We start from the raw sequence: 56,062 nt of genomic DNA, 5'->3' as shown, positions 1-56,062 counted from the left end.
TCTCCTAAATTGGGGGATGTTTTCACCCCTCACCTCTGGATTAAGGAACCGAACGTGGAAAACCCTCAACAACCGGGCCGCAGAGCCTTCCTCAGCCAAACCGGCAAACTTACCACCGCCTGCGCGGTGATCGGCCTGACGGGCGGCATGGCGCAGGCCGCGTCACCGGGCGACGGGCAGTGCGCACCGGCACCGATGACCCTGACCGATCGCCACTACTGCCTGAGCGAGGTGCGGCTGGAAGACGGCTTTGAATACGACGGCGAAACGGTGATCGGCACCCGCACTGCGCTGTACACGCTGGAGATCAAAGACGGCAAGATCGCCGCCATTCACGCCGCCAACGCCGCGTTGCCCGCCGACGTGCCCCGCTATAAGGCGCAGGGCCAGCTGCTGCTGCCGGCGTTTCACGACATGCACATCCACCTGGACAAAACCTTCTACAGCGGCCCGTGGCAGGCGCCGCGCCCGCGCCAGGGCAAGACCATCATGGACATGATCGCGCTGGAGCAGACGCTGATCCCGAAACTGCTGCCCACCTCGCAGCAGCGGGCGGAAAACCTGATCGCCCTGCTGCAGTCCAAAGGCAGCACCGTGGCGCGCAGCCACTGCAATATCGATCCGGTCAGCGGCCTGAAAAGCCTGGAACACCTGCAGCGCGCGCTGGAAAACCACCGGGCGGACTTCAGCTGTGAAATCGTCGCCTTCCCGCAGCACGGGCTGTTGCACTCCAAAGTCGATGCGCTGATGCGCGAAGCGATGCAGATGGGCGTGCAGTACGTCGGCGGGCTGGATCCGACCAACGTCGACGGCGCGATGGAGCAATCGCTGGACGCCATGTTCCAGATCGCCCTCGATACCGGCAAAGGCGTGGATATCCACCTGCATGAGACCAGCCCGGCCGGGGTCGCCGCCATCAACTACATGATCGCCACCGTGGAGCAAAACCCGGCGCTGCGCGGCAAGGTCACCATCAGCCACGCTTTCGCCCTGACCACGCTGACGCCGGGCGAACTGGCGGAAACCGCCACCCGGCTGGCGGCGCAGCAGATCACCATCGCCTCCACGGTGCCGATCGGCGGCCTGATGATGCCGCTGCCGCAGCTCAGCGAGAAAGGGGTGTTCGTGATGACCGGCACCGACAGCGTGATCGACCACTGGTCGCCGTTCGGCACCGGCGACATCCTGGAGAAGGCCAACCTGTACGCCCAGCTGTACCGTGGCTCCGACGAGTATCACCTGTCGCGCGCCATGGCCATCTCCACCGGCGGCGTGTTGCCGCTGGACGATAAGGGCCAGCGCGCCTGGCCAAAAGCCGGCGACGCCGCCGAGTTCGTGCTGGTCAACGCCAGCTGTTCCGCCGAGGCGGTCGCCCGCCTGCCGGCGCGCAGCGCCACCTTCCATCAGGGGCGTCTGGTAGCCGGCCAGGTGAGCAAAGCCTAAGGTCGGTCCGCTGTTGTCATCATGATGGCCGTTTTTGGCCTTCTGCCAGAGTAAGGAGCGGCGCAAGATGGTCGCTACACACACAGGCGGAGGGCCGAAAATGTCACAGAGCGCGTTATTGATCATCGATGTCCAGCAATCATTCCAGCACCGTCCATTCTGGCAGGAGGACGATCTGCCGGCGTTTCAGCAGGCGCTGACGCGCCTGATCGCGGGTTGCCAACAACGCGGCGCAGCGCTGGTCGATGTGCTGCACGTTTCGCCGCAGGGGCCGTTCTCGCTGGCTTCAGGCCATGTACAGCGCCTGCCGTTCCTCACCCACCAGGCGGATATCACCGTGCATAAGCACGTACACAATGCGCTGACCGAATCCGGCCTCGACGCCTGGTTGCGCGAGCGGGATATCAACCACCTGATCGTCTCCGGCATCCGCACCGAACAGTGTTGCGAAACCACCACCCGGATAGCGTCCGATCTCGGTTATCGGGTGACCTTCGTCACCGAGGCGACGCTGACCTTCCCGATGCGTCATCCCGACGGTGAAACCTTTACCCCCGCGCAGCTGAAGCGGCATACTGAAACCGTACTGGTCGATCGTTTCGCCCGCATCGCCAGCGTGGATGAGGCGCTGGCGCAACTCGCACAGGAGTAACCATGTCGCAGGCCGTCTATTTTCTGCTGTTGCCCAACGTGCTGTCGCTGGACGTCAGCGGCCCGGCGGAAACCCTGCGCCTCGCCGGGCAGTTCAGCCTGCGTTATCTCAGCCCGGCGCCGCAGATCGTCTGCTCCATCGGCATGACGCTGAGCGGCCTGCAGCCGTTGCCCGAACGCCTGGAAGACGGCGCCATTCTGGTGCTGCCGGGCGTCGGCGATTCGCAGCGCTATTTCGCCGGGGAAGAGGCCGAGCAGGCGCGCCGCTGGCTGGCGACGCTGCGGCCCGATCTGCAGCGGCAGCGCATCACCCTGGTGTGCATCTGTTCCGGCGCGCTGCTGGCGGCGCAGGCCGGGCTGCTCGACGGCTATCAGTGCACCACCCACCACGACGTCATCGAACGTATCCGCCGGCAGGCGCCGGCTGCGCAGGTGAAAGAGAACCGTATCTTCGTCGAAGATCGCGGCGTCTACACCAGCGCGGGCATCACCACCGGCATCGATTTGGCGCTGCACCTGGTCCACCGCCACTGCGGCTCCGGCCGGGCGCGCGACGTCGCACGCGACATGGTGGTCTATTTCCGCCGCGCCGGGGACGATCCGCAGCTGTCGCCCTGGCTGCGCTACCGCAACCACCTGCACCCGGCGGTACACCGCGCGCAGGACGTGATGGCCGCCGAGCCGGAGGCCGACTGGTCAGTGCCGCAGGTGGCGGAGAAGGCGCACGTCAGCAGCCGCCACCTGGCGCGGCTGTTTCGCAACCACGTCGGCATCAGCGTGCGGGAGTATCATGAGCAGCTGCGGTTGGCGGTGGCGCAACAGCGCCTGCAGCAAGGGTATGGGTTGGAGAAGGCCGCGCTGGCGGCCGGCTTTTCTTCCGGGCGGCAGCTGCGCCGCGCCCAGCAGCGCCAGCGCTCGCCGCTATGACACCAGCCGGCGGGTATCCAGCCGCTGCAGGCCGACAGACAGCAGCAGGCTGAGCCCCAGCGCCACGCCGAACACCCAGAAGATATCCAGCAGCGGGTGGCCGGTGAAATCCAGGTGCCGGCTGCGCATCACGTTGACGATAAGGGCGTGAAAACCGTAGATCGCCAGCGAATGGCGGGAGAACGCGCTCAGCCAGCCGATCGGCTGCGGCAAACAGTGTTTCACCCACACCAGCAGCGCCACCGCCGCCATAAACACCAGCGGGCCGCTGTAGATGTAGTAGGTATCGGCGAAGTTGCCGTTGATGAACAGCTGGTGCTTGGTGCCGCGCGCGATCAGCGCCACGCACAGCGCAAATCCCAGCGCCGCCAGCCAGCCCACGGCGCGCCCGCGCGCCTCCATCATGCCAATCGCCCGCCCGGCCAGTGCATACAGCAGGTAGTAGAAGGTATCGCCGTAGATATACAGGTTAACCGGCAGCAGGTGCGCATTGCCGAAGGTCAGCTTGTCGGTATTCGGGTTGGCGATCGCCGCCAACACCACCAACGCGGCGGCCAGGTAACGGCGCGACACCGGCTTGACGCTGATCAGCGGCGACAGCAGGTAAATCACCGTAATGGCGTAGAAAAACCACAGATGATAGAACACCGGCTTTTGCAAAATGCCGCGCAGCGACGGCCAGAAGCCGATCTTGGTAAAGGCCGCGATATAGATCAGCGCGATGGCGCTGTAGAACAGAATGCAGCAGGCGATACGGATGAAATGCCGCCGGCTGGCGCTCTTTTCGCCGAAGAACAGGTAGCCGGAAATCATGAAGAACAGCGGCACCGACACGCGCGACAGCGAGTTCAGCGCGTTGGCGATATCCCAGTTGTGCAGCCCTATCGCCGCGCCGTTGGTGACGTAATAGGTGGTGGCGTGGATCATCACCACCATCATGCACGCTATCGCCCGCAGATTGTCTATCCAGCCGATTTTCTCGCTCAAACGCTCGCCCGATCTTGTGTCATATTGATATGTTAAGAAGAGGTTATCGGGCACGGCGTTCGGCGACAACCCAAAAGCGAAATATCAGAATGCACTTAAACAACACCTTATGATTGCGAAGGTGAACAATTGGCGGCAAAATAGCCGCCACAACTCGCTCAGTTTGCGCTTCCCGCCCTGGCAGTTCCTTTTTCTCTTTTACTATCAGTACAATAATATGAAAACGACATTACCACCTGCGGCACGTTTGGGCCGACAGGCGCTTTTATTCCCTCTTTGTCTGGTGCTGTTCGAGTTCGCCACTTATATCGGCAACGATATGATTCAGCCGGGCATGCTGGCCGTCGTGGCGGATTTCAACGCCGGCGAAGAGTGGGTGCCCACCTCGATGACCGCCTATCTGGCCGGCGGCATCTTCCTGCAGTGGTTGCTCGGTCCGCTGTCGGATCGCCGCGGCCGCCGCCCGGTGATGCTGGCCGGAGTGGCGTTCTTTATCGTCTCCTGCCTGGCGATCCTGTTGGTCACCACCATCGAGCAGTTCATCGCCATGCGTTTCCTGCAGGGCATCGGCCTGTGCTTTATCGGCGCGGTCGGCTACGCCACCATCCAGGAGTCGTTTGAAGAATCGGTGTGCATCAAGATCACCGCGCTGATGGCCAACGTGGCGCTGATCGCCCCGCTGCTCGGGCCGCTGGCCGGCGCGGCGCTGATCCACGTCGCGCCGTGGCAGAGCATGTTCGTGCTGTTCGCCGCGCTGGCGGCCATCGCCTTCTACGGCCTGTGGAAAGCCATGCCGGAAACCGCCACGCTGCAGGGCGAGGCGTTTTCCGCCGCCAACCTGTGGCGCGACTACCGTCAGGTGCTGGGCAACCGCCGCTTCCTGTGCGGCGCTTTGGCGATCGGTTTCGCCAGCCTGCCGCTGCTGGCCTGGATCGCCCAGTCACCGGTGATCCTGATCAGCGGTGAGTCGCTGTCGACGCTGGATTACGGCCTGCTGCAAATCCCGGTGTTCGGCGCGCTGATCCTCGGCAACCTGACGCTGGCACGCCTGACCGGCAAAAACAGCGTGGAGCGCCTGATCAAGCTGGGCGCGGGCCCGATGCTGCTGGGGCTGCTGATCGCCGCGCTGGCGACCCAGTTCTCCAGCCATGCCTACCTGTGGATGACCGCCGGCCTGAGCCTGTACGCCTTCGGCATTGGCCTGGCCAACGCCGGCCTGTACCGCCTGACGCTGTTCTCCAGCAACGTCAGCAAAGGCACCGTGTCGGCCACCATGGGCATGCTGAGCATGATGGTGTTCACCGTCGGCATCGAGCTGGCCAAGGTCGCCTACGTCTGGGGCGGCAGCGGGCTGTTCAACCTGTTCAACCTCATCAGCGGCCTGTGCTGGCTGACGCTGGTGGCGCTGTTTATCGGCAAACGCCGCAACGGCGACCCCACGCCGCAGCCGACCGGCGCGGCTTAAACGCCACGATAAACGCCGGTCCGGTTTCCCGACCGGCGTTTTTTTATGCGGCTTCAGCCGAGCAGACCCCACAGCGCATACCCCGCTCCCACCACCGCCACCCCCAACAGCAGCAACGCCGACAGGACAGAGATCGCCCGCCGCGCGCGCTGCAGCGCCGTTCCCGACAGCAGGGTGATATAGGCCAGCAAGATGGCGAAGTCCGCCAGCACCCACAGTGCAGTCAACAGCGTCAGGCTGGCGCCGATCGAGGGGGTGACGGCGATAAACTGCGGGAAAAAAGCGACGAAGAAGATAATGTCTTTGGGGTTGGCGATGCCCACCAGAAAACCGGTCAGGATCGCCGAGCGTTTTTGCGGCGGCGCAACGGGCTGCGCATCCGGGGTTCGCGCGGATAAATCCTCATACAGCGAGACGATCGCCATACGGCCGAGAAACAGGCAACCCAGCAGGCCTATCCACTGCAGCAAGCGCATATCCACCGCGAACAGCCCGGTGATAATCAGCGCGGCGACGCCGATCAGCAACAAAGAGGCCCCATTGCTGCCCAGCGCGGTCAACAGCGCGCGCCGGGCGCCAAAGCGCGCCGCGGTGTTGGCCACCATCGCCACCACCGGCCCCGGCGTGGCGATCAGCAAGAAAATGGCGGCGAAATACGCCGCCAGCAACGACAGGTTCATCTTTATTTCACTCACATTCAGTCAGTTGGCGTCGCGCCATTATCCTGCCGCCGCCCCCGCCTTGAAAAAGGAGTAATCCTGTCGTTTACTGTGAATCAGACTCATTATTAGAGACGCCGCGATGGCCAGTTCCCTTCCGCCGCTTTACGCCCTGCGCGCCTTCGAAAGCGCCGCCCGCACCGGCTCGTTCACGCTGGCCGCCGAGGAGCTGCATCTCACCCCGAGCGCCGTCAGTAAGCACATCAAAACGCTGGAGCAGCACTTCGGCTGTCGACTGTTCCAGCGCAACGGCCCGCGCATCGAGGTCACGCCGCAGGGGAAAATCTTCGCCGCCGAGCTGCAGCAAGGGTTTGGCCGCATCGAGCAAGCGTGCGAGTTGTTCAGAAGCCACCGCGATCTGCTGCGGCTGAAGGCGCCCTCCACGCTGACCCTGCGCTGGCTGCTGGACTGCCTGAGCCGGTTCCGGCAAACGGCGCAGGCGTTCGAGGTGCAGGCAGCCAGCGTCTGGATGGACATCGACAGCGTGGATTTTTTCAGCGAACCCTACGACTGCGCCATCCTGCTCGGCAACGGCCACTTCGGTGCCAACACCGCCGCCGCCAAGCTGTTCGACGAATGGCTGATCCCGATTTGCGCCCCTGCACTGCTCGCCGACGGGCAGCGCGATCTCGCCGCCTGCCCGCTGATCCACCCTTCGCCCGATCGGCGCGACTGGCGGCGCTGGCTGCAAAAAAGCGGCATCGCGGCCCCGATCGATCTCACGCGCGGCCAGGTATTTGATTCGCTGGAACAGGGCAACACGGCGGCCATCGCCGGGCACGGCGTCTCGATCGGCGATCTGGCGCTGAGCCTGCCGACGATTGAGGAGGGGTTATTGGCGCTGCCCTGTGACGCCGCCGTGCGTACCGGCGACGGTTACTATCTGGTTTGGCCGGAAGAATCGGCGAAGCGGCCGCTGATCGAACGCTTACAGGCGTTTCTGACCGCCCAGACGCCCGACGTCAGCCGGGCCGCCGTCAGATTTATCGAGTAGGGGAATTCGGCCTATCGCTCTTCGCGGGTATGCCAAATACGCAGAACATAAATCGTTGCCGGCTGCACCTGGTAACGTATCTCATAACGGCCGACCAGAATACGCCTCACTTCCTGCGGTAAAAACTCGTCCAGTCTTTCACCCAGGCGAGAATTATCAAGCAACGCTTTAGGCGCGGCGACCAAGGCCTTCACCGAATTCGCTGCCGCAGTACGGTTAGCCAAGGCAAGAAACTCAAACAAACGCGCCAAATCCGATAGCGCCTTACTCGTCCATTTTAACTCCATCAGCGCGGTACCGGCAGCGGATCGTCACTGTCCAGGCTGGCAGCCCAGGCTTCTACCGATTCATGATCGATAACGTTTTGCTGTTCGACATCGGCCAGCGCCGCCAGCGTTAACCGACGGCGCTCTTCCTCTTGCTCGAGCCAGGCGGTGAGGGCTTGCTTCACTATCCATCCCCGTGAGCGTTCAAGTTTGGCGGCCATTTCATCCACCTTTTCAGCCAAAGGCAGCGGCACATGAGCGGTGATGACTTTCGTATTCATCGTCTTGATCCTCAATACAATCGACATCAATCAAAGTGATTAAAGCTGATTATACCGCCATCAGAGAACAAAAAACACGCAATCAGTTGCCGAACAACCCGCCGTCGCGCAGCAGATGCTCGTTACCCTTGCGGCGGGTAAAGCCGCTGCGATCGAAGAACTCCAGCACCTGGATCGCCAGCTTGCGCCCGACGCCGAGCCGATCGCGGAAGTCGGCGGCGTTGGCGCCGCCCCGCTCCGCATCCAGCTCGCGGATCAGCGCCGCGAACTGCTCGATGCGTCGGCTGAGGTAATAGCGATCCACCACCACCGCCGTCACATGGCCCAGCTGGGCCGCCTTGCGCAGCAGCGCCCGTACCCGGCTCTCTTCCTCACCCAACTCGCTCGCCAGATCGCGCACCCACCACGGCTCGTCGCCGAACAGCGGTTCGATGCGCGCCCACAGCGGCGCCTCTTCGGCGCTGAACGCCAGACCGTGTTCCGGCAGGTGCAGCCAGCCGCGCGTATTGCGCAGCGCGCCGGCCTTCAGCAGCCGATCGATCATCATAAACACCAGCGTTTCCGGCTGCTGGGGCAGGGCCATGCGCCGCAGACGGGCGCGCCCTAACCCCAACTGATCGGCGTGCTGTTGGTGGTACTCCGCCAGCACCTGCAGCAGCCGACTTTCCGCCTGTTGCACCTGCTCCTGCGCCAGCGCCCGGTCACCGACGATCAGCAGCTCGCGGTTCGCCAGCAGTGCCGCCAGGCCGTCGTCGGTCAACTGACGCGCCCAGGCGAACGCCGTCAGAGACAGCGCGCCGTGCGGCAGCTCAAGCGTCAGCGCCTGCGCATCGTCCTGCGCGTTCGCCAGGGCCTGCAGCCATACCAGGTAGTCCGGCTGGCGCTTGCCGCGCTTGGGCGCGCTCAGCCTGAGCACCCGGGCCGCGCCCAGCGTTTGCCGTGCGCCGATATCGCGCAGCACCAGCCGATCGTTCTCCGCCAGCCACAGCGGGCGATCGAGGATCAGTTCCGCCAGCCCGTCGTTCAGCAGCGAAATGCGCCCGGTGATGTGGCTGGCGGCATGGTGCAGGTGCAGCGGCTGCCAATGGCGGATCGGCCGATCCGCTTCCAGCGCCACCAGAATGCGTTCCGCCGCCTCCGGCGGACGCTGCGCCAGCAGCCAGTCGCCGCGCGCGACACGGTCTTTATCGACATCGCCGCTGATGTTCAGCGCGATGCGTTGCCCGGCCTGCGCCTGTTCCACGGCCTGATTTTGGGCGTGCAGGCCACGCACCCGCACCGGCGCGTCGGCGCCGGTCAGCCACAGCGAATCTCCCACCTGCACCCGGCCGCCGAGCGCGGTGCCGGTCACCACCAGCCCCGCCCCTTTGACGCTGAACGCACGGTCTACCGCCAGGCGAAAACGGCGCGTCAGCGCGTGCTCGCCGGAGGGCAGCGCCAGCAAATGCGCGCGCAGCGCCTCGATACCCTCTCCCGCCGCCGCCGCGGTAACAAACAGCGGTGCATCGGGCCAGCCCTGGCGCGCCAGTTCGTCGCGCACCTGGCGGCGTACCTCGCCGACACGCGCCGCGTCCACCCGGTCGGCCTTGGTCAGCGCCACCGTCAGCGCCGGGCGCCCGCTCAGGCGCAGGATCGCCAGATGTTCGCGGGTTTGCGCCATCACGCCGTCGTCGCAGGCCACCACCAGCAACGCATGGTCGATGCCGCCGACGCCCGCCAGCATGTTGGCGAGGAATTTCTCGTGGCCGGGCACGTCGATAAAGCCCAGCACCCGGCCGTCCGGCTGCGGCCAGTAGGCGTAACCCAGATCGATGGTCATGCCGCGGCGCTTCTCTTCCGGCAGGCGATCCGCGTTGATCCCGGAGATCGCCTGCAGCAGGGTGGTTTTGCCATGATCGACATGGCCGGCGGTGGCGATGATCATGAGGCGCTCAGCGCGTCCATCAGCGCCCCTTCCTGTTCCAGACAGCGCAGATCCAGCCACAGCCGGCCGTCACCGAGGCGGCCGATCACCGGCTGCGGCAGGCGGCGCCAGCGTTCGGCCAACGCTTCCAGCGTGGCGCCGCGGCCGTCGCGCGGCGTGAAGGTCAGCGCATAGCTGGGCAGGCGATCCACCGGCAGCGAACCGCTGCCAATTTGCGACCAGCACGGTTCGGCGCGCAGCTCGAAATCGGCGGTGAACCGCGGTGCCAGCGCCGCCAGCAGCCGTTCGGCCGCCTGTTGCATCTCCTGCTGCGGGCGGGTCAGCAGCCGCAGCGTCGGCAGCTGCTCAGCCAGTTTTTCCGGCTGCAGATAGAGCCGCAGCGTGGCCTCCAGGGCCGCCAGCGTCAGCTTGCCGACGCGCAGCGCGCGCTTGAGCGGATGCTGCTGCAGGCGGGCGATCAGCGCCTTTTTGCCGACGATGATCCCGGCCTGCGGGCCGCCCAGCAGCTTATCGCCGGAGAACGTCACCAAGTCGACGCCGGCGGCCAGCAGCCGCTGCGGCATCGGTTCGGCGGGCAGGCCGTACTGCGCCATGTCGATCAGCGAGCCGCTGCCCAGATCGGTGGCGGTCGGCACGCCCTGTTCGGCTCCGAGCTGCGCCAGTTCAGCCTCGTCGACCGCCGCGGTAAAACCCTGAATGCTGTAGTTGCTGGTGTGCACTTTCATCAACAGGCCGGTCTGTTCGTTGATGGCCTGGCGGTAATCTTTCAGATGGGTGCGGTTGGTGGTGCCGACCTCCACCAGTTGGCAGCCGGCCTGGCGCATCACGTCGGGTATGCGGAATGCGCCGCCAATCTCCACCAGCTCGCCGCGCGACACCACCACCTCTTTACCGGGGGCGATCGCCGCCAGCATCAGCAGCACCGCCGCCGCGTTGTTATTGACAATGCAGGCGTCCTCCGCACCGGTCAGCCGGCACAGCAGATCCGCCACCGCCCGATCGCGATGGCCGCGCCCGGCGCCGTCCAGATCGTACTCCAGCGTCACCGCCTCCCCCATCACCGCGCTCACCGCCTCCTTCACCGGCTGCGCCAGCAGGGCGCGCCCGAGGTTGGTGTGCAGCACGGTGCCGCTGAGGTTGAACACCGGCAGCAAAGCCGGGCGTTGCTGCCGGGCCAGCTCGGCCCGCAGCGCCTGCGGCCAGTCGCCGCACCAGGCGGGTAAACGTTGCTGTTGCTTGATAGCGTCACGCGCCTGGGCCTGCAGCCGGCGCAGCAGTTCGCCGATCAGCGTCTGGCCATGCTGCGCCACCAGCGGTTCAATCGCGGGTTCACGCAGCAGGCGGTCGATGGCGGGCAGTTGGCTGTAAAGAAGGTGGGATTCAGTGCTCATGGTCGCTCGGTTTTCAATTTAGACGTATCGGCATAGCAAAACCCCGCCGCGGCGGGGAGAAAAGAACGTTCAGGGCGGCGCGGTGCGGGCGAAGCTTTCACGGGCGAACAGGCGTTCGGCCAGCTTGACCAGCGCCGGGCGCCCGACGCACCAGTTGGGCAGGATGCGGCGGAAATTGAGGTAGCCCAGTGCGCAGCCGGTGGCGATATCCGCCAGCGTCAGCCGCTCGGCATTGAGCCACGTTTTGTCCCGCGCCAGCGCCTCCAGCGCATCCAACCCGTGCGTCAGTTTGTCACGCTGGCGCAGCATCCAGTTTTCGTCCTGTTTTTCCGGCGCGCGCCGGCTTTCGCGAAACAGGGTCGCCGCCGCTTCGGTCACGCCGTCCGCCAGCGCCGCCACCTGGCGGACGCGCAGCGCGGCGGCGCGATCGGCCGGCAAAAACGCCGGCTCCACCGTCAGCAGTTCGAGGTATTCGGCCACCACCGGCGAATCGTAAAACACCTCGCCGTCATCGGCGATCAGCACCGGCACCTTGCCGAGCGGGTTAAGCTCCTTCACCCGGCTGCCGGGCTCATACGGCGGATCGTTGACGAATTCGAACGCGATCCCTTTTTCCAGCAGCATTACGGAAATCTTGCGCACAAAGGGGCTGGTGTAACTGCCGATAAGCTTCATCCGGTCTCCTCCGCTTCGTCCTGGCCGCGGCGCGGCACCCTTACTTCACCGCCAGGGTATCGATAATCCGCTGCACCAGCGCCTGATGCACTTCCGGCGTTTTGGCCGGCGACAGCATTTGCAGCGTCACCACCCGTTTGTTGAACACCGTCAACACCAGCGTGGAGACCACCTTTTGCCCGTTGACGGTCTGCTCGGTATCCACCCGGCGAAACTTCTGTTTGCCGACGCTGAAGTTCTCTTCTTTGGTGGTCTGGATATTCTGATAGCGCTCGGCCAGCACCGTGATGGCGCTCTGCGCCAGCTCTTTCAGCATTTTGTCGCTGGTGTTGAGCTTCATGCCGTCCGGCGGGATCACTTCGGAAGAGACCGCGCTCTGGCGCGACTTGCCGTCGAGAAAGCGCTGAATGGTGGAGGTGCTGTCGTTGATGATGCCGCTGTTCAGCGTTTGATCGCTAAAGCCCGGCGGCAGCTCGAAGGTGATTTTGCCCTTCTGCAGCGACACGTTCAGCCCCGGCGGCGCGGGCGGGGTTTCTACCGGCGCAGGCGGCGGCGGTGGCGCGGGCTGCGTCACGGTCGGCTTGGTGTCCGGTGGCGGCACCGCCGGTTTGGTGTCGTCTTTGTTGTCGCAGGCCGCCAGTCCGACCGCCAGCACGGCGACCGCGGTCAGTTTTGCCAGGGTGTTTAACATCGTGGTTCCTTTCGCTTGGCGCGTTATGGCCTAAACGTAGCAACTCGTCCGGGCGAATGCCAGAAGCCCGTGCTGAAATTGCTGGTCCGGCCCCGCGCGAACGGGGCCGGGCGGTTACTCCGCCGGGAACAGGAACGGATTGATGCTGCTGCGGCCAAAGCCTTCTTCTTCCATGCGGGCGTCCAGCACCAGCGAAGCCAGATCGTCGGCCACCGCTTCGACCTGCGGGTCTTTTTCCTGATACAGGATCTTCAGGTAAGTGCCGCAGTCGCCGCAGCTTTCCGCCTTCACCGCCGCCTGCTCGCTGTCCAGCGACCAGTAGTTGAGATCGCGGGTCTGCTCGCAGTTGCTGCACTTCACCCGCACCACGTGCCATTCGCTTTCGCACAGGTTGCAGTGCAGGTAGCGCAGGCCGTTGACGGTGCCGATATGCACCATGCTGGAGACCGGGATGCTGCCGCACACCGGGCAGAATTGGCGCTGCTCGCCGTATTCGGCGCGCGCCTTGCCGGGGATCAGGCTGGCCATCTGCGCCCAATAGAGCGACAGCGCGGCCCAGAGGAACGGCGCCTTCTCGCTGCCCACCTTGCCGAACTCGCGGTTGAGCAAGGCGTCGGCCATCAGCTCCAGCTCGTGCGCCGAGGCTTTCTCCAGGTTGTCCAGCACCGCCAGGATATGCTCCGGCGCCTGCGGGCGCAGCTCGGCGATCAGCGACGCCAGCAGCTTGCGCCAGTGCTCGCTGCGCGGGAACACGCTCAGATCGAGCGGCGGTTTGCCGCTGGCGGCGCCCTGCGCCAGCGCTTCGCTAAGATCGAGCTGCAGCGGATTATCGTGCAGCCCATGCTGCTGCGCCTGCGCCAGCTCGGCGGCGAAGTTCAGATAGTCGCCCAGCGGATTGTCGACAGCCAGCTGACGCAGGCGATCGGCGCGGCGGCTGTACAGGCTTTTCAGGTTGGCGAAAAGTAACGGCGGGATGTTCTCCGCCGTTGAGGACTTCTCACGCTGTGCCCCTAACTGCTCTTTAGGAACGATGCGGATACTCATCAGGGTTTATCTTCCTGTCGTTTCTCGCGGACCTCGCGGTACCAGCGCGGATGATGTTTCTTGGCCCAGGCCGCCGGCACCCAGCCTTCCACCATCGCGGTAATGGTGCCTTTTACCCACAATGCGGCGTAAATGTGCACCATAATCACGATAATCAGGCCGACCGCGGCCAGCGAATGCACCAGCAGCGCGATGCGGATCAGCGGGATGGAGAACGACGGCGCAAAATACGGCCGCCAGATCACCACGCCGCTGGCCAGCAGCAGCACCAGGCTGATAATCGCCGCCCAGAACACGCACTTCTGGCCGAAATTATAGCGCCCGGTGTCACCCACTTCCTCGTTCATGGCGATTTTGTGGATGTTCTTGGCCCAGACGATATCTTCCCGGTTGATCAGGTTATGCTTCCAGTAGCGCAGGAACATCAGCAGGAACGCGGCAAACATGATCACCCCGACAAACGGGTGCAGAATGCGCGCCAGCTGCGGCGTCCCGAAGATGTTCATCAGCCAGTTGAAGGAGGGGAAGAAGAACCCCAGCCCGCTGATGGCGGCGAACACAAAGCAGAACGCCACGATCCAGTGGTTGATGCGCTCCGGTGCGCTGTAACGCTGAATGGGCTTTTCCTTTCTCATTTGCGCGTCTCCTCGTCGTGCGACTCGTCGTGCTCGTCCTCATCTTCGACGCGGTTAGGCCCGACGCCGACATAGTGGAACACGCTGGCCGCGAAGGTGGCGGCAAAGCCGATGGCCGCCAGGGGTTTCCACACGCCCTTCCAGAAGGTCACCGCCGGGCTGATGCTCGGGTTGTCCGGCAAACCGTGGTACAGCTGCGGTTTGTCGGCGTGGTGCAGCACGTACATCACGTGCGTGCCGCCCACCCCCGCCGGATCGTACAGACCGGCGTTCTGGTAGCCGCGGGTGTTCAGCTCGCTGACGCGATCCGCCGCCACCTGCTTCATCGCTTCCTTGGTGCCGAAGTGAATGGCGCCGGTCGGGCAGGTTTTCACGCAGGCCGGTTCCTGGCCGACGTCCACGCGGTCGACACACAGGGTGCACTTGTACACCCGGTTGTCGTCCTTGTTCATGCGCGGCACGTCGAACGGGCAGCCGGCGATGCAGTAGCCGCAGCCGATGCAGTGCTCGGACTGGAAGTCGACGATGCCGTTGGCGTACTGAATGATCGCGCCTTCCGACGGGCAGGCCTTCAGGCAGCCCGGATCGGCGCAGTGCATGCAGCCATCCTTGCGGATCAGCCATTCCAGCTTGCCGTTTTCCTCTACCTCGGAGAAGCGCATCACCGTCCACGACTTGGCGGTCAGATCGGCGGGGTTATCGTACACCCCGACGTTGTGCCCCACTTCGTCGCGGATGTCGTTCCATTCGGAACAGGCCACCTGACAGGCCTTGCAGCCGATACAGGTGGTGACATCGATCAGTTTGGCCACTTCTTCCTGGTGGTCACGGGCGCGCGGCGCCGGCGTGAAACCATTGGTGGCGGATTTACGAATGATGTCTTGAGATTGCATGGCCATAATTCGTCTCCGTTACACCTTTTCCACGTTGACCAGGAACGCCTTGAACTCCGGCGTTTGCGTATTGGCGTCGCCGACGAACGGCGTCAGCGTGTTGGCGATAAAGCCTTTCTTCGCCACCCCTTCGTAACCCCAGTGGATCGGGATGCCGATGGTGTCGACTTCCTGGCCGTGCACCTGCAGCGTGCGAATACGCTTGGTCACCACCGCCTTGGCCTTGATGTAGCCGCGGTTGGAGCTGACCTTCACGGTATCGCCGTGCTTGATGCCTTTTTTCTCCGCCAGCTTCTCGCCGATCTCCACAAACTGCTCAGGCTGCGCGATGGCGTTCAGCAACGCGTGCTTGGTCCAGTAGTGGAAGTGCTCGGTCAGACGATAGGTGGTGCCGACGTACGGGAACTTGTCGGATTTGCCCATCGCCGCCAGATCGTCCTTGAACACGCGCGCCGCCGGGTTGGACACCACGTTCGGGTGCAGCGGGTTGGTGCCGAGCGGCGTTTCGAACGGCTCGTAGTGTTCAGGGAACGGCCCTTCCGCCATCTTGTCGGTGGCGAACAGGCGGCCCATGCCTTCCGGCTGCATGATGAACGGCCCGACGTCGCTGCCCGGCGCGGCGGTGCTGTAGTCCGGGATATCGGCCCCGACCCACTTGGCGCCGTCCCACTCCAGCAGCTGGCGTTTCGGATCCCACGGTTTTCCCTGCGGGTCCGCCGAGGCGCGGTTATACAGGATGCGGCGGTTGAGCGGCCATGCCCAGGCCCAGCCCAGCGTATTGCCGAGGCCGGACGGATCGGCGTTGTCGCGCCGCGCCATCTGGTTGCCGGCCGGCGTCCAGCTGCCGGCGAAGATCCAGCAGCCGCTGGCGGTGGTGCCGTCGTCGCGCAGCTGCGCGAACGAGCTGAGCAGCTCGCCTTTTTTCACCAGCACCTTGCCATCGGCATCCAGCAGATCCGCCAGCGCCTTGCCGTTGTTTTCCTGCGCCACCTCTTCCGGCGCCGGGTTGTCCGGCGTCAGGTAGTCCCAGGTCATGTTCAGCACCTGTTCCGGCACCGCACCGCCGTCGCGCGCATACATCTCGCGCAGGCGGCTGAAGATGCCCGCCAGGATCTCGCCGTCGTTCAGCGCTTCGCCCGGGGCGTCCGCGCCTTTCCAGTGCCACTGCAGCCAGCGGCCGGAGTTGACGATCGAGCCGTTCTCTTCGGCGAAGCAGGTGGACGGCAGGCGGAACACTTCGGTCTGGATCTGCGCAGGATCCACCTCGTTGAACTCGCCGTGGTTCTGCCAGAAGTTGGAGGTCTCGGTGTTCAACGGATCGATGGTCACCAGGAACTTCAGCTTGGACAGCGAAGCCACCACCTTGTTTTTGTTCGGGAACGACGCCACCGGGTTAAAGCCCTGGCAGAAGTAGCCGTTGACCTTGCCCTGCGCCATCATCTCGAAGTACTGCAGCACGTCGTAGCCTTTGTCCCACTTCGGCAACCAGTCAAAGCCCCAGCTGTTGTCCTTCTGCGCCTTGTCGCCGTAGAAGGTCTTCATCATGCTGACGAAGAATTTCGGGTAGTTGCCCCAGTAGTTAACCTGGCCCGGCAGCAGCGCCTTCGGCGTGTTGGCCTTCAGGTAGGTGTCGAGATCGGTCTGTTTCTCCGACGGCAGCGTCAGGTAGCCCGGCAGGCTCTGCGACAGCAGGCCGAGATCGGTCAGACCCTGAATGTTGGAGTGGCCGCGCAGCGCGTTGACGCCGCCGCCCGCCATGCCCATGTTGCCGAGCAGCAGCTGGATCATCGCCATGGTGCGTATGTTCTGCGCGCCGACCGAGTGCTGAGTCCAGCCCAGGGCGTACAGGAACGAAGCGGTTTTATCCGCGACGCAGGTTTCGGCGATGTATTCGCACACCTTGAGGAAATCATCCTTCGGCGTGCCGCAGATGTTGGTCACCACGTCAGGCGTGTAGCGGCTCACGTGCTGTTTCAGCATGTTCCACACGCAGCGCGGATCCTGCAGCGTGACGTCGCGCTTGGCGAAGCCGTTCTCGTCGAACTGGTAGTTCCAGGTGGTTTTGTCGTACTTGCGGTTTTCCGCGTCGTAGCCGCTGAACAAGCCGTCTTCGAAGGCAAAGTCTTCCCGCACCAGCAGGCTGGCGTTGGTGTAGGCCTCGACGTACTCGCGGTTAAACTTGTTGTTGGTCATCAGATACAGCAACACGCCCGACAGGAAAGCGATGTCGGTCCCGGAGCGGATCGGCGTGTAGAAGTCCGCCACCGATGCGGTTCGGGTAAAGCGCGGATCGATCACGATCAGCTTGGCATTGTTGTGTATTTTGGCTTCCATCGCCCAGCGGAACCCCACCGGATGCGCTTCCGCCGCATTACCGCCCATGACGATAATCAAATTCGCGTTCTTGATATCAACCCAGTGGTTGGTCATCGCACCGCGACCAAATGTTGGAGCAAGACTTGCTACCGTTGGTCCGTGTCAGACACGCGCCTGGTTGTCTACGGCAAGCATGCCGAGAGCGCGACTAAATTTTTGCGACAGAAAACCGGTTTCGTTGCTGGCGGCCGAGGCGCACAGCATGCCGGTGGTCAGCCAACGGTTGACGGTAACGCCCTGATCGTTGGTTTTGATGAAGTTGGCGTCGCGGTCTTCTTTCACCAGCTTGGCGATGCGGGTAAAGGCGTCGTCCCAGCTGATGCGTTGCCATTTGTCCGATCCTGGCGCCCGGTATTCCGGGTACTTGAGGCGGCTTTCGCTGTGGATGAAGTCAACCAGGCCGGCGCCTTTCGGGCAAAGCGCGCCGCGGTTTACCGGATGATCCGGGTCCCCTTCGATATGGAAAATGCTTTCTTTGGCGTTTTTGGCGCCATCACCAAGGCTGTACATCAACAGCCCACAGCCGACGGAACAATACGTACAGGTATTACGGGTCTCGCGGGCGCGCAGCAGTTTGTACTGCCGGGTTTCCGCCAACGCCACTTCGGGGGCAAAGCCCAGCGCGGCCACCGTCGTTCCTGCCATACCGCCAGCGCAGATCTTAAAGAACTGCCTTCTGCTGACCTGCATGGGGGTCTCCTTTACTCTCGATTGTCACATTGTTCAAAGGCGCCTGCCCGCTAGCGCGGCAAACGCGAATGTCACTGTTGTTATGCTTGCTACGAACGCCGGCCATATTACCACAGCGTGCTTGTGGTTGTTACACACTCGTGCTCATTCAGTGAACGCTTTGGCACATTTCGATACATTTCGGCGTTGGCGCTCCCTACAGTATAGAGAGTAACCCGCGCGCCGGGGCGACGGCTTCACGCAGCCATCCGCCCCTTCTTCTATCAGTAGGTTAGCGCAGCGATTTGATCGTTAACCACACAGTTCACAGGGCATTGATAATCATTTTCAATATCATTTAATTAACTATAATGATCCGACTGCTTACGCGGTGCTCACGCTTTGCGCCGCCCATACACCACTGGAGATGATGATTATGAGTTATTCACTGCCATCCCTGCCGTACGCTTACGACGCACTGGAACCGCATTTCGACAAGCAGACGATGGAAATCCATCACACCAAACACCATCAGACCTACGTCAACAACGCCAACACCGTGCTGGAAGCCTACCCTGAGCTGGCCAAATACAGCGTTGAAGAGCTGATCCAGGATCTGGATAAAGTGCCTGCCGACAAACGCACCTTCATGCGCAACAACGCCGGCGGCCACGCCAACCACAGCTTCTTCTGGAAAAACCTGAAAACCGGCACCACGCTGAGCGGCGATCTGAAAGCGGCCATCGAGCGCGATTTCGGCAGCGTTGAGAAATTCCAGGAAGAGTTCGAGAAAGCCGCTGCCACCCGCTTCGGTTCCGGTTGGGCCTGGCTGGTGCTGAAAGACGGCAAACTGGCCGTGGTGTCTACCGCTAACCAGGACAGCCCGCTGATGGGCGAAGCGGTCGCCGGCGCTTCCGGTTTCCCAATCATCGGCCTGGACGTGTGGGAACACGCTTACTACCTGAAATATCAGAACAAACGTCCTGACTACATCAAGGCGTTCTGGAACGTGGTCAACTGGGATGAAGCCGCCGCACGCTTCGCCGCGAAGAAGTAATTCGCCCCCGTTGATGAAGATGCCCGCCACCGGCGGGTATTTTTTTGCCTGAAATCCGCTAAAGTTTGACCACGTCTTGCCGATGGTTTGTTCAATTGACGTTCGCCCGGAGAAGGAAAAAACGCTATGGCGGCATTGCAAGCATTGGCAGGAAAGTTCACTCATCTCACCGTAGGTAAAAAGCTCGGTCTCGGCTTCGCACTGTTGCTGCTGTTGGCGGTCATCATCGCCGGCACCGGGGCGCAATATCTGCATATCATCGAATCACGCGCCGATCGCATCGACTTCAGCAACCGGCTGAACGAAGAGATCAACCAGGCCAAATACAACCGCGCCATGTACGGCCAGACCTACCGGCCGGAGTATATTCAGAACAACCGCGCCAATATTGAAAACGCCGTCAAATTGATAGATCACGGGCAGGCGCTGGACTGGGACGCCCAAAGCCGCAAGGATCTGCAGCGTCTGGTGACGCTGATCGGGGAATATCAGCAGCAGCAAAAAGAGTTTGAACAGGCGGTCACGGCGAAAGACGCGGTGCGCCAGAGCTGGAACATGTCGGAAGTGCAGGCCAGCCTGAGCCAGGTGGAGCGCCAGCTGACCAACGGCGATCTGCAGTTGGCCTTCATCCAGCTGAACCAGAAGCTGACCCAGGTGCGCTACGGCGCGCGCGGCCTGCTGCTGAGCCTGAACAAGGAAACCGAAGCCCCGCTGATGGCGGCCATCGACGATGCGCGCGACGCGGCCAGTGCCTTGAGCCGCCGGGTCAGCGACGCGCAGCGCCCGCAGCTGCAACCGCTGCTGGCCGCGCTGGACGATTACAAAAACCGCATCGCGGCCTACCTGCCTGCCTATGAGCACGAGCAGCAGATCAGCCGGCGGCTCGGCGAACGCGCGCAGGCGATCGGCATGCTGGTGAACGCCTTTATGCAGGACGAGCTGGCGCAGACCCACAATGATATCAATCTGGCGCAGCTGCAAATGGGCATCACCACGCTGATCGCCATCATCGCCGGGGTGCTTATCGCCTGGCGCATCACCCTGCAGATCACCCGTCCGCTGCACAGCACGCTGGCCATGGCGGAACGCATCGCCAGCGGCGACCTGCGCCAGGCGCAGACCAGCACCCGCCGCGACGAGCTGGGGCAGTTGCTGAACGCGGTGGCGGCGATGAGCCAAAACCTGCGCACCATGATTGAGAAGATCCAGATGGGGGTCAGCCAGGTCTCCACCGCCTCGGCGGAAATCGCCGCCGGCAACACCGACCTCTCCTCACGCACCGAACAGCAGGCGGCGGCGGTCGAGGAAACCGCCGCCAGCATGGAACAGCTGACCGCCACGGTGAAACAGAACGCCGACAACGCCCATCACGCCAATCAGCTGGCCACCGACGCCTCGCAGACCGCGCAGCAGGGCGGCAAGCTGGTGGAAAATGTGGTCAGCACCATGCGCGATATTTCCAGCAGTTCGCAGCGTATCGCCGAAATTACCACCCTGATCAACGGCATTGCCTTCCAAACCAATATCCTGGCGCTCAACGCCGCGGTGGAAGCGGCACGCGCCGGCGAACAGGGCCGCGGCTTCTCGGTGGTCGCCAGCGAAGTGCGCAGCCTGGCGAGCCGCAGCGCCCAGGCGGCCAAGGAGATCGAAGGGCTGATCGCCGAATCGGTCAGCCGGGTGAAAACCGGCACCGAGCTGGTGGAAAGCACCGGCAACACCATGGAACAGATCGTCCGCTCGGTCACCCACGTGCGCGACATCATGGCTGAAATCGCCGCCGCTTCCGATGAGCAGACGCGAGGCATCGCCCAGATTGGCCAGGCGATCGTCGAGATGGACCACACCACCCAGCAAAACGCCGCGCTGGTGGAAGAGTCCGCCGCCGCCGCCGATTCGCTGGAAGAACAGGCCGACATGCTGCTGCAGAGCGTCTCGGTGTTCCGTTTGGCGGAGCAGACTGAACCCGCCGCCGTGAAAGCCGCCGCGCCGAAAGCGCCGGCGGTAAAACCCGCAGCCGCCAACGCCGCTGCGGAAGAGAACTGGACCACCTTCTGACGCCCCGCCGCCCGCCCGAGGATTTTCGGGCGGGTTGTTATGTCCCCCCGGCACAACTCAGGCTATGCTGAGCCCTCGACGCGAGACACGGAGGCGCACATGCATCACCCAGACGTTTACATCGGCAGCATCCAACCCTATGAAGGCGGGCGCCCCAGCGCCATCGCCAAACGCCAGGTGGATGGCGCCATCCGGCTCACGCCGCTCGGCCTGGAAGGCGACGAGCAGGCGGAAAAAAGCTATCACGGCGGGCCGGACCGCGCGCTGTGCCACTACCCGCGCGAGCATTACGCCCACTGGCGCGCGCAGTTTCCGGCGCAGGCCGAGCAATTTTGCGCCCCGGCCTTCGGCGAGAATATCTCCACCGAAGGGCTGACCGAACACAATGTGTTTATGGGCGATATTTTCCGCTGGGGCGAGGCGCTGATCCAGGTCACTCAGCCGCGCTCGCCGTGCTTCAAGCTCAATTATCACTTCGCCATCGAGGATATTTCGGTGCTGATGCAGCAAAGCGGCCGCTGCGGCTGGCTGTATCGGGTGGTGTCGCCCGGCGCGGTCAGCGGCGATCGTCCGCTGGCGCTGGCGGCGCGCAACAGCGACGTGTCGGTCGCCGAAGCCATCGCTATCGCCTGGCATATGCCGTTCGACGCGGAACAGTATCGCCGCCTGTTGGCGGTCGCCGGCCTCTCCGCCAGCTGGAGCAAGACCATGCTCACGCGGCTTGCCGAAGGGCACCTTGAGGACTTCAACCGCCGCCTGCTCGGCCGTTGAAAGCGCGGGCGGAAAAGATGAAAAACGTGCGCCGAATGCCGCGTTAACCCTGTTCTTCCGCCTATACTGTAGCCGCGTGTTTTTCAGCCAGGAGCCAGGTAATGACCACCCCGACCCATTCGATTCATCACGCCGCCGCCGAGGGCTATCAGGCCAATGCCGATCGCTATATGAAAGGCCGGCCGGATTATCCGCCGGAAATCGCCGCCTGGCTGCGCGAGACTATCGGCCTGCACGCCGGCATGACGGTCATCGATCTCGGCGCCGGCACCGGCAAGTTCACCCCGCGCCTGCTGGAAACCGGCGCTCAGGCGATCGCCGTCGAACCGGTGCCGCAAATGCTGGAAAAACTGTCGGCGGCGCTGCCGCAGGTGAAAACGCTGGCGGGCACCGCCGAGGCGATCCCGTTGCCGGACGAGTCGGTCGATGCGGTAGTGTGCGCCCAATCCTTCCACTGGTTCGCCACGCCGCAGGCGCTGGCGGAGATCCGGCGCATTCTCAAACCCGGCGGCAAACTCGGTCTGGTGTGGAACATGCGCGATGCGCGCGTCGGCTGGGTGCGTAAACTGAATCAGATCGTCGATCGCCACGAAGGCGATGCGCCGCGTTTCTATACCGGCGAATGGCGCAAGTTCTTCCCGTTCAAAGGCTTTGAACTGCTGCAGGAGCAGGTCTTTATGTTGAGCCACCGCGGCGCGGTGGAGGACGTGATCTACAACCGGGTGCGTTCAACCAGCTTTATCGCCGCGCTGCCGCAGCCGCAACAGGAGCAGGTTATCGATCAATTGCGCCAGCTGGTGGCGGAAGAAGAGGAGCTACGGGGCCAGGACACGGTCACCGTGCCCTATCAGACCAAGGCGTATTTCACCACCAAGGTCTGACGCCCGGGGGTTCAGAACGCTTTCTTGGCGTAACCGGTGACCGCTTTCAGGCCCATCTCGCGGCCCAGCGCGGTCATTGGATGCACCACGATCAGCCCGCGCGCGCTTTTCTTCAGCGCGCCCATGTCGGCCTGCTCTTTCTTGGTGATTTCGCGGCTGAACGGCAGCTTGCTCAGCTTCTGCGCTTCGGCGCTCAGCTTCTCGCCGCGCACGTTTTTCAGGCGCTCGATCTCCGTCGCCAGCTTCTCTTTCTCTTTGGTGTGCTGCGCAATCAACTCAGGGTTGCCCTGTTGGATCACGGTGGCGTCTTTGTGGTTCAAGGCGTCCAGCAGGTCGCTCAGGCGCTTGATCTCTGCCTTTTCTTTCTCTTTCATGGTCTCTGGCCCGTTGTGCCCAAAATGGCACGCTAATCAATGATACCGGCATTGTAGCAAAAGGCGCGCGCCGTTACCCGTCCTGCGCAATGCCGGGCGGCAGGCCGCTCATCTCGCAGGCTCTGGCGCCGAGCCGGGCCAACGCCTGGGTGTAGCGCGCGTTGAACGGGTAGCAACAGGAGAGCCGCAGCGCGTTGCGGTAGCGCCCGCTGGGGGAATACAGGGTGCCCGGCGTCAAACAGATCTGCTCTTCCAGCAGTTGGTGGAACAGCGCTACGCTGTCCACGTTGGGGGGGAACTCAACCCAAAACACGAAGCCGCCCGCCGGCTGCGTGGCCAGCGTGCCGCGCGGGAAATGCCGGGCGATCAGCGCCCGCGCCTCGTCTACCTGCGCCGCATAGCGCTTGCGCAGGTTGCGCAAATGGTGATCGTAACCGCCGCTCTCCAGGAAGGTCGCCAGCGTTTCCGACAGCAGCTGCGACTCGGACATCGACGACACCGCCTTCAGCTTGCGCAACGCCTCGTGAAAGCGGCCGCCGCAGATCCAGCCGACGCGAAAATCCGGCGCCAGCGTTTTGGTGAAGCTGGAGCAAAACAGCACCCAGCCGTCGCGATCGAACGCCTTCACCGCCGGCGACAGCGCGCCGCCGAACTGGATCTCGGCATACAGCCCGTCTTCAATCAACGGCACCTGATGATCGTTCATCAGCCGCGCCAGCCGCTTTTTCGCCGCCAGCGGCATGGTGCAGCCCAGCGGGTTTTGCACCGTCGGCATGGCAATCACCGCGTTCAGCCGTTTCTCGTTCAATAGCAGCTCCAGCGCGTCCAGCGACAGACCCAGCTGCGGATCGGTGGGGATTTCCAGCGCTTTCAGCCCCAGGCTGGCCAGCAGCGGCAGCAGGTAGAAGTAGGTCGGTGACTCCAGCCCGACGCAGTCGCCCGGTTTGGTGGTGACGCGCAGCGCCAGCTGCAACGCCTCCATGCAGCCGTGGGTCAGCACCACGTCGCCCGGCTCCAGCAGCATGCCCAGCGTCATCGAACGGCGGGCGATCTGCTGACGCAGCCGCAGGCTGCCGGGCGGCAACGAATACTGTCCGATCAAATCCGGTTGACGGCGCAGCTGAGAGGACAGCATGCGCCCCAGCTTGCCGCCGGGATAAAAATCGCTGGTCTGCGGGCAGGCCAGCGCAATGTTGGTGAAGGCCGGATTCTGCTGGGCGGCGAACACGGTATCGATCAGCGCCAGCACGTCGTCCGCCGGCGGTTCGATGCGGCCGCTGGGCGCCGAGGCCATCTTCAGCGCCGGCAGCGTGCTGCGGACATAAAACCCCGATTGTGGCCGCGCTTCGATCAGCCCGCGATCCTCCAGCGTGCGGTAAGCCGACACCACGGTATTAATGCTGACGCGATGGGTTTGCGCACAGCGCCGCACCGAAGGCAAGCGGTCGCCGGGCAGCAGCGTGCCGCGGCGAATGGCCTCGGCCAGCGTATCCGCCAGCTGCAGGTAACGGGTATCCGGGGTTTCATCGAGCAGGGTCACAGTTTCTCTCCAGGCAATGGGTACAGTTTACATTTTGCACAACTGTAACCATGACAATATCCAATTTGTGGTTCTGTCACCACCCCATTGCAGCGATTATGCTGATCCTCTCGTTATTACCGTCATTTTCAAGGAACCTGCCATGCTGGACTCCGCCTTTGTCAGCTACGTCACCGTCATGTCGATTACCCCCGGCCCCAACAACCTGCTGCTGGCCTCGTCGGGCGTCAACTTCGGCCTGCGCCGCACCCTGCCGATGCTGTTCGGCATCGGCGCCGGCTGCGCGGTGCAGTTGGCTATCATTATCCCGCTGCTGGCGCTGGCGCTGAGCTGGGCCGGCGTCATCCGCTTCCCGCTGGCGGTGATCGGCTGCGCCTACCTGCTGTGGCTGTCATGGAAACTGTTCAAGGCGGCCTCGCCGGACGCCAAAGAGCAGGTGAGGCCAATGAGTTTCCTCAACGGCGCGCTGTTTCAGGCGGTCAACCCCAAGGCCTGGCTGATGGTGATCAACGTGGCGATCCTGTTCACCCCGCGCGAAGGCGCCACCTTCTTCCATACGCTGAGCGTCATCGCAGGTTTCGTCGTGCTGAATTTACCCTGTGTGCTGCTGTGGGCGGTGCTGGGCGACCGGTTGCGCAACGCGCTCCAGGTCGCCTGGAAGCTGCGCGCCTTCAACGGCGTCATGTCCGGCCTGATGGCCGCCACCGCGCTGTGGTTGCTGTTCGACGAATGGCGCGCGGCCTTTGCCTAGCCGCGGCCGAGAGGAGAGAGTCGGGAAGGTTGTTTGGCGCCGATGCCGGCGATCAGATCGGTAATGGACAGCACCATGGTAGAGCGCACCATCTGCTGATAGCGCTGACGCTGCATGGCGATCAGCGCTTCATCCGCTTCGCCCGGCTGCAGGAAGGTCGGCGCCGGCGGCAGCGCGGCCACGCAGTGCAGCTCGCCGAACGGCCCGAGGATTTCGTCGTCGACGAAGCGGTATTCCGCACCGTCGTGATTCAGCTCTTCGCGCATCGCCATCAGCAGCTCGGCGTCTTCATATTCGTGGCGGGAGATCACCCCCAACCCATACATCAGCTTCAGGCGCACCGACAGCTCCCCCAGCGGGCCGCTGCCGGACAATAGCGGTTCGACGGCATATTTCACCGCATAGTCGTCCTTGCGGAATACCTGCACCACCAGCACGTTGAGCGCTTCCGCCAGCAGCTCTACCGCCGCGATCAGGAAACTGCGCACCGTTTTGCCCGCGTTCAGCTTTTCCAGAACCTGATTTTCAAATGCCTGTGCTTCTTCCATCATCGCTTTTCGAAAGGCGTGGGGAGGGCCGTCGATGTCGAACTCGGATTGCAGGAGCGCAGCAAGCTGCGCTCGGGTGTTCATCATCACGATTCTACTTGTGCATGGCGTTATACACAGCAACGGCCTCTTCTACAACCTCGCTTTCCGCCGGCAGGCCGGAAATTTGCGCCAGCGCGGCTTTCGGCCCGAGCGTGTTCAGCAATTCCGCCAACTCCTGCGCCTGCGGATCCTGTTCGCTGCGGTAGCTCATGGCGGCGGCGATGCCCTGGATCAGGTTGGCGTGCGGCAGGCCGTATTCCAGCGTGCCCAGTAGCGGTTTAATCAGGCGATCGCCTGCGCTCAGTTTGCGCAGCGGCTGGCGCCCCACGCGCTCGACGTCGTCGTGCAGATACGGGTTTTCGAAGCGGCCGAGGATTTTGTTGATGTAGGCGGCGTGCTTGTCGGCGTCGAAGCCGTAGCGCTTGATCAGCACCGCACCGCTCTCTTCCATCGCTCCTTTCACCACGCGACGGATCGCCGGGTCGAGAATGGCGTCGCGAATGGTTTGCAGCCCGGCCCGTTGGCCAAGGTAGGCGGTGATGGCGTGGCCGGTATTGAGGGTGAACAGCTTGCGCTCGACGAACGCCATCAGGTTATCGGTCAGCTCCATGCCGGCGATCGCCGGAGGCTGGCCCTTGAACTGGGTCTGATCGACGATCCATTCGCTGAAGGTTTCCACCGTCACTTCCAGCGGATCGCTGCTGTCCGCCGGCGGCACGATGCGGTCGACGGCCGAATCGACGAAGCCGACGTGCTGCTCAACCCATGCCTGCTCGTCCTGCGGCAGCGCGGCGAGCACATGCTGCTTCAGCTGGCTGGTGCCGCGCACCATGTTCTCGCAGGCGATGATGTTCAGCGGCTGCTCATTGCCCTGCTGATGACGCAGCACCAGCCCTTTGGCGATCGTGCCGGCGATTTTGCCGAGAATTTGCGGGCCAACGGCAGTGGTCACCAGATCCGCCTCGGCGATCAGCGCCACCGCCGCCTCGCTGCCGCTGTTGACGGCGCTGACGTTGTTGACGCTCTCCACGCGTTCTTGCTCGCCCACCACGTGCACCTGATAACTTTTACGGCTGTTCAACAGATCCAGCACCGTTTGATTGACGTCGGCGAAGGTCAGCTCAACCCCGGCGTCCGCCAGCAGCTTGCCGATAAAACCGCGGCCGATGTTCCCTGCGCCAAAATGTAATGCTTTCATAACTCTACCTTCTTAATGTCGAAGGGTGCAGCAAGCTGCACCCTTTAAAATGATTCTGTTATCCGGCTTTTTTGCCGCCGAGCAGGTCCAGCACTTCCTGGATGCTGGTGGTATTCGCCAGCCGCTCGATCACGCTCTCGTCATCCAGCGCGTTGGTCAGGCTGGTGATCACCTGAATATGCTCGTTGTTGCGCGCGGCGATGCCGATCACCAGACGAGCCACTTCATCCTCTTCCTCGCCGAAGCGCACGCCCTGCGGGTACTGGCAGAACACCACGCCGGTGCGCAGCACCCGGTCTTTGGCCTCGATGGTGCCGTGCGGTACGGCGATCGACTCGCCCAGGTAGGTGGAGGTGAGTTTCTCGCGCTCCAGCATCGCCGGCACGTACTCCGCCTCGACATAGCCGCCTTTCACCAGCTGCTCGCCGGCGAAGCGGATCGCCTGCTCTTTGTCGCTGGCCTGCAGGTTGAGGAACACGTTGCTCTCGCTCAGCTTGAACAGGTTCGATTCACCGGCTTCGAAGCTGTCGTCCAGCGCGCCCAGTACCTTTTGTTGGTTGTCGCTGGTTTTGTTGGCCGCCAGCAAACGGTCGACCAAATCGCTGTACAGCTTGCTGTCGAGGAAGTTGGTCAGCGAGATGTGCTGTGCCTGCGGCGCGTGGCGCATCGCACGCTCGGTCAGATCGCGGTGGGTAATCACCAGATCCACATCGTCCGGCAGGCTGTTGATGGCGCTGTTGGTCACCGAGATGTTCTTCAGCCCGGCGTCGGCCACTTTCTTACGCAGCACCCCGGCGCCCATGGCGCTGGAACCCATGCCCGCATCGCAGGCGACGATGATTTTGCGCACGGTGCTCAGATCGCCGTCGACCGATGCCGGCGCCGCCGCGCCGCCTTTGGACTGCGATTTCATCTCTTGCATGCGACGGGTCGCGGCTTCCAGATCGTCATCCTCTTTCACCTTGGAGGTTTTCAGCAGGAAAGCGGACACCACGAAGGAGACGGCAAAGGCTGCGCACACCGCCGCAATGTTGGCGAAGTAGGCGCCTTTCGGGGTCATCGCCAGCACTGCCAGGATCGAACCCGGAGAAGCCGGAGAAACCAGGCCGCCGTTCAGCATCGTCAGGGTGAAGACGCCGGTCATGCCCCCCAGGATCACCGCCAGCAGCAGGCGTGGGTTCATCAGCACGTAAGGGAAGTAGATTTCGTGGATGCCACCCAGGAAGTGAATGATTGCCGCACCGCCGGCGGATTGCTTGGCGCTGCCGCGACCGAAGAACATGTAGGCCATCAGTACGCCCATGCCCGGGCCTGGGTTGGCTTCGATCAGGAAGAATACCGACTTGCCGACTTCCGTGGCCTGCTGGATACCCAGCGGCGAGAAGATGCCGTGGTTGATGGCGTTGTTCAGGAACAGGATTTTCGCCGGTTCAACGAAGATGGACGCCAGTGGCAGCAGGTTGTTCTTCACCATCACGTGCACGCCCGCCGCCAGCAGCTTGGAGAGCACCTCCACCAGCGGCCCGATGCCCAGGAAAGCCAGGATCGCCAGCAGCATGCCGATGATGCCGGCGGAGAAGTTGTTCACCAGCATTTCAAAACCGCTTTTGATCTTGCCGTCCACCCAGCGGTCAAAGTGCTTGATAGCCCAGCCGCCCAGCGGACCGGCGATCATCGAGCCGAGGAACATCGGCATGTCGGCGCCGACGATGACGCCCATGGTGGTGATAGCGCCGACCACACCGCCGCGCTCGCCGCCCACCAGCCGCCCGCCGGTATAACCGATCAGCAATGGCAGCAGGTAGGTGATCATCGGGCCGACCAGCTTGGCTAAGGTTTCATTCGGCAGCCAGCCGGTTGGAATGAATAGCGCGGTGATAATCCCCCAGGCGATAAAGGCGCCGATGTTGGGCATCACCATGTTGCTCAGGAAGCGGCCAAAGTTTTGTACTTTAACCTTGATGTCTGGTGAAAACATAAAACACACCCCTATTGTTACGCGCTGACAATAGAGCGCGTGATTATTGTTGTGACGATCCAGCCGTGTTGCCGCTGTATGCGAAACGGACTCTATCACGCTGTTTTTGTCACGCGAACTTCACGGATTTTTTGTGACACAAATCACATACAACACCCCAACAAACCACCCTTTATAGTGATAAAGATCACACTTATGGCGTGTAAAAAAAGCACAGTGAGAAAAAAGTCGCCTGAAAACCCACAATAAAGTGATGTTGATCACATTTTTAAGCTGATGGTTTGTTTTTAAATTGTGATAAACATCACAATTTATTTTCAACTGCGGCGCCGATCGCGACGCTCTGTTTGATCATCCCTGTGAGCATTCATCCCGCCGGGAACTAGCGAAGTGATGAATGAAAGAAAACTACATTGCCGAATGAATGGATTAATTGAAGTGTAGTACAGAAGCCTGCGCAATAAACCAGCAAGCTATTGGAAACGCTGAGGGGAAATAAAACGGGCCGGCAATGCCGGCCCGTATGTCGTGCATGCGGTGCGTTATTGCGTCACGCTTTGAACGGCTTTCTGCGCATTCAGCAGGTTCTGCTGCTTGGCCACCAGATTCGACATCATGGTGTTGTACTGCGCCACCTGCTGCGCGGTGCGGAACTGCACGCCGTTGTTGTTGAAACTGACCTGGTTGCCCTGGCTCTGCAGGAAATCGCCAACCTGCACCAGATCCTGCACGAAGCCGGCGGTGGTCGGGATCGCCGGCATCAAGGCGTTGGCCGGTGCGGTAACGATCTTGTCATAGGCCTGGTTGTACACCGCCTTCAGATCGTCGGGCTGCTTCAGCGCCGCGCGGGCGGTATCCGCCTGCGATTTAGCGGACTGGATCTGTTGGCCCAGCAGGTTCAACGCGCCGACCGATTGCTGCAGCGCGTCGCGTTTGTTCAGGTAGTCCTGCGCGGTGCGGATCTGGTTAATCTGATCCAGCGCCGGCGTCAGGCTGGCGCCGACCGACTTGGACAGCTGCTGCGAAAAGCCGACCAAAATCGCGTAATCGCCGGCATAGTTGCCGAACTTCTGCTTCTGGTCTTCGCTCAGCGTGGGGATGTTCGCCCCGCTGCGCATCACGGTATTCTGTAAGTAATCGATAAATGCTTTGCGCTGTTCCGGCTCTTTATCGCCGCAGGCGGTCAATTGCATGACCACCAACAATGCCAATACCGGTGCCAACCAACGCGCGAAACCTCTGCTCTGGATCCCTACCGCCATGTGACATAACTCCTGTTATAAACCTGCTTTTTCATTGGACTCCGCCCCTTTTTCCGCACTCCGTGCGCCTATAAGAATAGATCAACTGGCGGCATTCCGATACGCGATTCCGCTTGCGATGAGCATTGCCCCGGCCGGATGCGGTTGAAAATCGTGCGCAAAACGCACTGAGGTTCATTGCCGTCGGCGACCGGACGCTTCAATTTCCCCAAGTCGCCCCCCAAGTCGCCCCCCAAGTCGCCAGGCGACCTTGCCTTCGCCCCCAGGAAACGGAAATAAAAAAAGGCGCCCGCAGGCGCCTTTTCACAGCAGAGAGGCCACTTACTGCAGCACGGAGATATCCGCCACCTGCAGGAACAGTTCGCGCAGCTTGCTCAACAGCGTCAGACGGTTCACGCGCACTTCCGCATCGTCCGCCATTACCATCACGTTGTCGAAGAACGCATCCACCGGCTCGCGCAGCGCAGCCAGCTCCACCAGCGCTTCCTGGTAGTTGCCCGCCGCGAAGTACGGCTGCAGCTTGTCGCGCAGCACCACCAGGTGAGTCGCCAGCTGGATCTCCGCTGCATCCTTCAGCACCGAGGCGCGCACGCTGTCGTTCAGCGTTTCGGTAGACTTGGCCAGAATGTTGGAGACGCGTTTGTTGGCCGCAGCCAGCGCCGCCGCCGCTTCCAGCGTACGGAAGTGGGAGACCGCCTTGACGCGCGCGTCGAAGTCGGCCGGCTTGGTCGGACGGCGCGCCAGCACCGCCTGAATGGTATCGACAGCGTGGCCTTCCTCCTGATACCAGGCGCGGAAGCGGCCCAGCATGAATTCCACCACCTCGTCGACCACCTTGGCGTTGGTCAGCTTGCTGCCGTACAGGCGCACGGCCTCTTCGGTCAGGGTCTGCAGATCCAGCGGCAGGTTTTTCTCGACGATGATGCGCAATACGCCCAGCGCGGCGCGGCGCAGCGCGAACGGGTCTTTATCGCCTTTCGGATGCTGCCCGATGCCGAAGATGCCGGCCAGGGTGTCCATCTTGTCGGCGATCGCCAGGGAACAGGCCACCAGCGACTGCGGCAGCGCATCGCCGGCGTAGCGCGGCTGATACTGCTCGTTCAGCGCAACGGCGACGTCTTCCGCCTCACCGTCGTGGCGCGCGTAGTGCATGCCCATCACGCCCTGGGTGTCGGTGAATTCGAACACCATGTTGGTCATCAGGTCGCACTTCGACAGCAGGCCCGCGCGGGTGGCGTGGTTGACGTCGGCGCCGATCTGGCCGGCAACCCAGCCCGCCAGCGCCTGAATGCGGTCGGTCTTGTCGCGCAGGGTGCCCAGCTGCTGTTGGAACAGCACGGTTTCCAGGCGCGGCAGGTTGTCTTCCAGGCGTTTCTTGCGGTCGGTATTGAAGAAGAACTCGGCGTCGGCCAGACGCGGACGCACCACTTTCTCGTTACCGGAGATGATCTGCTGCGGGTCTTTCGACTCGATGTTGGCCACGAAGATAAAGTTCGGCAGCAGTTTGCCCGCGGCGTCGTACACCGGGAAATACTTCTGGTCGCCCTTCATGGTGTACACCAGCGCTTCCGCCGGCACCGCCAGGAATTTCTCTTCGAATTTGGCGGTCAGCACCACCGGCCATTCCACCAGCGAGGCCACTTCTTCCAGCAGGCTGTCGCTCAGATCGGCCTTGCCGCCAATCTTCTGCGCCGCCAGCTCGGCGTCGCGCTTGATGAAGGCTTTACGCGCTTCATAATCGGCGACCACTTTGCCGCGCTCCAGCAGGATCTGCGGGTATTGGTCGGCGTTGTCGAGGGTGAACTCGGCTTCGCCCATGAAGCGGTGGCCGCGCACGGTGCGCGCAGAGTCGATGCCCAGCACGGTGCCCGGGATCAGATCGGCGCCCAGCAGCATCGTGACGGTGTGCACCGGACGCACGAACTGCACGTCGGAGTCGCCCCAACGCATCAGTTTCGGAATCGGCAGTTTAGCCAGCGCGGTGCTGACCATGCCGGCCAGCAGCGCCTGCGCCGACTGGCCTTTGACGTGGGCGCGGTACATCAACCACTCGCCCTTGTCGGTCACCAGGCGTTCAGCCTGATCGACGGTGATGCCGCAGCCGCGCGCCCAGCCTTCGGCCGCTTTGCTCGGTTTGCCTTCGGCGTCGAACGCCTGGGCGATCGCCGGGCCGCGTTTTTCAATTTCGCGATCGGCCTGCGCCGCGCTCAGGTTGGCCACTTTCAGCGCCAGGCGGCGCGGTGCGGCGAACCAGCTCACGTCACCGTGTTCCAGGCCGGCGTTGTCCAGCTCGGCGGTGAAGTTGGCGGCGAAAGATTCCGCCAGGGAACGAAGAGCCTTCGGCGGCAGCTCTTCCGTGCCGATTTCCACCAGGAAAGTCTGTTGAGTCATGGCTGCCTCTTAGTTCTCGTTCTTCTTGTTGCACATCGGGAAGCCCAGCGCTTCGCGGGAAGCGTAGTAGGCTTCGGCAACGGCTTTGGTCAGCGTGCGGATGCGCAGAATGTAGCGTTGACGCTCGGTCACCGAAATCGCCTTGCGCGCGTCCAGCAGGTTGAAGGTATGGCCCGCCTTCAGGATGCGTTCGTAGGCCGGCAGCGGCAGCGGTTTTTCCAGCGCCAGTAGCGATTGGGCTTCTTTCTCGTACTGCTCGAAGCAGGAGAACAGGAAGTCGACATCGGCGTATTCGAAGTTGTAGGTGGACTGCTCCACTTCGTTCTGGTGGAACACGTCGCCGTAGGTGGTGACGCCCAGCGGGCCGTTGCTCCACACCAGATCATATACGCTGTCCACGCCCTGGATGTACATCGCCAGGCGCTCCAGGCCGTAGGTGATCTCGCCGGTCACCGGCTTGCACTCCAGGCCGCCGACCTGCTGGAAGTAGGTGAACTGCGTCACTTCCATGCCGTTCAGCCACACTTCCCAACCCAGGCCCCAGGCGCCGAGCGTCGGGTTTTCCCAGTTGTCTTCCACGAAGCGAATGTCGTGGATGGTCGGATCCAGACCCAGCTCTTTCAGCGAGCCCAGGTAGAGTTCCTGAATGTTGTCCGGCGATGGCTTAATCACCACCTGGAACTGATAGTAGTGCTGCAGACGGTTCGGGTTTTCACCGTAGCGGCCGTCGGTCGGGCGGCGGGATGGCTGCACATAGGCGGCGGCCATCGGCTCCGGCCCCAGTGCGCGCAGGCACGTCATCGGGTGTGAGGTTCCCGCGCCGACTTCCATGTCCAATGGTTGAACGATGGTGCAGCCCTGGCGCGCCCAATAATCCTGCAGTGTCAGGATCAGGCCCTGGAAGGTCTTGGTATCAAACTTTTGCATGTTGAATTCGCACGCGATACAAGTGGATTTAGATGGAATGCGCCAGTATACCCTTTGACCGTAAGATATACAGCCAGAATCCGGCAACAAGTGCGAATCGGGACGAGAAGCGCTGGATTTTCACCCTTCAGCCACGGAAACCGCCGGCGACATCAGCGCGGTAAATCCCCGGTACTGCCTCCACCGTCCTCAGGGGCGAGGCAACAGCACCGCTATCGCAGACTCGACTGGTTTGCTTGAGAGAAATATCGCGTCATACCCTACATGCTCTACTACCGTCAGCTTGACACCTCTTCGTCAAACTACAGGCGTGTTGAAAAACATTCAAATAAGTGAATAGAATGAAAAAAAACATAACTCAGTGTTATATACTACTTTATTCTCGCCGATGCCGCACCGCCTGAAATTTACTTGCCATAATGACTCTGGTAGTATAATAAAAACAAATGACAGCCGCAGCTAAAAAACCATTTAAGTCGCTTAGGAAAAAGATTGAAAATGATAGAGCTCTTTGACGTAGACTATAATTTGCTGCCAGATAACAGATCGAAAGAACTATTCTCTTTAAGAAAAAAAACGTTTAAAGACCGTTTAGACTGGCTCGTTAATTGTGAAAACAACATGGAATTTGACGAATACGACAATCGTCACGCCACCTATATTTTCGGCACCTACCAGAATCACGTCATTTGCAGCTTGCGATTTATCGAAACGAAACACCCAAACATGATCAGCGATGGTGTGTTCAACAATTACTTTAACGATATAAAACTCCCCGATGGAAATTACGTTGAAGCCAGCAGATTATTTATAGATAAGGCTCGCATTCAAGCACTTCAACTCCATCAAGCGCCGATTAGCGCCATGCTTTTTCTATCGATGATAAATTATGCAAGAAGCTGCGGCTACGAAGGCATTTACGCCATTATCAGTCACCCGATGCGCATCATTTTCCAACGTTCCGGCTGGCATATCTCGGTGGTAAAAACCGGATGTTCCGAGAAAAATAAAAATATTTACCTGATCTACATGCCGATAGACGATGCCAACCGGAACAGATTGCTAGCGCGCATCAACCAACACGCCACAAAATGGGATAACCCGTTGGATGCATGGCCATTATCCTTCCGCATCTGCGAGAAGCGGCCGGATGAGTTGCAGCTCCACACCTAACCTGATGGCATGTTTGGCATTGGTGACGCCAAGCTTTTTGACAGCGTTGCCAATGTGATATTTTACCGTAGTGAGTTTTATTCCCAAGATAAGTGCAATTTCTTGGTAGGACTTACCTAAGCTCGCCCAGTAAATAATCTCATTTTCACGCTTGGAGAAAAACTCCCGCTGATTCATCTTTTCAAAGTCAGCAGGCGTGCTCATTTCCTGGTAGAGCGCCGTCATTTTTCCGTGCATGGTAATCAGCAGCATTTGAATTTCGGCCTTATTATTGTCAATCTGCTGTTCAACATCTGTATCACAATGCTTATCCAGCATAATGGATAACACCACCAGATTATGATGATGATCGTGCAACACAAAAGTATATCCATTAATAATATTGTAGTTCTTAGCCATATCGAAAATCTTTGGCAACTTTAACCCTGAGCCAATTTCCAAATCTTTATCCCAGGTAAACGGGGTAATTCTATGCGATGCGGTAATCAAAACGGGATCAATAAACTGATAGTTATTCTTGATATAAAACTCAAACCACTCCGTTCTATTGGAAACGATTGAGAAATTAGCCGGATTTCTTTTATTCATTATAGCATAGGCATATTTTATATTATTGTATTTACTCAGACCACGTTCCAACTCTTCTTTGATAGAGGCATTAATGGTTTCATTATTGAAAAAAAAGTTAGACACTCACCCATCCTCTTCAAGAAATAACAATACTATAAAACGCAGAAGAGTATAACCCGGTTGCGCTGCCAAGTAAATTAATCTGGCAGACATAGAGGATGCGTTAATAATGGCCATGCGCTTTAAAGCGTAAATTTAAATAATTTCGGAGGGGAAATTAATTTAATCGTGAAATAAGCGCTTCACTGAAGAAGGGCCGATAGAAGGCATAGCACGGCGGATAAACACAAATAAAACAAAACCATAACAACTCAGCATCATGACGTGAATCTGACAAAAATTGTTCTGTCGAGCTGAAGATGGGAGGTATGAGGCAGGCAGGCAAAAACGCCCCACATCCAATGATGAAGGGAGAAAGCCATTGACAGTGAAGATTTGGATATACAATAATAACCAAAATTTTCCCTGGTGTTGGCCAAGTGGCTACCTGATCCTTTATAGGATCAGTTTTTTTTTGTAGTGCTGTATTTTATCGTTATGCAACAACGATAAGAGCTTTTAGCGACAAATGATAGTTGTACTAAAGTACAGTCTCACTCACATGCACCGCCTTGCCACCCCGCCTTCCATTAGCCTCATTCTCTGTCCGATTCGTTCAAAAGCGCGCGCTGACGCCTACGTTATACATAAACTGCTCGCCGCTGCTCAGCCCGCCGGTTTGCGAGACGGTGGCGAAGGCCGATACCCTGTCCGTCAACGGCATGTTGGCCCCCAACGTGACATCCACCCAGTTTTTGTCCTGGCCCGCACTGTCGCGGGTGAACGAGGTTTGCGTCGATTTCAGGCCGCCGCCGGCGCGGTAGACGTCGTCGCCGAACTGGTGCTGATAACTCACTTCCGCATAAGGGTTAAACACGCCGAATTGCGTATCCAGCCGCCAGCCCAACGCGCCGATCTGCGAGTGGTAGGTTTGATCGTTGAAGCGCATGGCGGTGCTGTCATCGCCATCTTCGCTGTAGCCGGAAACGCGGCTGTAATCCCAGGCGAACTGCGCCACCGGCCCGGTGGTCAGGTAAGAAGCGATCGGGAAGTCATAGCCGGCGGTCACGCGCGCGCCCCACTGCCTGCCGGTGGTCGAACCGGTTTCGGTGCGCGTCAGCGGCCCCAGCCGCAGGCTGCGGCGGATTTCGTCATAATCCATCGTCGTATAGTGCAAATCGGCGTTGACCCAGCCCTGCTCGAATATCGCCAGTGAACTGAAAGCCGACAGCAGCAGCCCGCGCGCCTTGTAATCAAAGCGGCTGGAAGGATGTTGATCGTCGTTGGAACCGGCGATCAACGCGCCGATCAGCCAGCCGTCGGTCAGCTGATAGTCCACCCCGACGGTCAGGTTGTGGGTGGTGGCGTTGCCGTCCCCCGCCGCCCGGTTATCGGCATAGTCATAGTGCTGGCCGGCGTAACCGCCGAACACGCCCAGCGAACCCTGCGGGTTTTCGCCGTGGCGCAGCTGCTGGAAGCGGCTGTCGAGCGTGGCGCGGCTGTCGCGCGCCATCGCCGCAGTCGCCTGATTCAGCGCCACCACCTGCGCCGGGCCATCCAACACCGCCTGGATATAATCCGCAATCAGCAGGTGCGCCTGCGGGCTCGGGTGGAAATGGTCGGAGAACAGATAGGACTGGCCGGCGTCGAAGCCGGGCATATCGGAGCTGCAGACCGCCGAGGAAACGCCCGGCGGGCAAGCCATGCCGGCGGTGTTGGCGAAGCCGAACTGCGCCGGATTGGCGATCGCTTCGGCGAACAGCTTGTTGACGTCCACCCGCACGATATTGCCGCCGCCCTGCGCCAGCAAACGGTCTTCACTTTGATTATAGAAATCGGTCAGTTGGGCGGCCTGCGCGCTCAGGCTGTCATACGCCGCGATAAGCTGCGTGGCGATCGCCTGCTGCACCTGAGGAATGGCGCTGCCCTGCTTCGCCGCGGCGGCCAACGCCGCGTGGATCGCCTGCGTGCGTGAAACGTTGTCTGGCGTCGCCACCGAATTAAGCGTGGCATAGGCCGCCTGGATCGCCGCCCCCTGCACCGGCGACAGCGCCTGTTGAATGATCAATTCCATCAGCTGCGGCGTGGAGCCGATGTTCGGCACCGTCGGCACGATCACCGTGCCGGCGCCGGCGTTCAGCAGCGAATGCACCTGCGCGGCTGCCGCGGCGGCGCTGTTATAGGCCACGCCGGGCGCGGTAGCGGCATTTAATGCCGCCGCCGCCAGATCGTTGCCGCCGATCCAATGAACGTACAAACCGTCGCCGTCGGCCTGACCGTTGACCCGGTTCAGATAGCGCTGCACCTGATCCTGGGTGTTGTCGGCCGGGTTCAGGCCCGGCACCGCCACGGCGCCGCCGGCGGCGTAGTTCTCACCGCCGTTGTCCGAAGCCACCAGCGCCGCCCCGATGCGTTGCGCCAACGCTTCGTCGTACAGCAGGTGCTGGTTACCGTCATAGGTGAACCGGCCGTTGTTGCCGGTATCGCTCAGGCTATCGCCAAAGACGTAGAGTTGATCGTACGCCTGAGCCGGAAGGGTCACACTGCAAAGCAACGCCACTGCAAGCGCCGCCGGGCGGGGCATGCACGTTATTTTTAGAGGCATGAATCGACTCCTGAGAGCCTGCAAATGAAGGCAATGTCGTTTTTATCGTTGGCCGGTTTTCCACCGGCCATGTAGTAACTATTGTCGGCTTTTTCGTCACGTCAAGCGGGCTGATGACAAAACAATCAGAGGCTTGCCAAGTTCGGCGCTTCGAGCGATGATTACTGTTCATAAATACAGCATAAGGACAGTCAGGATGGCAGACGAACGTTGCGGTTGGGTGACGGCCGATCCGTTGTATCTCGAGTATCACGACCAGGAATGGGGCGCGCCCACCACCGACGCGCGCGAGCTGTTTGAAATGCTGTGCCTCGAGGGGCAACAGGCCGGCCTTTCCTGGATCACCGTGCTGAAAAAGCGCGAGAACTACCGCCGCGCTTTCCACGGTTTCGATCCGCAGCGGGTCGCCGCCATGACCGAACAGGACGTGGAAAACCTGCTGCAGGACAGCGGCATCATCCGCCACCGCGGCAAGATAGAAGCCATCATCACCAACGCCAAAGCCTATCTGGCGATGGAGGCGGCCGGCGAGAATTTCGTTACCTTCATTTGGGACTTCGTCGGCGGCCGGCCGCAGCTCAACCGCTGGCAGGCGCTGAACCAGGTGCCGGCCAAAACCGAGCAGTCCGACGCCATGTCCAAGGCGCTAAAAAAACGCGGCTTCAAGTTTATCGGCTCCACCGTTTGTTACGCCTTCATGCAGGCCAGCGGGCTGGTGAACGATCATCTCACGGGATGCATGTGCTACCCAAAGCCACGGTGATCCGCCCCTGTGGCCCGGAGGATATCGACCGGCTGATGGCGCTGTGGCTGCCCAGCACCATCGCCGCTCATCCGTTCGTGGCGGAAAAATACTGGCGTGAGAGCGCCGCGCTGGTGCGTGAAAACTACCTGCCGCGCGCGCAAAGCTGGGCCTGCTGGCATGACGACGAGATCGTCGGCTTTATCAGCGTGCTGGACGAGCAGTTCATCGGCGCGCTGTTTGTCGAGCGGGCGTTTCACGGCCGCGGCGTCGCCCAGGCGCTGATGACGCACGTGCAGCAGCGCTACCGCCGGCTCAGCCTGGAGGTGTACCAGCAGAACCTGCGCGCCTGCGCGTTCTACCATAGGCACGGTTTTCAGGTGACGCAGCGCCTGTTCAATGATGAAACCCAGGCCTATACGCTGATCATGAACTGGCCGGCAGTCGAAAATTCAACCTGTTATGCTTAAAAAAGGCGCATCCGCACTCCGGATGCGCACAATTAAGAATCCGCTGCATAGCGCCGCCCGGCGTTTTACCGCATAACTCCCCCAGCACTTACCCGCGCTCATCATTTGTCACGTTTTTCTCCGGAACTGCCGGCGAAACCGCGCGTCATAGGTAGCGCGGCGACGCGGGCTCCCTGCGTCACCCACTTTTTTTTGCGTCCCCGCTTTGGGCCGGCGCGTACAGATTCTGATGCCATTAAGGACAAGAACATGAAAAAACGCATTGCAATTATTGCCGGCGCCGTGAGCCTCACGCTCGCGCTGTCGGCCTGTACCACCAACCCTTACACCGGCGAATCCGAAGCCGGTAAATCCGGCATCGGCGCGGGCCTCGGGGCCGCACTGGGCGCCGGTGTCGGCATGCTGTCCTCTTCCAAGAAAGATCGCGGCAAGGGCGCGCTGATCGGCGCAGCGGCCGGTGCAGCCCTCGGCGGCGGCGCAGGCTATTACATGGACGTGCAGGAAGCCAAACTGCGCGACAAGATGAAAGGCACCGGCGTCAGCGTCACCCGCCAGGGCGATAACATCGTGCTGAACATGCCGAACAACGTGACCTTCGACAGCAGCAGCGCCACGCTGAAACCGGCGGGCGCCAACACCCTGACCGGCGTCGCCATGGTGCTGAAAGAGTATCCGAAAACCGCGGTCAACGTTGTCGGCTACACCGACAGCACCGGCTCCCGCTCGCTCAACATGAACCTGTCGCAGCAGCGCGCCGACGGCGTAGCCAGCGCGCTGATCACCCAGGGCGTGGCGGCGAACCGTATCCGCACCACCGGTGCCGGTCCGGACAACCCGATCGCCTCCAACAGCACCGCGGAAGGCAAGGCGCAAAACCGCCGCGTCGAGATCACCCTCAGCCCGCTGCAGTAATCCCGTGCGGGGCGCCACCGGCGCCCCGCCGCCTCCCTGCGACTTTCTCCTTACCCTTCAACATTCCCGCCCGCACATCGGGTATGGTAGTCTCCTTGGCAATTAACCGCAGGAGGGATCGGCTGTGAGCACAGACAAGGCAACGCGCGCCTCAGGGCGCGCCACCATCAGCGATGTGGCCAGCATCGCCAAAACCGGCAAGACCAGCGTGTCGCGCTATCTGAATGGTGAACAGCACCTGCTTTCCGACGATCTCAAACAGCGCATCGAACAGGCGATCCAGCAGCTCGACTACCGGCCAAGCCAGATGGCGCGCAGCCTGAAGGGCGGCCAGACCCGCCTGATCGGCCTGATCCTCGCCGATATCACCAACCCCTATTCGGTGGACGTGATGCGCGGCATCGAGGCCGCCTGCCGCCAGCACGGCTTTACCCTGCTGGTGTGTAACACCAACAACGAAGTCAATCAGGAACAGCACTACCTGCAGCTGCTCAGCAGTTACCGGGTGGAGGGCATCGTGGTCAACGCGGTCGGCATGCGCGAGGAAGCGTTATCCACGCTGCAGCAGTCGATGCTGCCGATGGTGCTGATCGACCGCAAAATCCCCGATTTCGCCTGCGACGTGGTGGGCCTGAACAACCGCGAAGCCGCCACCGTCGCCACCGAACACCTGCTGCAACAAGGTTTCGAAGCGATTTTATTCCTCAGCGAGCCGCTCGGTACGGTCAATACCCGTCTCGAGCGCCTGCACGCTTTCAGACATACCATGGCGCAGCACCCCACGCTGTCGGCGGAGCAGGCCGAAACGCCGCTCAACGATCGGCAGAAGCTGGAGCAGGTGCTGAGCGATTTCAGCGGCCGCCATCGCGGCATGCGCAAGGCGGTGATCTCCGCCAACGGCGCCCTGACGCTGCAGGTGGCGCGCGCCATGCGCCGGCTCGGCATCCAGTGGGGCAACGACATCGGCCTGCTGGGCTTCGACGAGCTGGAGTGGGCGGAGCTGGCGGGCGTCGGCATCACCACGCTGAAACAGCCCACCTACCAAATGGGACACGCGGCGCTGGAGCGGCTGGTGCAGCGCATTCAGGGCCTGGCAGCCCCCAGCGGCGAGCAGATGTTCTCCGGCGAGCTGATCGTCCGCGGCTCCACCACCCGCTAACCCGCCTTCTCCGGGGCCGTTGCCCGCCCCGCCCTCATCGGCTGTTTTTTGCTCAGCTTCGTGATTGCGATCATATTTTTACACTCTGTCGCTTTTCGCTGGAACCGGTTCCATTTAACGTACCGGTAACAGCAGCGGCGGCGACAATGCCGCCTCAGGAGTCAAAATGAAAACAGAAATCATCGTGGTCACCGGCGCCTACGGCACCGATACCGTCAAACAATACGGCGGCCAGCGCGCGCTGTTGCCCATCATCGCCGGCGCGGGCGCCGACGGGGTGGAGATCCGCCGCGAACTGTTCGCCGCCGGCGAATTGGACAGCCTGCCGGCCCTGGCGCAAGAAATCGAACGCCAACAGCTGTTCGCCGTCTACTCCGCCCCTGAGGCGCTGTTCACCCCGCAACATACGCTGAACCCCAACCTGGCGGCGCTGCTGGCGGAAGCGCAGGCGCTGAACGCGCGCCAGCTGAAGTTGTCCCTCGGCCATTTCCGCCCCGGTTTTGATTTTACCGAGCTGAAAGTGGCGCTGGAGCAGCACCCGGTCAAACTGGTGGTCGAAAACGATCAGACGCCGGACTGCGGCATTTTGTCGATGCTGAACGCCTTTTTCCACGCCGCGGAAGATAGCCACCTGCCGGTCAGCATGACCTTCGATATGGCCAACTGGCTATGGGTGGGGCAAGACGCTTTCGCCGCCGCCGAACGCCTGGCCCGCCACGTCGGTTACGTGCACGTCAAAGCCGCCACCCAAGGCCCGCGCGGCTGGCGCGCCGTCGCGCTGGACGATACCGACGGCAGCTGGCGCGATCTGCTGGCCCGCCTGCCGCACGATGCGCCGCGCGGCATCGAATTCCCGTTGCAGGGCGATGATCTGGAAGCCGTCACCCGCCATTACGTCAATATTTTGCGTGCGGAGTAACCCCATGATGACAACGTTAACGGCAACGACGGCGCAGCAGGCGCCCCTGGATGTGGTCACGCTGGGCGAAGCCATGGCGATGTTCGTGGCGGCGCAAACCGGCGATTTGGCGGAGGTGGAAACCTTCACCAAACGCATCGCCGGCGCCGAGCTGAACGTGGCGATCGGCCTGGCGCGCCTGGGCATGAATGTCGGCTGGGTCAGCCGCGTCGGCAACGATTCGTTCGGCCGCTTCACCCTGCAGCAGCTGAAAAAAGAAGGCATCAACTACCGGCAGGTGACGGTCGACGGCCACTATCCCACCGGCTTTCAGGTGAAATCCAAAACCGCCGATGGTACCGATCCCAGCGTGGAATACTTCCGCAAAGGCTCGGCGGCCAGCCACCTGTCGGTCGCCGATTTCAACCCTGAGTATTTCGGCTCCGCCCGCCACCTGCACCTGAGCGGCGTGGCGGCGGCGCTGTCCAGCGAATCGCTGGCGCTGTGCCACCATGCGGCGCGCGAGATGCGCGCCATGGGCAAAACCATTTCATTCGATCCCAATCTGCGCCCGGTGCTGTGGCCCAGCCGCGAGGTGATGATCGAGCAGTTGAACCAGCTGGCGTTCGCCGCCGACTGGGTGCTGCCGGGGCTGAAAGAGGGGCAGATCCTCACCGGCCAATCGACGCCGGAAGGCATCGCCGATTTCTATCTGGAGCGCGGCGTGCAGGCGGTGATCATCAAAACCGGCCCGGACGGCGCCTGGTTTAAAACCGCCGCCGGCGACAAGGCGGCGGTGGCCGCGGTCAAGGTCGACAACGTGGTGGATACCGTCGGCGCCGGTGACGGCTTTGCCGTCGGCACCCTCAGCGCCCTGCTGGAAGGCAAAACGCTGATACAGGCGGTGCAGCGCGGCAACAAAATCGGTTCGCTGGCGATCCAGGCCATCGGCGACAGCGAGGGCCTGCCGACCCGCGCGGCGCTGGCCGAATAACAATAAAAAAAACGACTTCTCCGCATGACGTCAGCCTCTGGCCCTACAACCGGGACGCGTCGGGAGAGCATCTGCCCCTTCCTCTTGCATGCCCAGCGTGCCGGGCGAAGGGGACGCAACACCACTGAAGGATACTGAACATGAACAAAGCGACTGTCGCGGCCAAACGCTGGTGGTACATCATGCCCATCGTGTTTATCACCTACAGCCTGGCCTATCTCGATCGCGCCAACTTCAGCTTCGCCTCTGCCGCCGGCATCAATGAAGATCTCGGCATCACCAAAGGCATGTCCTCGCTGCTGGGCGCGCTGTTTTTCCTCGGTTATTTCTTCTTCCAAATTCCCGGCGCCATCTACGCCGAACGTCGCAGCGTCAAAAAACTGATCTTCTGGTGCCTGATCCTGTGGGGCGGCTGCGCCTCGCTGACCGGCGTGGTGAGCAATATTCCGATGCTGGCCGCCATCCGCTTTATCCTCGGCGTGGTGGAAGCGGCGGTAATGCCGGCGATGCTGATCTACATCAGCAACTGGTTCACCAAATCGGAGCGCTCACGCGCCAATACCTTCCTGATCCTCGGCAACCCGGTGACGGTGCTGTGGATGTCGGTGGTGTCCGGCTACCTGATCCACGCCTTCGGCTGGCGTGAAATGTTCATCATCGAGGGCATTCCGGCGGTTATCTGGGCGTTCTGCTGGTGGGTGCTGGCGAAAGACAAACCGGCGCAGGCCGGCTGGTTGAGTGCCGATGAGAAACAGGCGCTGCAACAGCAGTTGGACGAAGAGCAGAAAGGCATCAAGGCCGTGCGCAACTACGGCGAAGCCTTCCGTTCGCGCAACGTGATCCTGCTGTGCGTGCAGTACTTCGCCTGGAGCATCGGCGTGTACGGCTTCGTGCTGTGGCTGCCTTCCATCCTGCGCAGCGGCATGCAGATGGGCATGGTGGAAGCCGGCTGGCTGTCGGCGGTGCCTTACCTGGCGGCGACCATCGCCATGATCGTGGTCTCCTGGGCGTCGGACAAAATGCAAAACCGCAAGCTGTTCGTCTGGCCGCTGCTGCTGATCGGCGCGCTGGCGTTCTTCGGCTCTTACGCCGTCGGCGCCAACCACTTCTGGATCTCCTACGGCCTGCTGGTGGTCGCCGGCGCCGCGATGTACGCCCCCTACGGGCCGTTCTTCGCCATCATTCCGGAAATGCTGCCGAAAAACGTCGCCGGGGGCGCCATGGCGCTGATCAACAGCATGGGCGCGCTGGGGTCGTTCTTCGGTTCGTGGTTCGTCGGCTATCTGAATGGCGCCACCGGCAGCCCGGCGGCCTCTTACATGTTTATGGCCATCGCACTGGTGGTGGCGGTGGTGTTGACGCTGATCGTCAAACCCGCCCGCAACGAGATCCAGCCGCAATTGGCTTGATCCGGTTATACTTTTTATCTGTTAACCCAACCGGGGGGCGCCATGCCCCCTTTGGCCCAGCTGGAGTTCGTGATGAAGCCTTCTATCGTATTGTACAAAAGCCTGCCCGCCGATCTGCGTGAACGGCTGGAACAGCACTTCACCGTGCACGCCTTCAACGGCCTGCAGCCGGAGAACCGCGACGAACTGCGCCAGGCGCTGCAGCAGGCCGAAGGGATCATCGGTTCCGGCGGTAAAATTGACGAAGCCTTCCTGCAGCAGGCGCCCAAACTGCGCGCGGCCTCGACCGTTTCCGTCGGCTACGACAACTTCGACGTCGAGGCGCTCAACGCCCATAACGTGCTGCTGATGCACACCCCGACGGTGCTGACCGAAACCGTCGCCGACACCATCATGAGCCTGGTGCTGGCGACCGCGCGCCGGGTGGTGGAAGTGGCGGAGCGGGTGAAGGCCGGCGAATGGCGCGGCAGCATCGGGCCGGACTGGTTCGGCGTCGACGTGCACCATAAAACCATCGGCATCCTCGGCATGGGGCGCATCGGCCTGGCGCTGGCGCAGCGCGCGCACTTCGGCTTCGGCATGCCGGTGCTGTACAACGCCCGCCGCACGCACGAAGAGGCGGAGCAGCGCTTTAACGCGCGCCGCTGCGATCTGGATACCCTGCTGGCCGAGTCGGATTTCGTTTGCATCACGCTGCCGCTGACCGAACAAACCTTCCACATGATCGGCCGCGATCAGCTGGCGAAGATGAAGAAAAGCGGCATTCTGATCAACGCCGGCCGCGGGCCGGTCGTGGATGAGCAGGCGCTGATCGAAGCGCTGCAAAACGGCGTGATCCACGCCGCCGGGTTGGACGTGTTCGAGAAAGAGCCGCTGCCGGCCAACTCACCGCTGCTCAGCATGCCGAACGTGGTGGCGTTGCCGCACATCGGCTCCGCCACCCATGAAACGCGCTACGGCATGGCCGCCTGCGCGGTGGATAATTTGATCGCCGCGTTGACCGGCACGGTGAAAGAAAACTGCGTCAACCCGCAGCTGTTGCGGAAATAACTCAGCGCGGCCGGTGGTCTGCGGATAACCGGCCGTGTTGCTCTTCCTGCTGCGGCGCGAACAGCGCCTGCAGCTGATGTTCTTCGGCGAAGTGCTGCAATTCGGCATCCTGAATTGCCTGAACGATCTCTTCTCGCCAGTTTTTGTCCGTCATCGCTAACCTCCTTTGATGTTCATCGTTTAATCTGCCGCAGCGCGCGCGCAAAGCCAAGCCGAATCAATCCGAAAACGCTCCGCCCTTTCTCTCCTCCCCGAAAAACCCTCGCAGGGAGGAGGCTATTTTTCCGCCGTTTGCCACACTGGGCGCTACCCTGCGAGAAAAACGCTTCCTGCCGCGCGTAAGGAGAGCCATGAAACTGTTACCCCTGCCCTTGTTGATGCTGCTGTCGCCTTCGGCGCTGGCCGGCTGGACGCTGCCGGGTTTCCCGGCCTTCGACGAAACTGCCGCCGGGCTGTTTACCAGCCAGGCCGCGCTGCCCAAAGGCCAGCTGCCGCTGCGCCTGTATCAGGATAACCACTGTTGGCAGCCGGCCGAGGCGGTGAAGCTTAACCAGACGCTGTCGCTGCAGCCCTGCGGCGCCCATCCGCCGGCCAGCTGGCGACAGTTCCGCGCCGGCGACTATCAGGTGCGCATCGACACCCGCAGCGGCACGCCGACGCTGCAGCTCAGCCTGCGCAGTGCGCCGGAAAGCGCCGCCGTTGTTGCCCGCAGCTGCCCGCGCTGGGACGGCAAACCGGTCACGGTCGACGTCGCCTCCACCTTCGCCGAAGGCGAAACGCTGCGCGATTTCTATTCCGGCCAAACGGCGCAGGTGAACCAGGGAAAAATCACGCTGCAGCCCGCCGCCGCCAGCGGCGGCCTGTTGCTGCTGGAGTCCGCCACCACGGCGAAACCGGCGGCGTTCAGCTGGCATAACGCCACGGTCTACTTCGTGCTGACCGATCGCTTTGAGAACGGCAATCCGGCCAATGACCACAGCTACGGGCGCCGCAGCGACGGCCTGCAGGAAATAGGCACCTTTCACGGCGGCGATCTGGCCGGCCTGACGCAAAAACTGGATTATCTGCAGCAGCTCGGCGTCAACGCCTTGTGGATCAGCTCGCCGCTGGAGCAGATCCACGGCTGGGTCGGCGGCGGCACCAAAGGCGATTTCCCGCATTACGCCTATCACGGCTATTACGCGCTCGACTGGACTCGCCTCGACGCCAACATGGGCACCGAACAGGAGCTGCGCACGCTGGTCGAGCAAGCGCATCGGCGCGGCATTCGCATTCTGTTCGACGTGGTGGTGAACCATGTCGGTTACGCCACGCTGGCAGATATGCAGACGTTTCACTTCGGCTCGCTGTATCTGCAAGGCGCGGAGGTGGAGAAAACCCTGGGGAAAAACTGGGGCGACTGGCGCCCCGGGCCAGGGCCAGGGCCAGGGCAAAACTGGCACAGTTTCAACGACTACATCAACTTCAGCGACAAGGCGGGCTGGCGCCAATGGTGGGGGAAAAACTGGATCCGCACCGACATCGGCGACTATGACTCACCGGGCTATGACGATCTGACGATGTCGCTGGCCTTCCTGCCGGACATCAAAACCGAAGCGCCCGGCGCCAGCGGCCTGCCGCTGTTCTATCGCCACAAACCCGACACCGCCGCGCGCGACATGCCCGGCGCCACCACCCGCGATTACCTGACCGTCTGGCTCAGCCAGTGGGTGCGCGATTACGGCATCGACGGTTTTCGCGTCGATACCGCCAAGCACGTGGAAAAACCGACGCTGGCGCTGTTGAAGCAGCGCGCCACGGCGGCATTGGCGGCGTGGAAAGCGGATCATCCGCAGCAGGCGCTGGATGACGCGCCGTTTTGGATGACCGGCGAGGCCTGGGGCCACGGGGTGATGAAAAGCGACTATTACCAAAACGGCTTCGACGCGATGATCAACTTCGACTTCCAGGACCAGGCGGCGCAGGCATTGGGCTGCTTTGCCGACATTGATGCCACCTACCGGCAGATGGCCGAGCGGCTGCAGGATTTCAACGTGCTGAGCTACCTCTCTTCACACGACACCCGGCTGTTCTTCGCCAGCGACGCCAAAGGCTCGCTGCCGCTGCAACAGCGGGCGGCGAACCTGCTGTTGCTGGCGCCGGGCGCGGTGCAGATTTACTACGGCGATGAAAGCGGCCGCCCGCTCGGCCCCACCGGTTCCGATCCGCTGCAGGGCACCCGCTCCGACATGAACTGGCGTGAGCTGCCGGGGGAAAAAGCCCCGCTGCTGGCCCACTGGCAACGGTTGGGGCAGTTCCGCGCTCGCCATCCGGCGATCGGCGCCGGCGTGCAAACCCCGCAACCGCATGCCGCCTATTATGCCTTCAGCCGCCGGCTCGGCGACGATAAGGTGATGGTGGTGTGGGCCGGCGAACGGTCACAATAATCCAGCGTAATATGCTACCAATCGGCCAATGAGCGAAGTTTGTGCCCATTGGCCGATTTGTCGGCCGCATTGCAGCGGGGTTTGTCTGGCGGTATGGTGGGGGATTACCTGCTAAGAAACAGTACTGCTGCACCTATGACTTTCTCACTTTTCGGCGAAAAATTTACCCGTTATGCGGGCATTACCCGTTTGATGGACGACCTGAACGAAGGCCTGCGCACCCCCGGTGCCATCATGCTCGGCGGCGGCAACCCGGCGCAGATCCCAGAGATGGAAGCCTACTTCAAACAGCTGTGCCAGGAGATGCTCGACCAGGGCAAACTGACCGAAGCGCTGTGCAACTACGACGGCCCGCAAGGCAAGGACGCGCTGCTGAAAGCGCTGGCCAATCTGCTGCGCGACGAGCTCGGCTGGGAGATTTCGCCACAGAATATTGCACTGACTAACGGCAGCCAAAGCGCGTTTTTCTACTTGTTCAACCTGTTCGCCGGCCGCTACGCCGACGGTTCGCGCCGCCGCGTGCTGTTCCCGCTGGCGCCGGAATACATCGGCTATGCCGACGCCGGGCTGGACGAAGGGCTGTTCGTCTCCGCCAAACCGAACATCGAGCTGCTGCCGGACGGCCAGTTCAAATATCACGTTGATTTCGAACACCTCACCATCGGCGACGACATCGGCATGATCTGCGTTTCACGGCCAACCAACCCGACCGGCAACGTGATCACCGACGAAGAGCTGATGAAGCTCGACCTGCTGGCGCAGCAGCGCGACATTCCGTTGGTGATCGACAACGCCTACGGCGTGCCGTTCCCCGGCATCATCTTCAGCGACGCCACGCCGCTGTGGAACCCGAATACCATCCTGTGCATGAGCCTGTCCAAGCTCGGCCTGCCGGGCTCGCGCTGCGGCATCGTGATCGCCGACGAGAAGGTGATCACCGCGCTGACCAACATGAACGGCATCATCAGCCTGTCGCCGGGCAGCATGGGGCCAGCGATGGCGACGGAAATGATCGCGCGCGGCGATCTGCTGCGCCTGTCGAACGAGGTGATTCGCCCGTTCTACAAACAGCGCGTCGAGCACACCATCGAGATTATCCGCCGCTACCTGTCGCCGGAGCGCTGCCTGATCCACAAACCGGAAGGGGCTATCTTCCTCTGGCTGTGGTTCAAAGATCTGCCGATCACCACCGAAGTACTGTATCAGCGCCTGAAAAAGCGCGGCGTGCTGATGGTGCCGGGCCACTACTTCTTCCCGGGGCTGGAGCACGAATGGCCGCACACCCACCAGTGCATGCGCATGAACTACGTGCCCGATCCGGAGAAAATCGAGCGCGGCGTGGCGATCCTGGCGGAAGAGATCGAACGCGCGCATCAGGAAGGCTAACGCCAGCTGATTGAAAATCGACCGATAAAGATATACGATGCATATATCGTATATCTTTTTTTTGGAGGGCTAGCGATGACTCGCATCGTGATCGATTTACCTGAAGAAGACCTGCGGCAGCTCGACAATCTGAAAAATATCCGCCACATTCCCCGGGCCGAAATCATCCGTCAGGCCGTCTCCCGTTATCTGACGGAGAACCACGTTGAAGATCCCAGCAATGCTTTCGGGCTCTGGTCCGGGGCGATGGGCGATGGCGTAGACTACGAAAATCGTCAGCGCGAGGAGTGGGAATAATGGTGGCTCAACGGGCGTTATTCGACACCAATATCCTGATCGATTATCTCAACGGCATTCCTCAAGCCAAAGACGTTCTGACCGAATACCACATCAACCCGGCTATTAGCGCCATCACCTGGATGGAAGTGATGGTGGGTGCCAAAAAACAGGGGCCGGCGCTGGAGCTGAAAACGCGCCAGTTTTTAGGGCAATTCCTGCTGCTGCCTATTACCGATGAAGTTGCCGAACGCGCCGTAGAATTGCGCCACTCACAGCATGTGAAGCTGCCGGACGCCATTGTCTGGGCCACCGCGCAGGTGGGGTTCCGGACGCTCATCTCCCGCAACCCCAAAGATTTTGGCACTGACAACGGCGTGTTAATACCTTACCGGCTGTAGTCGGGCAGCGTTACAGCGTCCAGAACAGCACCGCCAGCAGCTGCGGCGACATGATGCGCAGGAACATCGCCAGCGGATAAACGGTGGCGTAAGACAGCGCGGCGGCGCCGCTGGTAGGGTGTAAACCGTTGGCGAAGGCCAGCGCCGGCGGATCGGTCATCGACCCCGCCAGCATGCCGGACAGCGTCAGGTAGTTCATCTTGCCCACCGTGCGCGCCAGAATACCGACGCTCAGCAGCGGAATGGCGGTGATCAGCGCGCCGTACCCGACCCACGTCAGCCCCTCGCCGTGCAGCAAGGTATCGATGAAGTTGCCGCCCGATTTCAACCCGACCACCGCCAGAAACAGCACGATGCCCAGTTCGCGCAGCGCCAGGTTGGCGCTCGGCGGCATAAACCAGTACAGCTTGCCGATGCTGCCGATGCGCCCCAGGATCAGCGCCGCCACCAGCGGCCCGCCGGCCAGCCCCAGCCGCAATGCCGCCGGGAAGCCGGGCACGAACAGCGGAATGGAGCCGAGCAGCACCCCAAGGCCGATGCCGATAAACACCGGCAGCATCTGCACCTGCTGCAGTTTTTGTTGGGCGTTGCCGACGATTGCCGTCACCGCGTCGATGGCCTCCGGCCGGCCGACCAGGTTCAGAATGTCGCCGAACTGCAGCGTCACGTTGCTGCCGGCCACCAGCTCCACGCCGGCGCGGTTGAGGCGTGAAATTACCACGTCATACTTTTGCTTCAGGTTCAGATCGCGGATTTTCTTGCCCAGCACCTGCTCGTTGGTCACCACCGCCCTCACCACCTGCAGCGCGGTGCCGCGCGTGGACAGCGAGGCGTCCACCTCTTCGCCGATCACCAGCCGGGCGTTCTCCAAATCTTCGCGTTTGCCCACCAGATGCAGGTAGTCGCCCAGCTCCAGCCGCTCGTGCGGCGCCGGCACCATCAGCAGCTCCCCGCGTTTGAGGCGCGAACAGACGATCGCTTCACCGTTGAGCAGCGGCACCTGCTTGATCGCCATGCCCTGCAGATTGGGGTTGCGCACCGCCACGTTGATGGCGTGCAGCAGCTCACGCTGATTGCCCAGGCTGCTTTCAAACGCCTGCGCCTCGCGCTCGATGTTGATGCGGAAAAACAGCCGAATCAGCCACATCACCAGCAGGATGCCGCATATGCCGAACGGATAGGCCATGGCGTAACCCATCCCCATGCCGTCCACCAACGCCGGATCGGAACCGAGATCGGTCAGGATTTGCTGACCGGCGCCCAGCGCCGGGGTGTTGGTGACCGCGCCGGAGAACACGCCGAGGATGATCGGCAGCGGCACGTCGAACAGTTTGTGTACCACCGCCGCCACGACGCCGCCGGTCAGCACCAGCAGCACCGCGAAGGCGTTGAGGCGCAGCCCGGAGACGCGCAGCGAAGAGAAGAAACCGGGGCCGACCTGAATGCCGATGGTGTACACGAACAGGATCAGGCCAAACTCCTGGATAAAGTGCAGCATGTCCCCGTTCAGGTTGATTTGCCCGCTCTGGGCGAAGTGGCCGACCAGGATGCCGCCGAACAGCACGCCGCCGATGCCCAGCCCAACGCCGTACAGCTTCCAGTTCCCCATCCACAGCCCAATGACGGCCGCCAGCGCCAACATGCTGACGGTCAGGGCGATATCGCTCATAGGTCACATCCTTGCCAAAGTTGAAAAGGAATTTGCGGCCAAAGACACACAATTAACAAGGATTATGACATCGGACAAACGGGGGGACTGTGGCATGCGCCACATAACGCAGCGGGGGAGACCCGTCTGGATCTCCCCCGCATGATGATGACCGTTTTTCAGTCGGTTATTTGGCTTCCAGCTCCGGCGTCGCCCCGATGGCGATGCGCTGCGGCTGCAAGGCTTCCGGCACCTGACGCACCAGATCGATGTGCAGCAGGCCGTTTTCAAATTTGGCCTCCGACACCTGCAGATGCTCCGCCAGGGTGAAGGTCAACTGGAACTCTTTGCACACCAGGCCCTGATGCAGGTATTCGACCTGTTTTTCCGGCGGCGTGGGTTTACCGCTGACGGTCAGCCGCGGCCCTTCCACTTCGATATTCAGTTCGCTCTGCCGGAAACCGGCCAGCGCCAGAGAAATGCGGTAGTGATTGTCATCGCTTTTCTCGATGTTATACGGCGGGAACCCCTGGGGTTCCTGGCCGCCCATTGAGCTGGCCAATTTATCAAAACCAATCCACTGACGCAGAAGCGGGGATAAATCGTAATTACGCATAGGAACAACTCCTTTCATTAAGCGAGATGTGTTTATTCAGCCCCCTGACGGCAGGCTAGGTATTATTTTCCGGCAGCGTACCTGCCGGCGAAACGGAAATTTATTTAATTTCGATGCGGCGCGGTTTTAATGTTTCCGGCACGATGCGTTGCATGTCGATATACAACAGGCCATTCTCCAGTTTGGCACCTTTAATTTGAATGTGTTCGGCCAACTGGAATTTACGCTCGAAATTACGCTCGGCGATGCCCTGATATAAATAGGTTTTTTCTGCCGGTTCGTTATTGTGCGCCCCGCGCACGATCAGCAGATTATCTTGCGTGGTGATCTCCAGCTCCTGCTCGGCAAACCCGGCTACCGCGATGGCGATGCGATAATGATTTTCGTCCACCAGCTCGACATTATAAGGCGGATAACCGCCGTTGCCCTGACTCTGGCCGGCTTCCAGCGCGTTGAACAGGCGATCGAAACCAATGGCGGAACGGTATAGCGGGGAAAGATCAAAATTACGCATAAAACAGCCTCCTAAGGCACTTCAGCGAGGTTGAAATAAATACGCCTTCCACTCTGGACAGGCTAATTAAGCCAGAATTCCCTTACGGCGAATTCTCAATTCGGCTCTGATGATAAAATGGGGGTTGATTTCATCAATTCAACAGGCGAGGATCAAAAAAACTTCGTACCGATTAGGCGAAAGTTTTTTTACCACTTACACTAAAGTGAGAGAGCCGCCACAGAGCGGGATTTTGCTTCTTTTAAAGCAGCGACAGGATGTTATAACTCAGCTTAATTTTAGGGGCACAGCAACCCTGCAGGATGGATTAATGACGACGATGAAAGCGATAGCGACGGGCTGCATGTTGTTGGCGACCAGCGGTTGCTCCAGCGTGATGAGCCATACCGGCCCGAATCAGGGTTACTATCCCGGCACCCGCGCCAGCGTGGACATGCTGAAGGACGACAACACCAGTTGGGCGATGATGCCGCTGGTGGCGCTGGATCTGCCGTTCTCTGCGGTGATGGACACCGTACTGCTGCCTTACGACTATCTGCGTTCCGGCAACGACGCCACCACAGACTCGCCAAAAGCGCGCATCCTGCGCAGCGAGCAGCAGAATCTGGCGGCAACCGGCAATCCCGGCGAAGGCAACGACAGCGCCGCCACACACTAATCACGCACGCAGCGGGCCATCAGGCCCGCCTTACACCTCAACCACAAAGATCTGGTTGAATCCCGCTATCTCGCGCATAAACGCCACTTTCTTGCCGTCCGGTGAAAACACCACGGCGTCCCCCGACGGCGGCTGCACGCTGCGCTGCGTTAAACGCTGCAGACGGCCGCCGGCGACCTCGCACAGCATCACGCTGTTGTCACACACCAAGGCAATCGCCCCGCCCTGCGGGTGCCAGCTGAAGGCAGACTGGATATCATGCTCGCTGTGGCTCACCTGTCGCGGCTCCCCGCCGTTCGGCGACACCGTCCACAGCTGCACCACGCCGCCGTCATCCTTCATCAAAAACGCGATCTGGCTGCCGTCCGGCGAGCTGCGCAGCCAGTGGCGCGGTGCGCCGGCCACGCCCGGAAAACGACGATCGCCGGTAAAGGTCACCCGCCGCTGCCTGACGCCCTGCGGCGGCGCCGGCAGCTCGCTTTCCGTTCCCTGCAGCGGCAGAGCGCCCGCTCTGGCGTAATCGGCATCGTTCTCCGGCAGATCAACGATAAACACCTCCGGCAGCTTTTCACCGGCGGCGGACAGCGTATCGCCGATGAACGCCAGCGCCCAGCGCTGCCGGCTGCCGTCGGCCTTACGGTAACCTTCGCGGCCAATCCAGCCTTCTTCGTAAGCACGATTGATCTGATCGCTGCCCGGCTGCGGCTGCGGCACGGTCTCGCTGACCAGCACGCAATAGTGGCTGCCGTCATACTCGCGCGGATGCTGTTTCGGCGGATTGACCCCGTGCAGCGGCACGGCCACCCCGACGTTGCGCAGATCGCGCGCCGGATCGCACTCGTGCATGACGTGATCGTTATAGGTAAAGCTGAGGCGGCTGCCGTCCGGGCTGAATACGTGCACATGGCTGCCGCCGCGCAGCGCGCCGGGGGTGTAGGGGGCGGTGATATCCAGCGCGTCGAGGGTGATGGCCAACTCGCGATCCGGTTCGCTGACGATCACCCCGCGGCGGTGGTGAAAATCATATTGCCAGGCGCTGTCCGGGTGCTCCGGGCCATGGATAAAGGCATAGCGCGCCGGCGCATCAGGGCTGACCGTGACCACGCCGACGTGGGCGCCGTGCTGAGCGCGATAAACCACTTCCACCGCGCCGCTGGCGACGTTGACCCGCTCGATGCTCAGACCGGTGAAAGAGGCGCCGCGCGGGCGCACGTCATAAGCCAGCCATTGGCTGTCCGACGTCCAGACGTTGATATTGGTTAACTGATGCCCGCGAGGGTCGAAAGTCAGCTGTTTTTCCCGATGGCTCATGGCGGTTCTCCTGCGCATGCCGGCACTGAGTCGCCATCTTACCGGATCGGCGGCAGCGTTTCATATGGCGCGCTGCCGCGTGAAGCAAGGTTATTTTTTCAGGGCGTTGAATTCCGTTTTGGCCCTTTGCAACTGCGCGGCGAAGGTGGGCTCCGCGTGCAGTCGGGCGACGATGGCCGAGGCGACCAAGCGCGCGGCGGTCACGTCGCTTTGCCAGTGATAACCGCAAATCACCCGGCTCTGGCCCATCTCATAGCCGCGCTGCAGTATCGTCCCCTGCCTGGGAGGGTTAATCTCCGCCAGCACCAGCGCGGTCGCCCAACCGATGGCGGTGTGCCCGGAAGGATAAGAGCCGTTCGTCGATAGCGTGCTCTCTTCATCCGGTCGGCAAGTGGGCTCATGGTAAAAAGCGAACGGCCGAATGCGCATATAGTGATTTTTGGCGCTGCGGGTAGCCAGATCGCCGGCGTCTTCACGCATTTTCATCACCAGTTTGAACAGCTCCGGCGTATTATCCTGGGTGATTTCCGTACCGAAAGCGCCGGATAATGCGGCGGCGACGCCATCCCCCGTTACGTGTGCGTCGTGATAAGCCTGTTTGCCCCGTTCGGTATTACGCAATAATTTCCCGGCATCATATTGCGCCTTGTCATTCATAAAATCGATGCTGTCAACGGCGGGCGGCGGCGGCAATAACGCCAGGCTGTCTATCGATTGCGACTCTTGCAGAAAATAAACCTCCGGTTGGGTGGTCACATCTTTGGCGGCGAAACCAAACGGTGTCAGCGCGGCGTAGGTTAATGAGGCGAGTAATATTTTTTTCATTGTCGTTCCCTTATTAAAATAATGAGCGGTTGCGACTTCCTTAACGCAAATAAATAAAAAATCGTGCCGCTAAACTATACGTTAATGATTATTTTTCGCCGCCAGTGCGATCAC

52 protein-coding genes are annotated in these 56,062 nt (G+C 61.5%); 24 read left to right on the top strand and 28 right to left on the bottom strand.

Features of this window, described 5'->3' with window-relative positions:
- Nucleotides 1-54 precede the first annotated feature (54 nt).
- The 3 genes from ACJ8MK_RS22410 (at nt 55) to ACJ8MK_RS22400 (ending at nt 3,021) form a co-directional block, all read left to right on the top strand.
- Nucleotides 55-1,443, top strand: a complete 1,389-nt coding sequence (locus ACJ8MK_RS22410) for an amidohydrolase family protein (protein ID WP_442518068.1) — start codon at nt 55-57, stop codon at nt 1,441-1,443.
- A gap of 100 nt (nt 1,444-1,543) precedes the next feature.
- Complete coding sequence (locus tag ACJ8MK_RS22405; protein ID WP_103830157.1) at nt 1,544-2,095, top strand: cysteine hydrolase family protein; 552 nt, start codon at nt 1,544-1,546, stop codon at nt 2,093-2,095.
- Between the two features lie 2 nt (nt 2,096-2,097).
- Complete coding sequence (locus tag ACJ8MK_RS22400) at nt 2,098-3,021, top strand: GlxA family transcriptional regulator (protein ID WP_033636576.1); 924 nt, start codon at nt 2,098-2,100, stop codon at nt 3,019-3,021.
- Here the strand turns inward: ACJ8MK_RS22400 and ACJ8MK_RS22395 are convergent.
- Complete coding sequence (locus ACJ8MK_RS22395) at nt 3,016-4,008, bottom strand: acyltransferase (RefSeq protein WP_103830156.1); 993 nt, start codon at nt 4,006-4,008, stop codon at nt 3,016-3,018. The genes ACJ8MK_RS22400 and ACJ8MK_RS22395 overlap by 6 nt on opposite strands.
- A gap of 217 nt (nt 4,009-4,225) precedes the next feature.
- Between ACJ8MK_RS22395 and ACJ8MK_RS22390 the strand changes: the two genes are divergently transcribed.
- The gene (locus tag ACJ8MK_RS22390) at nt 4,226-5,473 is read left to right on the top strand and encodes an MFS transporter (RefSeq protein ID WP_041038165.1); all 1,248 of its coding nucleotides are present in this window, start codon (nt 4,226-4,228) and stop codon (nt 5,471-5,473) included.
- A 53-nt stretch (nt 5,474-5,526) separates the two neighbouring features.
- Here the strand turns inward: ACJ8MK_RS22390 and ACJ8MK_RS22385 are convergent, their stop codons facing one another.
- Nucleotides 5,527-6,153, bottom strand: coding sequence for a LysE family translocator (locus ACJ8MK_RS22385; RefSeq protein ID WP_041037277.1), 627 nt, complete (start codon nt 6,151-6,153; stop codon nt 5,527-5,529).
- Between the two features lie 121 nt (nt 6,154-6,274).
- Here ACJ8MK_RS22385 and ACJ8MK_RS22380 point away from each other — a divergent pair, with 121 nt between their 5' ends.
- Nucleotides 6,275-7,186, top strand: coding sequence for a LysR family transcriptional regulator (locus ACJ8MK_RS22380; RefSeq protein ID WP_442518067.1), 912 nt, complete (start codon nt 6,275-6,277; stop codon nt 7,184-7,186).
- 11 nt (nt 7,187-7,197) lie between these two features.
- Here ACJ8MK_RS22380 and ACJ8MK_RS22375 read toward each other — a convergent pair whose 3' ends face one another.
- The 10 genes from ACJ8MK_RS22375 to fdnG form a co-directional block, all read right to left on the bottom strand.
- Entirely contained in the window at nt 7,198-7,473 is a 276-nt protein-coding gene (locus ACJ8MK_RS22375; RefSeq protein WP_043148289.1) for a type II toxin-antitoxin system RelE/ParE family toxin, read from the bottom strand.
- Nucleotides 7,473-7,733 (bottom strand): CopG family ribbon-helix-helix protein, encoded by a 261-nt coding sequence (locus ACJ8MK_RS22370; RefSeq protein WP_033649526.1) that lies wholly within the window; start codon nt 7,731-7,733, stop codon nt 7,473-7,475. The genes ACJ8MK_RS22375 and ACJ8MK_RS22370 overlap by 1 nt, the downstream gene beginning before the upstream one ends.
- A gap of 82 nt (nt 7,734-7,815) precedes the next feature.
- Nucleotides 7,816-9,657, bottom strand: coding sequence for a selenocysteine-specific translation elongation factor (selB, locus tag ACJ8MK_RS22365; RefSeq protein ID WP_442518066.1), 1,842 nt, complete (start codon nt 9,655-9,657; stop codon nt 7,816-7,818).
- A complete protein-coding gene (gene selA / locus ACJ8MK_RS22360) occupies nt 9,654-11,048 on the bottom strand; it encodes an L-seryl-tRNA(Sec) selenium transferase (protein WP_103830153.1) in 1,395 nt (464 codons plus the stop codon). The genes selB and selA overlap by 4 nt, the downstream gene beginning before the upstream one ends.
- A 69-nt stretch (nt 11,049-11,117) precedes the next feature.
- Entirely contained in the window at nt 11,118-11,723 is a 606-nt protein-coding gene (locus ACJ8MK_RS22355) for a glutathione S-transferase (RefSeq protein WP_033649529.1), read from the bottom strand.
- A 40-nt stretch (nt 11,724-11,763) separates the two neighbouring features.
- Nucleotides 11,764-12,414 (bottom strand): DcrB-related protein, encoded by a 651-nt coding sequence (locus ACJ8MK_RS22350; RefSeq protein WP_033636562.1) that lies wholly within the window; start codon nt 12,412-12,414, stop codon nt 11,764-11,766.
- Nucleotides 12,415-12,528: 114 nt separating this feature from the next.
- A complete protein-coding gene (gene fdhE, locus ACJ8MK_RS22345; protein ID WP_442518065.1) occupies nt 12,529-13,458 on the bottom strand; it encodes a formate dehydrogenase accessory protein FdhE in 930 nt (309 codons plus the stop codon).
- The gene (fdoI, locus tag ACJ8MK_RS22340; RefSeq protein WP_004934017.1) at nt 13,458-14,093 is read right to left on the bottom strand and encodes a formate dehydrogenase cytochrome b556 subunit; all 636 of its coding nucleotides are present in this window, start codon (nt 14,091-14,093) and stop codon (nt 13,458-13,460) included. The genes fdhE and fdoI overlap by 1 nt, the downstream gene beginning before the upstream one ends.
- Entirely contained in the window at nt 14,090-14,992 is a 903-nt protein-coding gene (gene fdxH, locus ACJ8MK_RS22335; RefSeq protein WP_004934014.1) for a formate dehydrogenase subunit beta, read from the bottom strand. The genes fdoI and fdxH overlap by 4 nt, the downstream gene beginning before the upstream one ends.
- A gap of 12 nt (nt 14,993-15,004) precedes the next feature.
- The gene (fdnG, locus tag ACJ8MK_RS22330) at nt 15,005-18,052 is read right to left on the bottom strand and encodes a formate dehydrogenase-N subunit alpha (RefSeq protein WP_094887892.1); all 3,048 of its coding nucleotides are present in this window, start codon (nt 18,050-18,052) and stop codon (nt 15,005-15,007) included.
- A 415-nt stretch (nt 18,053-18,467) separates the two neighbouring features.
- On the opposite strand from fdnG, the gene sodA reads away from it, so the two are divergent.
- The 4 genes from sodA to ACJ8MK_RS22310 all read left to right on the top strand — a co-directional run bounded on the left by sodA (nt 18,468) and on the right by ACJ8MK_RS22310 (nt 22,795).
- Complete coding sequence (gene sodA / locus ACJ8MK_RS22325; protein ID WP_101428061.1) at nt 18,468-19,088, top strand: superoxide dismutase [Mn]; 621 nt, start codon at nt 18,468-18,470, stop codon at nt 19,086-19,088.
- A 126-nt stretch (nt 19,089-19,214) separates the two neighbouring features.
- On the top strand, nt 19,215-21,143 hold the full coding sequence (locus ACJ8MK_RS22320; protein WP_047569926.1) for a methyl-accepting chemotaxis protein: 1,929 nt from the start codon (nt 19,215-19,217) through the stop codon (nt 21,141-21,143).
- Between the two features lie 99 nt (nt 21,144-21,242).
- A complete protein-coding gene (gene yiiM / locus ACJ8MK_RS22315) occupies nt 21,243-21,914 on the top strand; it encodes a 6-hydroxyaminopurine reductase (RefSeq protein ID WP_033649535.1) in 672 nt (223 codons plus the stop codon).
- A gap of 101 nt (nt 21,915-22,015) precedes the next feature.
- Nucleotides 22,016-22,795 carry a class I SAM-dependent methyltransferase gene (locus ACJ8MK_RS22310; RefSeq protein ID WP_442518064.1) on the top strand — a complete coding sequence of 260 codons (780 nt, stop codon included), beginning with the start codon at nt 22,016-22,018 and terminating at the stop codon, nt 22,793-22,795.
- 11 nt (nt 22,796-22,806) lie between these two features.
- Here the strand turns inward: ACJ8MK_RS22310 and ACJ8MK_RS22305 are convergent, their stop codons facing one another.
- A complete protein-coding gene (locus tag ACJ8MK_RS22305; RefSeq protein WP_004933989.1) occupies nt 22,807-23,169 on the bottom strand; it encodes a YibL family ribosome-associated protein in 363 nt (120 codons plus the stop codon).
- A gap of 73 nt (nt 23,170-23,242) precedes the next feature.
- Nucleotides 23,243-24,709, bottom strand: a complete 1,467-nt coding sequence (locus tag ACJ8MK_RS22300; RefSeq protein ID WP_033636555.1) for an aminotransferase-like domain-containing protein — start codon at nt 24,707-24,709, stop codon at nt 23,243-23,245.
- A gap of 142 nt (nt 24,710-24,851) precedes the next feature.
- Here ACJ8MK_RS22300 and ACJ8MK_RS22295 point away from each other — a divergent pair, with 142 nt between their 5' ends.
- Complete coding sequence (locus ACJ8MK_RS22295) at nt 24,852-25,460, top strand: LysE family translocator (RefSeq protein ID WP_033649537.1); 609 nt, start codon at nt 24,852-24,854, stop codon at nt 25,458-25,460.
- Here the strand turns inward: ACJ8MK_RS22295 and ACJ8MK_RS22290 are convergent.
- From ACJ8MK_RS22290 to glyQ, 6 genes are all read right to left on the bottom strand, one after another.
- Nucleotides 25,457-26,011 carry an MltR family transcriptional regulator gene (locus ACJ8MK_RS22290; RefSeq protein ID WP_033638634.1) on the bottom strand — a complete coding sequence of 185 codons (555 nt, stop codon included), beginning with the start codon at nt 26,009-26,011 and terminating at the stop codon, nt 25,457-25,459. The genes ACJ8MK_RS22295 and ACJ8MK_RS22290 overlap by 4 nt on opposite strands.
- A gap of 91 nt (nt 26,012-26,102) precedes the next feature.
- Nucleotides 26,103-27,248: a mannitol-1-phosphate 5-dehydrogenase gene (gene mtlD / locus ACJ8MK_RS22285; RefSeq protein ID WP_033653964.1), complete on the bottom strand. Its 1,146-nt coding sequence runs from the start codon at nt 27,246-27,248 to the stop codon at nt 26,103-26,105.
- A gap of 58 nt (nt 27,249-27,306) precedes the next feature.
- A complete protein-coding gene (locus ACJ8MK_RS22280) occupies nt 27,307-29,226 on the bottom strand; it encodes a PTS mannitol transporter subunit IICBA (RefSeq protein ID WP_103830150.1) in 1,920 nt (639 codons plus the stop codon).
- A 542-nt stretch (nt 29,227-29,768) separates the two neighbouring features.
- Nucleotides 29,769-30,488 (bottom strand): DUF3053 domain-containing protein, encoded by a 720-nt coding sequence (locus ACJ8MK_RS22275; RefSeq protein WP_033636551.1) that lies wholly within the window; start codon nt 30,486-30,488, stop codon nt 29,769-29,771.
- 321 nt (nt 30,489-30,809) lie between these two features.
- The gene (gene glyS, locus ACJ8MK_RS22270; RefSeq protein WP_103830149.1) at nt 30,810-32,879 is read right to left on the bottom strand and encodes a glycine--tRNA ligase subunit beta; all 2,070 of its coding nucleotides are present in this window, start codon (nt 32,877-32,879) and stop codon (nt 30,810-30,812) included.
- A gap of 9 nt (nt 32,880-32,888) precedes the next feature.
- On the bottom strand, nt 32,889-33,806 hold the full coding sequence (gene glyQ / locus ACJ8MK_RS22265; RefSeq protein ID WP_004933966.1) for a glycine--tRNA ligase subunit alpha: 918 nt from the start codon (nt 33,804-33,806) through the stop codon (nt 32,889-32,891).
- Nucleotides 33,807-34,304: 498 nt separating this feature from the next.
- Here glyQ and ACJ8MK_RS22260 point away from each other — a divergent pair, with 498 nt between their 5' ends.
- On the top strand, nt 34,305-34,979 hold the full coding sequence (locus ACJ8MK_RS22260) for an acyl-homoserine-lactone synthase (protein WP_079656089.1): 675 nt from the start codon (nt 34,305-34,307) through the stop codon (nt 34,977-34,979).
- Here the strand turns inward: ACJ8MK_RS22260 and ACJ8MK_RS22255 are convergent.
- Nucleotides 34,926-35,672: a helix-turn-helix transcriptional regulator gene (locus ACJ8MK_RS22255; protein WP_049211658.1), complete on the bottom strand. Its 747-nt coding sequence runs from the start codon at nt 35,670-35,672 to the stop codon at nt 34,926-34,928. The genes ACJ8MK_RS22260 and ACJ8MK_RS22255 overlap by 54 nt on opposite strands.
- A 592-nt stretch (nt 35,673-36,264) precedes the next feature.
- Nucleotides 36,265-38,253, bottom strand: coding sequence for an autotransporter outer membrane beta-barrel domain-containing protein (locus tag ACJ8MK_RS22250; protein WP_442518063.1), 1,989 nt, complete (start codon nt 38,251-38,253; stop codon nt 36,265-36,267).
- 196 nt (nt 38,254-38,449) lie between these two features.
- On the opposite strand from ACJ8MK_RS22250, the gene ACJ8MK_RS22245 reads away from it, so the two are divergent.
- From ACJ8MK_RS22245 to ghrB, 8 genes are all read left to right on the top strand, one after another.
- Entirely contained in the window at nt 38,450-39,016 is a 567-nt protein-coding gene (locus tag ACJ8MK_RS22245; RefSeq protein ID WP_033636547.1) for a DNA-3-methyladenine glycosylase I, read from the top strand.
- Entirely contained in the window at nt 39,013-39,465 is a 453-nt protein-coding gene (locus tag ACJ8MK_RS22240) for an N-acetyltransferase (protein WP_041037311.1), read from the top strand. Before ACJ8MK_RS22245 ends, ACJ8MK_RS22240 begins: the two co-directional genes overlap by 4 nt.
- A gap of 249 nt (nt 39,466-39,714) precedes the next feature.
- Nucleotides 39,715-40,377, top strand: coding sequence for an OmpA family lipoprotein (locus ACJ8MK_RS22235; protein ID WP_442518062.1), 663 nt, complete (start codon nt 39,715-39,717; stop codon nt 40,375-40,377).
- A 124-nt stretch (nt 40,378-40,501) separates the two neighbouring features.
- Nucleotides 40,502-41,536 carry a LacI family DNA-binding transcriptional regulator gene (locus tag ACJ8MK_RS22230; protein ID WP_442518061.1) on the top strand — a complete coding sequence of 345 codons (1,035 nt, stop codon included), beginning with the start codon at nt 40,502-40,504 and terminating at the stop codon, nt 41,534-41,536.
- Nucleotides 41,537-41,702: 166 nt separating this feature from the next.
- Nucleotides 41,703-42,455, top strand: a complete 753-nt coding sequence (locus tag ACJ8MK_RS22225) for a sugar phosphate isomerase/epimerase family protein (RefSeq protein WP_033636544.1) — start codon at nt 41,703-41,705, stop codon at nt 42,453-42,455.
- 7 nt (nt 42,456-42,462) lie between these two features.
- Nucleotides 42,463-43,428, top strand: coding sequence for a sugar kinase (locus ACJ8MK_RS22220; protein WP_033649579.1), 966 nt, complete (start codon nt 42,463-42,465; stop codon nt 43,426-43,428).
- Between the two features lie 140 nt (nt 43,429-43,568).
- Complete coding sequence (locus tag ACJ8MK_RS22215) at nt 43,569-44,837, top strand: MFS transporter (protein ID WP_033636543.1); 1,269 nt, start codon at nt 43,569-43,571, stop codon at nt 44,835-44,837.
- Nucleotides 44,838-44,909: 72 nt separating this feature from the next.
- A complete protein-coding gene (ghrB, locus tag ACJ8MK_RS22210; protein WP_016929588.1) occupies nt 44,910-45,887 on the top strand; it encodes a glyoxylate/hydroxypyruvate reductase GhrB in 978 nt (325 codons plus the stop codon).
- A gap of 1 nt (nt 45,888) precedes the next feature.
- On the opposite strand, the gene ACJ8MK_RS22205 is transcribed toward ghrB, so the two are convergent.
- Nucleotides 45,889-46,041, bottom strand: a complete 153-nt coding sequence (locus ACJ8MK_RS22205; RefSeq protein WP_019455508.1) for a hypothetical protein — start codon at nt 46,039-46,041, stop codon at nt 45,889-45,891.
- A 196-nt stretch (nt 46,042-46,237) separates the two neighbouring features.
- Between ACJ8MK_RS22205 and ACJ8MK_RS22200 the strand changes: the two genes are divergently transcribed.
- From ACJ8MK_RS22200 to ACJ8MK_RS22185, 4 genes are all read left to right on the top strand, one after another.
- Entirely contained in the window at nt 46,238-48,313 is a 2,076-nt protein-coding gene (locus ACJ8MK_RS22200; protein ID WP_442518060.1) for an alpha-amylase, read from the top strand.
- 135 nt (nt 48,314-48,448) lie between these two features.
- Nucleotides 48,449-49,699, top strand: a complete 1,251-nt coding sequence (locus ACJ8MK_RS22195; RefSeq protein WP_033645138.1) for a valine--pyruvate transaminase — start codon at nt 48,449-48,451, stop codon at nt 49,697-49,699.
- 75 nt (nt 49,700-49,774) lie between these two features.
- Nucleotides 49,775-49,996, top strand: coding sequence for a ribbon-helix-helix domain-containing protein (locus ACJ8MK_RS22190; RefSeq protein WP_039568270.1), 222 nt, complete (start codon nt 49,775-49,777; stop codon nt 49,994-49,996).
- Nucleotides 49,996-50,376, top strand: coding sequence for a type II toxin-antitoxin system VapC family toxin (locus ACJ8MK_RS22185; protein ID WP_033653957.1), 381 nt, complete (start codon nt 49,996-49,998; stop codon nt 50,374-50,376). The genes ACJ8MK_RS22190 and ACJ8MK_RS22185 overlap by 1 nt, the downstream gene beginning before the upstream one ends.
- Nucleotides 50,377-50,386: 10 nt before the next feature.
- Here the strand turns inward: ACJ8MK_RS22185 and ACJ8MK_RS22180 are convergent, their stop codons facing one another.
- From ACJ8MK_RS22180 to ibpA, 3 genes are all read right to left on the bottom strand, one after another.
- Entirely contained in the window at nt 50,387-52,045 is a 1,659-nt protein-coding gene (locus ACJ8MK_RS22180; RefSeq protein WP_103830145.1) for a putative transporter, read from the bottom strand.
- Nucleotides 52,046-52,211: 166 nt separating this feature from the next.
- Nucleotides 52,212-52,640 (bottom strand): small heat shock chaperone IbpB, encoded by a 429-nt coding sequence (ibpB, locus tag ACJ8MK_RS22175; protein WP_004933922.1) that lies wholly within the window; start codon nt 52,638-52,640, stop codon nt 52,212-52,214.
- A gap of 100 nt (nt 52,641-52,740) precedes the next feature.
- Nucleotides 52,741-53,154, bottom strand: coding sequence for a small heat shock chaperone IbpA (gene ibpA, locus ACJ8MK_RS22170; RefSeq protein ID WP_004933919.1), 414 nt, complete (start codon nt 53,152-53,154; stop codon nt 52,741-52,743).
- 310 nt (nt 53,155-53,464) lie between these two features.
- Here ibpA and ACJ8MK_RS22165 point away from each other — a divergent pair, with 310 nt between their 5' ends.
- A complete protein-coding gene (locus ACJ8MK_RS22165) occupies nt 53,465-53,812 on the top strand; it encodes a YceK/YidQ family lipoprotein (protein ID WP_049197081.1) in 348 nt (115 codons plus the stop codon).
- Between the two features lie 30 nt (nt 53,813-53,842).
- On the opposite strand, the gene ACJ8MK_RS22160 is transcribed toward ACJ8MK_RS22165, so the two are convergent.
- Nucleotides 53,843-55,123: a DUF3748 domain-containing protein gene (locus tag ACJ8MK_RS22160; protein ID WP_103774342.1), complete on the bottom strand. Its 1,281-nt coding sequence runs from the start codon at nt 55,121-55,123 to the stop codon at nt 53,843-53,845.
- A 90-nt stretch (nt 55,124-55,213) separates the two neighbouring features.
- Nucleotides 55,214-55,948, bottom strand: a complete 735-nt coding sequence (locus ACJ8MK_RS22155) for an acid phosphatase (protein WP_033636536.1) — start codon at nt 55,946-55,948, stop codon at nt 55,214-55,216.
- Nucleotides 55,949-56,062: the final 114 nt, after the last annotated feature.

This window comes from Serratia sp. CY38905 (assembly GCF_052168875.1).
Taxonomy (GTDB): domain Bacteria; phylum Pseudomonadota; class Gammaproteobacteria; order Enterobacterales; family Enterobacteriaceae; genus Serratia; species Serratia sarumanii.
Note: the sequence above shows the minus strand (reverse complement) of the source record. Positions and strands in the feature narration are given on the sequence as shown.

Excerpts from the sequence above, each read along its gene's own strand:
- ACJ8MK_RS22350 (WP_033636562.1), bottom strand. The coding sequence starts at position 12,414 with ATGTTAAACACCCTGGCAAAACTGACCGCGGTCGCCGTGCTGGCGGTC.
- ACJ8MK_RS22400 (WP_033636576.1), top strand. The coding sequence starts at position 2,098 with ATGTCGCAGGCCGTCTATTTTCTGCTGTTGCCCAACGTGCTGTCGCTG.
- ACJ8MK_RS22280 (WP_103830150.1), bottom strand. The coding sequence starts at position 29,226 with ATGTTTTCACCAGACATCAAGGTTAAAGTACAAAACTTTGGCCGCTTC.
- ACJ8MK_RS22220 (WP_033649579.1), top strand. The coding sequence starts at position 42,463 with ATGACAACGTTAACGGCAACGACGGCGCAGCAGGCGCCCCTGGATGTG.
- ACJ8MK_RS22215 (WP_033636543.1), top strand. The coding sequence starts at position 43,569 with ATGAACAAAGCGACTGTCGCGGCCAAACGCTGGTGGTACATCATGCCC.
- ACJ8MK_RS22250 (WP_442518063.1), bottom strand. The coding sequence starts at position 38,253 with ATGCCTCTAAAAATAACGTGCATGCCCCGCCCGGCGGCGCTTGCAGTG.
- selA (WP_103830153.1), bottom strand. The coding sequence starts at position 11,048 with ATGAGCACTGAATCCCACCTTCTTTACAGCCAACTGCCCGCCATCGAC.
- sodA (WP_101428061.1), top strand. The coding sequence starts at position 18,468 with ATGAGTTATTCACTGCCATCCCTGCCGTACGCTTACGACGCACTGGAA.
- ibpB (WP_004933922.1), bottom strand. The coding sequence starts at position 52,640 with ATGCGTAATTACGATTTATCCCCGCTTCTGCGTCAGTGGATTGGTTTT.
- ACJ8MK_RS22225 (WP_033636544.1), top strand. The coding sequence starts at position 41,703 with ATGAAAACAGAAATCATCGTGGTCACCGGCGCCTACGGCACCGATACC.
- mtlD (WP_033653964.1), bottom strand. The coding sequence starts at position 27,248 with ATGAAAGCATTACATTTTGGCGCAGGGAACATCGGCCGCGGTTTTATC.
- ACJ8MK_RS22190 (WP_039568270.1), top strand. The coding sequence starts at position 49,775 with ATGACTCGCATCGTGATCGATTTACCTGAAGAAGACCTGCGGCAGCTC.
- ibpA (WP_004933919.1), bottom strand. The coding sequence starts at position 53,154 with ATGCGTAATTTTGATCTTTCCCCGCTATACCGTTCCGCCATTGGTTTC.
- ACJ8MK_RS22180 (WP_103830145.1), bottom strand. The coding sequence starts at position 52,045 with ATGAGCGATATCGCCCTGACCGTCAGCATGTTGGCGCTGGCGGCCGTC.
- ACJ8MK_RS22405 (WP_103830157.1), top strand. The coding sequence starts at position 1,544 with ATGTCACAGAGCGCGTTATTGATCATCGATGTCCAGCAATCATTCCAG.
- ACJ8MK_RS22390 (WP_041038165.1), top strand. The coding sequence starts at position 4,226 with ATGAAAACGACATTACCACCTGCGGCACGTTTGGGCCGACAGGCGCTT.
- ACJ8MK_RS22155 (WP_033636536.1), bottom strand. The coding sequence starts at position 55,948 with ATGAAAAAAATATTACTCGCCTCATTAACCTACGCCGCGCTGACACCG.
- ACJ8MK_RS22290 (WP_033638634.1), bottom strand. The coding sequence starts at position 26,011 with ATGATGGAAGAAGCACAGGCATTTGAAAATCAGGTTCTGGAAAAGCTG.
- ACJ8MK_RS22245 (WP_033636547.1), top strand. The coding sequence starts at position 38,450 with ATGGCAGACGAACGTTGCGGTTGGGTGACGGCCGATCCGTTGTATCTC.
- ACJ8MK_RS22295 (WP_033649537.1), top strand. The coding sequence starts at position 24,852 with ATGCTGGACTCCGCCTTTGTCAGCTACGTCACCGTCATGTCGATTACC.
- ACJ8MK_RS22185 (WP_033653957.1), top strand. The coding sequence starts at position 49,996 with ATGGTGGCTCAACGGGCGTTATTCGACACCAATATCCTGATCGATTAT.
- fdhE (WP_442518065.1), bottom strand. The coding sequence starts at position 13,458 with ATGAGTATCCGCATCGTTCCTAAAGAGCAGTTAGGGGCACAGCGTGAG.
- ACJ8MK_RS22160 (WP_103774342.1), bottom strand. The coding sequence starts at position 55,123 with ATGAGCCATCGGGAAAAACAGCTGACTTTCGACCCTCGCGGGCATCAG.
- fdxH (WP_004934014.1), bottom strand. The coding sequence starts at position 14,992 with ATGGCCATGCAATCTCAAGACATCATTCGTAAATCCGCCACCAATGGT.
- ACJ8MK_RS22195 (WP_033645138.1), top strand. The coding sequence starts at position 48,449 with ATGACTTTCTCACTTTTCGGCGAAAAATTTACCCGTTATGCGGGCATT.
- yiiM (WP_033649535.1), top strand. The coding sequence starts at position 21,243 with ATGCATCACCCAGACGTTTACATCGGCAGCATCCAACCCTATGAAGGC.
- ACJ8MK_RS22235 (WP_442518062.1), top strand. The coding sequence starts at position 39,715 with ATGAAAAAACGCATTGCAATTATTGCCGGCGCCGTGAGCCTCACGCTC.
- ACJ8MK_RS22205 (WP_019455508.1), bottom strand. The coding sequence starts at position 46,041 with ATGACGGACAAAAACTGGCGAGAAGAGATCGTTCAGGCAATTCAGGAT.
- glyS (WP_103830149.1), bottom strand. The coding sequence starts at position 32,879 with ATGACTCAACAGACTTTCCTGGTGGAAATCGGCACGGAAGAGCTGCCG.
- ACJ8MK_RS22165 (WP_049197081.1), top strand. The coding sequence starts at position 53,465 with ATGACGACGATGAAAGCGATAGCGACGGGCTGCATGTTGTTGGCGACC.
- ACJ8MK_RS22380 (WP_442518067.1), top strand. The coding sequence starts at position 6,275 with ATGGCCAGTTCCCTTCCGCCGCTTTACGCCCTGCGCGCCTTCGAAAGC.
- selB (WP_442518066.1), bottom strand. The coding sequence starts at position 9,657 with ATGATCATCGCCACCGCCGGCCATGTCGATCATGGCAAAACCACCCTG.
- ghrB (WP_016929588.1), top strand. The coding sequence starts at position 44,910 with ATGAAGCCTTCTATCGTATTGTACAAAAGCCTGCCCGCCGATCTGCGT.
- ACJ8MK_RS22370 (WP_033649526.1), bottom strand. The coding sequence starts at position 7,733 with ATGAATACGAAAGTCATCACCGCTCATGTGCCGCTGCCTTTGGCTGAA.
- glyQ (WP_004933966.1), bottom strand. The coding sequence starts at position 33,806 with ATGCAAAAGTTTGATACCAAGACCTTCCAGGGCCTGATCCTGACACTG.
- ACJ8MK_RS22275 (WP_033636551.1), bottom strand. The coding sequence starts at position 30,488 with ATGGCGGTAGGGATCCAGAGCAGAGGTTTCGCGCGTTGGTTGGCACCG.
- ACJ8MK_RS22355 (WP_033649529.1), bottom strand. The coding sequence starts at position 11,723 with ATGAAGCTTATCGGCAGTTACACCAGCCCCTTTGTGCGCAAGATTTCC.
- ACJ8MK_RS22305 (WP_004933989.1), bottom strand. The coding sequence starts at position 23,169 with ATGAAAGAGAAAGAAAAGGCAGAGATCAAGCGCCTGAGCGACCTGCTG.
- ACJ8MK_RS22310 (WP_442518064.1), top strand. The coding sequence starts at position 22,016 with ATGACCACCCCGACCCATTCGATTCATCACGCCGCCGCCGAGGGCTAT.
- ACJ8MK_RS22260 (WP_079656089.1), top strand. The coding sequence starts at position 34,305 with ATGATAGAGCTCTTTGACGTAGACTATAATTTGCTGCCAGATAACAGA.
- ACJ8MK_RS22200 (WP_442518060.1), top strand. The coding sequence starts at position 46,238 with ATGAAACTGTTACCCCTGCCCTTGTTGATGCTGCTGTCGCCTTCGGCG.
- ACJ8MK_RS22375 (WP_043148289.1), bottom strand. The coding sequence starts at position 7,473 with ATGGAGTTAAAATGGACGAGTAAGGCGCTATCGGATTTGGCGCGTTTG.
- ACJ8MK_RS22385 (WP_041037277.1), bottom strand. The coding sequence starts at position 6,153 with ATGAACCTGTCGTTGCTGGCGGCGTATTTCGCCGCCATTTTCTTGCTG.
- ACJ8MK_RS22320 (WP_047569926.1), top strand. The coding sequence starts at position 19,215 with ATGGCGGCATTGCAAGCATTGGCAGGAAAGTTCACTCATCTCACCGTA.
- fdoI (WP_004934017.1), bottom strand. The coding sequence starts at position 14,093 with ATGAGAAAGGAAAAGCCCATTCAGCGTTACAGCGCACCGGAGCGCATC.